At 43.9% G+C, this 57,545-nt stretch carries 58 protein-coding genes and 2 pseudogenes (1 of these 60 running past the window's edge); 40 read left to right on the forward strand and 20 right to left on the reverse strand.

What is annotated here, in order from left to right; translation table 11 throughout:
• The first annotated feature begins 342 nt into the window (after positions 1-342).
• Genes AB4623_RS13185 through AB4623_RS13235 form a run of 11 tightly spaced genes read left to right on the forward strand, consistent with a single transcriptional unit; the run spans position 343 to position 13,661 of the window.
• Entirely contained in the window at positions 343-1,758 is a 1,416-nt protein-coding gene (locus tag AB4623_RS13185; RefSeq protein WP_123301823.1) for an undecaprenyl-phosphate glucose phosphotransferase, read from the forward strand.
• The gene (locus AB4623_RS13190) at positions 1,742-3,046 is read left to right on the forward strand and encodes an outer membrane beta-barrel protein (protein ID WP_102333008.1); all 1,305 of its coding nucleotides are present in this window, start codon (positions 1,742-1,744) and stop codon (positions 3,044-3,046) included. The genes AB4623_RS13185 and AB4623_RS13190 overlap by 17 nt, the downstream gene beginning before the upstream one ends.
• Positions 3,047-3,057: 11 nt before the next feature.
• Complete coding sequence (locus tag AB4623_RS13195; RefSeq protein ID WP_372050168.1) at positions 3,058-3,660, forward strand: polysaccharide biosynthesis/export family protein; 603 nt, start codon at positions 3,058-3,060, stop codon at positions 3,658-3,660.
• A gap of 13 nt (positions 3,661-3,673) precedes the next feature.
• Positions 3,674-5,893: an exopolysaccharide transport family protein gene (locus tag AB4623_RS13200; RefSeq protein WP_372146608.1), complete on the forward strand. Its 2,220-nt coding sequence runs from the start codon at positions 3,674-3,676 to the stop codon at positions 5,891-5,893.
• On the forward strand, positions 5,893-7,104 hold the full coding sequence (locus tag AB4623_RS13205; RefSeq protein ID WP_123301820.1) for a lipopolysaccharide biosynthesis protein: 1,212 nt from the start codon (positions 5,893-5,895) through the stop codon (positions 7,102-7,104). The genes AB4623_RS13200 and AB4623_RS13205 overlap by 1 nt, the downstream gene beginning before the upstream one ends.
• Positions 7,101-8,477, forward strand: a complete 1,377-nt coding sequence (locus tag AB4623_RS13210; RefSeq protein ID WP_102333005.1) for a capsular biosynthesis protein — start codon at positions 7,101-7,103, stop codon at positions 8,475-8,477. The genes AB4623_RS13205 and AB4623_RS13210 overlap by 4 nt, the downstream gene beginning before the upstream one ends.
• On the forward strand, positions 8,474-9,472 hold the full coding sequence (locus AB4623_RS13215; RefSeq protein ID WP_102333004.1) for a glycosyltransferase family 2 protein: 999 nt from the start codon (positions 8,474-8,476) through the stop codon (positions 9,470-9,472). The genes AB4623_RS13210 and AB4623_RS13215 overlap by 4 nt, the downstream gene beginning before the upstream one ends.
• Positions 9,469-10,680: a glycosyltransferase family 4 protein gene (locus AB4623_RS13220; RefSeq protein ID WP_372107296.1), complete on the forward strand. Its 1,212-nt coding sequence runs from the start codon at positions 9,469-9,471 to the stop codon at positions 10,678-10,680. The genes AB4623_RS13215 and AB4623_RS13220 overlap by 4 nt, the downstream gene beginning before the upstream one ends.
• Positions 10,677-11,783 (forward strand): glycosyltransferase family 4 protein, encoded by a 1,107-nt coding sequence (locus AB4623_RS13225; protein ID WP_372146610.1) that lies wholly within the window; start codon positions 10,677-10,679, stop codon positions 11,781-11,783. The genes AB4623_RS13220 and AB4623_RS13225 overlap by 4 nt, the downstream gene beginning before the upstream one ends.
• A gap of 49 nt (positions 11,784-11,832) precedes the next feature.
• Positions 11,833-12,204, forward strand: coding sequence for a hypothetical protein (locus AB4623_RS13230; RefSeq protein ID WP_170964679.1), 372 nt, complete (start codon positions 11,833-11,835; stop codon positions 12,202-12,204).
• 38 nt (positions 12,205-12,242) lie between these two features.
• A complete protein-coding gene (locus AB4623_RS13235; protein ID WP_372146612.1) occupies positions 12,243-13,661 on the forward strand; it encodes a DUF4832 domain-containing protein in 1,419 nt (472 codons plus the stop codon).
• A 67-nt stretch (positions 13,662-13,728) separates the two neighbouring features.
• Here AB4623_RS13235 and AB4623_RS13240 read toward each other — a convergent pair whose 3' ends face one another.
• The gene (locus AB4623_RS13240; protein WP_012604479.1) at positions 13,729-14,067 is read right to left on the reverse strand and encodes a hypothetical protein; all 339 of its coding nucleotides are present in this window, start codon (positions 14,065-14,067) and stop codon (positions 13,729-13,731) included.
• Positions 14,068-14,304: 237 nt separating this feature from the next.
• Here AB4623_RS13240 and AB4623_RS13245 point away from each other — a divergent pair, with 237 nt between their 5' ends.
• The 5 genes from AB4623_RS13245 (at position 14,305) to AB4623_RS13265 (ending at position 17,589) form a co-directional block, all read left to right on the forward strand.
• Complete coding sequence (locus AB4623_RS13245) at positions 14,305-15,138, forward strand: AraC family transcriptional regulator (protein ID WP_102332999.1); 834 nt, start codon at positions 14,305-14,307, stop codon at positions 15,136-15,138.
• A gap of 167 nt (positions 15,139-15,305) precedes the next feature.
• Positions 15,306-16,034: an AzlC family ABC transporter permease gene (locus AB4623_RS13250; protein WP_372146614.1), complete on the forward strand. Its 729-nt coding sequence runs from the start codon at positions 15,306-15,308 to the stop codon at positions 16,032-16,034.
• 2 nt (positions 16,035-16,036) lie between these two features.
• On the forward strand, positions 16,037-16,366 hold the full coding sequence (locus AB4623_RS13255) for an AzlD domain-containing protein (RefSeq protein WP_136974213.1): 330 nt from the start codon (positions 16,037-16,039) through the stop codon (positions 16,364-16,366).
• Between the two features lie 62 nt (positions 16,367-16,428).
• Complete coding sequence (locus AB4623_RS13260; RefSeq protein WP_017070270.1) at positions 16,429-16,734, forward strand: NIPSNAP family protein; 306 nt, start codon at positions 16,429-16,431, stop codon at positions 16,732-16,734.
• Between the two features lie 81 nt (positions 16,735-16,815).
• A complete protein-coding gene (locus tag AB4623_RS13265; protein ID WP_017070271.1) occupies positions 16,816-17,589 on the forward strand; it encodes a viroplasmin family protein in 774 nt (257 codons plus the stop codon).
• A gap of 185 nt (positions 17,590-17,774) precedes the next feature.
• Here AB4623_RS13265 and AB4623_RS13270 read toward each other — a convergent pair whose 3' ends face one another.
• The gene (locus AB4623_RS13270; RefSeq protein WP_229648041.1) at positions 17,775-18,923 is read right to left on the reverse strand and encodes a glycosyltransferase family 4 protein; all 1,149 of its coding nucleotides are present in this window, start codon (positions 18,921-18,923) and stop codon (positions 17,775-17,777) included.
• Positions 18,924-19,239: 316 nt separating this feature from the next.
• Between AB4623_RS13270 and AB4623_RS13275 the strand changes: the two genes are divergently transcribed.
• The 5 genes from AB4623_RS13275 (at position 19,240) to AB4623_RS13295 (ending at position 23,343) form a co-directional block, all read left to right on the forward strand.
• Positions 19,240-20,166: a glycosyltransferase gene (locus tag AB4623_RS13275; protein ID WP_017062218.1), complete on the forward strand. Its 927-nt coding sequence runs from the start codon at positions 19,240-19,242 to the stop codon at positions 20,164-20,166.
• A gap of 16 nt (positions 20,167-20,182) precedes the next feature.
• Positions 20,183-21,619 (forward strand): lipopolysaccharide biosynthesis protein, encoded by a 1,437-nt coding sequence (locus AB4623_RS13280; protein WP_372146617.1) that lies wholly within the window; start codon positions 20,183-20,185, stop codon positions 21,617-21,619.
• Positions 21,620-21,694: 75 nt separating this feature from the next.
• Complete coding sequence (locus AB4623_RS13285; RefSeq protein ID WP_017070274.1) at positions 21,695-22,012, forward strand: hypothetical protein; 318 nt, start codon at positions 21,695-21,697, stop codon at positions 22,010-22,012.
• Positions 22,013-22,142: 130 nt separating this feature from the next.
• Positions 22,143-22,757: a LysE family translocator gene (locus AB4623_RS13290; protein WP_102320553.1), complete on the forward strand. Its 615-nt coding sequence runs from the start codon at positions 22,143-22,145 to the stop codon at positions 22,755-22,757.
• A 151-nt stretch (positions 22,758-22,908) separates the two neighbouring features.
• Positions 22,909-23,343 carry an N-acetyltransferase gene (locus AB4623_RS13295; protein WP_017062214.1) on the forward strand — a complete coding sequence of 145 codons (435 nt, stop codon included), beginning with the start codon at positions 22,909-22,911 and terminating at the stop codon, positions 23,341-23,343.
• Positions 23,344-23,417: 74 nt separating this feature from the next.
• On the opposite strand, the gene AB4623_RS13300 is transcribed toward AB4623_RS13295, so the two are convergent.
• The 4 genes from AB4623_RS13300 to AB4623_RS13315 form a co-directional block, all read right to left on the reverse strand.
• Positions 23,418-23,885, reverse strand: coding sequence for a DUF3429 domain-containing protein (locus tag AB4623_RS13300; RefSeq protein WP_017062213.1), 468 nt, complete (start codon positions 23,883-23,885; stop codon positions 23,418-23,420).
• Complete coding sequence (locus AB4623_RS13305) at positions 23,882-24,427, reverse strand: glutathione peroxidase (protein ID WP_102393681.1); 546 nt, start codon at positions 24,425-24,427, stop codon at positions 23,882-23,884. The genes AB4623_RS13300 and AB4623_RS13305 overlap by 4 nt, the downstream gene beginning before the upstream one ends.
• A gap of 84 nt (positions 24,428-24,511) precedes the next feature.
• Complete coding sequence (locus AB4623_RS13310) at positions 24,512-25,855, reverse strand: ABC1 kinase family protein (protein ID WP_372146619.1); 1,344 nt, start codon at positions 25,853-25,855, stop codon at positions 24,512-24,514.
• A gap of 384 nt (positions 25,856-26,239) precedes the next feature.
• Entirely contained in the window at positions 26,240-26,626 is a 387-nt protein-coding gene (locus AB4623_RS13315; protein WP_372146621.1) for a thiol-disulfide oxidoreductase DCC family protein, read from the reverse strand.
• 162 nt (positions 26,627-26,788) lie between these two features.
• Between AB4623_RS13315 and AB4623_RS13320 the strand changes: the two genes are divergently transcribed.
• The 6 genes from AB4623_RS13320 (at position 26,789) to AB4623_RS13345 (ending at position 31,678) form a co-directional block, all read left to right on the forward strand.
• On the forward strand, positions 26,789-27,346 hold the full coding sequence (locus tag AB4623_RS13320) for a DUF1439 domain-containing protein (protein WP_372146623.1): 558 nt from the start codon (positions 26,789-26,791) through the stop codon (positions 27,344-27,346).
• Positions 27,347-27,571: 225 nt separating this feature from the next.
• Positions 27,572-29,134: a glutamate synthase-related protein gene (locus AB4623_RS13325; protein ID WP_372146625.1), complete on the forward strand. Its 1,563-nt coding sequence runs from the start codon at positions 27,572-27,574 to the stop codon at positions 29,132-29,134.
• Positions 29,135-29,459: 325 nt separating this feature from the next.
• On the forward strand, positions 29,460-29,981 hold the full coding sequence (locus tag AB4623_RS13330) for an NADPH-dependent FMN reductase (RefSeq protein ID WP_017062187.1): 522 nt from the start codon (positions 29,460-29,462) through the stop codon (positions 29,979-29,981).
• 164 nt (positions 29,982-30,145) lie between these two features.
• Positions 30,146-30,595 (forward strand): redox-sensitive transcriptional activator SoxR, encoded by a 450-nt coding sequence (gene soxR / locus AB4623_RS13335; protein ID WP_372146627.1) that lies wholly within the window; start codon positions 30,146-30,148, stop codon positions 30,593-30,595.
• Positions 30,596-30,741: 146 nt separating this feature from the next.
• Positions 30,742-31,122 carry a VOC family protein gene (locus tag AB4623_RS13340; RefSeq protein WP_017062185.1) on the forward strand — a complete coding sequence of 127 codons (381 nt, stop codon included), beginning with the start codon at positions 30,742-30,744 and terminating at the stop codon, positions 31,120-31,122.
• 136 nt (positions 31,123-31,258) lie between these two features.
• Complete coding sequence (locus AB4623_RS13345; RefSeq protein ID WP_372146628.1) at positions 31,259-31,678, forward strand: globin; 420 nt, start codon at positions 31,259-31,261, stop codon at positions 31,676-31,678.
• 134 nt (positions 31,679-31,812) lie between these two features.
• Here AB4623_RS13345 and AB4623_RS13350 read toward each other — a convergent pair.
• Positions 31,813-32,058 (reverse strand): annotated as a pseudogene (locus tag AB4623_RS13350) (DUF481 domain-containing protein); the annotation flags it as partial.
• Here AB4623_RS13350 and AB4623_RS13355 point away from each other — a divergent pair.
• Positions 32,054-32,863: pseudogene (locus AB4623_RS13355) on the forward strand (sulfatase-like hydrolase/transferase); the annotation flags it as partial. The pseudogenes AB4623_RS13350 and AB4623_RS13355 overlap by 5 nt on opposite strands.
• Positions 32,864-32,975: 112 nt before the next feature.
• On the opposite strand, the gene AB4623_RS13360 reads toward AB4623_RS13355, so the two are convergent.
• Positions 32,976-33,461, reverse strand: coding sequence for an Lrp/AsnC family transcriptional regulator (locus AB4623_RS13360; RefSeq protein WP_102320540.1), 486 nt, complete (start codon positions 33,459-33,461; stop codon positions 32,976-32,978).
• A gap of 122 nt (positions 33,462-33,583) precedes the next feature.
• On the opposite strand from AB4623_RS13360, the gene AB4623_RS13365 reads away from it, so the two are divergent.
• Complete coding sequence (locus AB4623_RS13365) at positions 33,584-34,183, forward strand: LysE family translocator (RefSeq protein WP_017071831.1); 600 nt, start codon at positions 33,584-33,586, stop codon at positions 34,181-34,183.
• Between the two features lie 141 nt (positions 34,184-34,324).
• Here the strand turns inward: AB4623_RS13365 and ahpF are convergent, their stop codons facing one another.
• Together ahpF and ahpC are read right to left on the reverse strand one after the other, a co-directional pair.
• Positions 34,325-35,917: an alkyl hydroperoxide reductase subunit F gene (ahpF, locus tag AB4623_RS13370; protein ID WP_372146629.1), complete on the reverse strand. Its 1,593-nt coding sequence runs from the start codon at positions 35,915-35,917 to the stop codon at positions 34,325-34,327.
• 198 nt (positions 35,918-36,115) lie between these two features.
• Positions 36,116-36,673 (reverse strand): alkyl hydroperoxide reductase subunit C, encoded by a 558-nt coding sequence (gene ahpC, locus AB4623_RS13375; protein ID WP_016798107.1) that lies wholly within the window; start codon positions 36,671-36,673, stop codon positions 36,116-36,118.
• A 472-nt stretch (positions 36,674-37,145) separates the two neighbouring features.
• Here ahpC and AB4623_RS13380 point away from each other — a divergent pair, with 472 nt between their 5' ends.
• The 6 genes from AB4623_RS13380 to AB4623_RS13405 all read left to right on the forward strand — a co-directional run bounded on the left by AB4623_RS13380 (position 37,146) and on the right by AB4623_RS13405 (position 42,972).
• Positions 37,146-37,637 carry a VOC family protein gene (locus tag AB4623_RS13380; RefSeq protein ID WP_017065982.1) on the forward strand — a complete coding sequence of 164 codons (492 nt, stop codon included), beginning with the start codon at positions 37,146-37,148 and terminating at the stop codon, positions 37,635-37,637.
• Positions 37,638-37,916: 279 nt separating this feature from the next.
• Entirely contained in the window at positions 37,917-39,293 is a 1,377-nt protein-coding gene (locus AB4623_RS13385; RefSeq protein ID WP_372146631.1) for a uracil-xanthine permease family protein, read from the forward strand.
• A 337-nt stretch (positions 39,294-39,630) separates the two neighbouring features.
• Entirely contained in the window at positions 39,631-40,083 is a 453-nt protein-coding gene (locus AB4623_RS13390) for a septal ring lytic transglycosylase RlpA family protein (RefSeq protein ID WP_372146633.1), read from the forward strand.
• Positions 40,084-40,561: 478 nt separating this feature from the next.
• A complete protein-coding gene (locus AB4623_RS13395; RefSeq protein ID WP_372146635.1) occupies positions 40,562-41,575 on the forward strand; it encodes a manganese-dependent inorganic pyrophosphatase in 1,014 nt (337 codons plus the stop codon).
• 358 nt (positions 41,576-41,933) lie between these two features.
• Positions 41,934-42,386: a hypothetical protein gene (locus tag AB4623_RS13400; RefSeq protein ID WP_017089087.1), complete on the forward strand. Its 453-nt coding sequence runs from the start codon at positions 41,934-41,936 to the stop codon at positions 42,384-42,386.
• 382 nt (positions 42,387-42,768) lie between these two features.
• Positions 42,769-42,972 carry a pyrophosphatase gene (locus AB4623_RS13405; RefSeq protein ID WP_102420170.1) on the forward strand — a complete coding sequence of 68 codons (204 nt, stop codon included), beginning with the start codon at positions 42,769-42,771 and terminating at the stop codon, positions 42,970-42,972.
• A 266-nt stretch (positions 42,973-43,238) separates the two neighbouring features.
• Here AB4623_RS13405 and AB4623_RS13410 read toward each other — a convergent pair whose 3' ends face one another.
• From AB4623_RS13410 to AB4623_RS13420, 3 genes are all read right to left on the reverse strand, one after another.
• The gene (locus AB4623_RS13410; protein ID WP_372116164.1) at positions 43,239-43,850 is read right to left on the reverse strand and encodes a hypothetical protein; all 612 of its coding nucleotides are present in this window, start codon (positions 43,848-43,850) and stop codon (positions 43,239-43,241) included.
• An 83-nt stretch (positions 43,851-43,933) separates the two neighbouring features.
• Complete coding sequence (locus AB4623_RS13415) at positions 43,934-44,497, reverse strand: hypothetical protein (protein WP_372116161.1); 564 nt, start codon at positions 44,495-44,497, stop codon at positions 43,934-43,936.
• Positions 44,498-45,187: 690 nt separating this feature from the next.
• The gene (locus tag AB4623_RS13420; protein WP_372117999.1) at positions 45,188-46,084 is read right to left on the reverse strand and encodes a LysR family transcriptional regulator; all 897 of its coding nucleotides are present in this window, start codon (positions 46,082-46,084) and stop codon (positions 45,188-45,190) included.
• 99 nt (positions 46,085-46,183) lie between these two features.
• Here AB4623_RS13420 and AB4623_RS13425 point away from each other — a divergent pair, with 99 nt between their 5' ends.
• On the forward strand, positions 46,184-47,068 hold the full coding sequence (locus tag AB4623_RS13425) for an SMP-30/gluconolactonase/LRE family protein (protein ID WP_372146637.1): 885 nt from the start codon (positions 46,184-46,186) through the stop codon (positions 47,066-47,068).
• Between the two features lie 112 nt (positions 47,069-47,180).
• Here AB4623_RS13425 and AB4623_RS13430 read toward each other — a convergent pair whose 3' ends face one another.
• The 3 genes from AB4623_RS13430 to AB4623_RS13440 all read right to left on the reverse strand — a co-directional run bounded on the left by AB4623_RS13430 (position 47,181) and on the right by AB4623_RS13440 (position 50,141).
• Entirely contained in the window at positions 47,181-48,074 is an 894-nt protein-coding gene (locus AB4623_RS13430) for a DMT family transporter (protein ID WP_050712174.1), read from the reverse strand.
• Between the two features lie 244 nt (positions 48,075-48,318).
• Positions 48,319-48,714, reverse strand: coding sequence for a pentapeptide repeat-containing protein (locus tag AB4623_RS13435; protein ID WP_017060189.1), 396 nt, complete (start codon positions 48,712-48,714; stop codon positions 48,319-48,321).
• 164 nt (positions 48,715-48,878) lie between these two features.
• The gene (locus AB4623_RS13440; RefSeq protein WP_102429130.1) at positions 48,879-50,141 is read right to left on the reverse strand and encodes an amidohydrolase family protein; all 1,263 of its coding nucleotides are present in this window, start codon (positions 50,139-50,141) and stop codon (positions 48,879-48,881) included.
• Between the two features lie 405 nt (positions 50,142-50,546).
• Here AB4623_RS13440 and AB4623_RS13445 point away from each other — a divergent pair, with 405 nt between their 5' ends.
• Positions 50,547-51,890, forward strand: a complete 1,344-nt coding sequence (locus AB4623_RS13445) for a CAP domain-containing protein (protein ID WP_229648056.1) — start codon at positions 50,547-50,549, stop codon at positions 51,888-51,890.
• Positions 51,891-52,177: 287 nt separating this feature from the next.
• Positions 52,178-52,654 (forward strand): hypothetical protein, encoded by a 477-nt coding sequence (locus AB4623_RS13450; protein WP_372099783.1) that lies wholly within the window; start codon positions 52,178-52,180, stop codon positions 52,652-52,654.
• Positions 52,655-52,765: 111 nt separating this feature from the next.
• Here the strand turns inward: AB4623_RS13450 and AB4623_RS13455 are convergent, their stop codons facing one another.
• Entirely contained in the window at positions 52,766-54,514 is a 1,749-nt protein-coding gene (locus tag AB4623_RS13455; RefSeq protein WP_372146639.1) for an amidohydrolase, read from the reverse strand.
• A 320-nt stretch (positions 54,515-54,834) separates the two neighbouring features.
• On the opposite strand from AB4623_RS13455, the gene AB4623_RS13460 reads away from it, so the two are divergent.
• Positions 54,835-55,353, forward strand: coding sequence for a lipocalin family protein (locus tag AB4623_RS13460; RefSeq protein ID WP_372117950.1), 519 nt, complete (start codon positions 54,835-54,837; stop codon positions 55,351-55,353).
• Positions 55,354-55,446: 93 nt separating this feature from the next.
• Here the strand turns inward: AB4623_RS13460 and AB4623_RS13465 are convergent, their stop codons facing one another.
• Positions 55,447-55,821, reverse strand: coding sequence for a hypothetical protein (locus tag AB4623_RS13465; protein WP_065103881.1), 375 nt, complete (start codon positions 55,819-55,821; stop codon positions 55,447-55,449).
• A gap of 76 nt (positions 55,822-55,897) precedes the next feature.
• A complete protein-coding gene (locus AB4623_RS13470; protein WP_102429136.1) occupies positions 55,898-56,203 on the reverse strand; it encodes a monooxygenase in 306 nt (101 codons plus the stop codon).
• Between the two features lie 156 nt (positions 56,204-56,359).
• Here AB4623_RS13470 and AB4623_RS13475 point away from each other — a divergent pair, with 156 nt between their 5' ends.
• Positions 56,360-57,271, forward strand: a complete 912-nt coding sequence (locus AB4623_RS13475; RefSeq protein ID WP_102548254.1) for a LysR family transcriptional regulator — start codon at positions 56,360-56,362, stop codon at positions 57,269-57,271.
• A gap of 43 nt (positions 57,272-57,314) precedes the next feature.
• Here AB4623_RS13475 and AB4623_RS13480 read toward each other — a convergent pair whose 3' ends face one another.
• Positions 57,315-57,545: the 3' end of a TetR/AcrR family transcriptional regulator gene (locus AB4623_RS13480; protein ID WP_372146641.1), read on the reverse strand. 384 nt of this gene lie beyond the right edge of the window; the window shows 231 of its 615 coding nt (coding positions 385-615); its start codon lies beyond the right edge, outside the window — the gene reads right to left on this strand; the stop codon is at positions 57,315-57,317.

Below are 57,545 nucleotides of genomic sequence, written 5' to 3' on the forward strand. Positions count from 1 at the left end.
ATATAAATTAATGGTCTATTGATATTCTTAAGATTATATCTCGCGAAATTCTTCAAAGTTTTAGTTAGTAGATTGTCAATTTTCTTAGATCGCGCGAATAAAACCAATATACGACTGAAGGTGCTCTTTAATGGCTATGGTGCATAGTGTACCCTTTACTGAGAGAGAGTTTGATAAAAGTTAAATATGAACATCTATATCTTTAATAAGACTGGAGCGTGTTTACTATACTTCTATGCGGGCAACTCGTAGATTTATGTTTAAGTCACATAAATTGGAGAGAAATTGGCTAATATCAAATGAATACAGTTAACGATATGTCTCGAGGTGTCTTTTTTGTTTATGAATACAAAACAAGCTCTGAAAATTGCAGAAGACGGCTACGCACCATTATTTAAAGCCACAGACTTTTTACTAATAAATCTGTCTTTAGCAGTTATTGTCAATACGGTATTTGTTGATGAAACCGCAATCGATGTGGCAGCGGCGTTTTTTGTCGCGACATTCTTTTTGTTATTCGGCGAGTATTGTCATTTATATCGTGTTCATGTACGTCGGCGCCTCGATTCTTCAATTGTTCGAATTGTTGCGACAGCCTTCTTTACTTTGATCGCAATGGAGATCGTAAAATATAACGTAGAAGACTTAGTCGGAAGTCAAATAAGTCACTTTAACAATGGCTTGTATTATATCTGGTTTGCTAGCGCTATGTTATCAACCATTCTAATTCGAGTTATTGCTTTTACGATCTATCGTTCGTGTTTTAAAAAGTACAAAAAGGTAAAGAGAATAGCGATTGTCGGGCTATCACCAGCAGCAATTGCTTTGGAGAAGCAATTGCTGATTTATTATAGGAGCCAGGACATAGAGATTGAACTGTATGACGACCGTAAGGAAGAACGGTTTGGATATATGATTAAATCTCGTTATGTTGGCACTGTAGATATTTTGATAGAACAAGCGCAACACAACCAGATTGATGAGGTTTACATTGCGTTACCTATGATTGCAAAAGAGCGAATCACTCGTTGTCTGACACTTTTATCTGATACTACCGTCGATACTTTTATGGTTCCCGATCTGTATAGCTATAACCTATCAGCATCCCAATTCAAGTCTGTTGGTAATGTACAAACGTTAAGTATCTTTGGTACTCCATTTGATGGGATAGGTGGAGTGATCAAGCGTATCGAAGATATTGTCTTAGCTAGCCTCATTTTGTTGCTTATTACGCCTGTTCTTTGTGCTGTGGCAATCGGAGTCAAACTCAGTTCTAAAGGTCCCATCTTGTTTAAACAAGATCGTTATGGTCTGGGTGGAAAAAAGATCAAGGTATGGAAATTTCGCTCTATGAATGTGATGGAGAACGGGGACGATTTTAAACAAGCAACGCATTCAGACCCAAGAGTGACAAAGTTTGGTGCGTTTATTCGCCGAACATCTTTAGATGAGCTTCCTCAATTCTTTAATGTCTTACAAGGTTCAATGTCTATCGTAGGGCCAAGACCTCATGCAGTTGCTCACAATGAGCAATATCGAAAGATTGTCTCTAACTATATGATTAGACACAAAATCAAGCCAGGTATAACAGGTTGGGCACAAATTAATGGCTATCGTGGAGAGACAGAAACCGTCGATAAAATGAGTAAACGGGTTCAGTATGACATCGTTTACTTACAGAGCTGGTCGCTTTGGTTGGACATTAAAATAGTGTTTCTAACGGTATTTAAAGGGTTTGTTAGTGAAAAGGCGTACTAGCCTACTAAGTATCAGCGCTGTAGTTTTATTTGGTTTTGTTAGCCAAGTTTGTCATGCAGAGCTTACTCCCAAGTCGCATATCTCAGTAGCGGGTATCGATGTCCAGTCAGAAGTTGGCGCTGAGTATGGTCAGGATTCAAATGTGACATACCAAGTTAACCCTATGAACGAGATTGCATCAGCTTACACCAAATTAACACCGTACTTGCGTGCAGTAGGCGAGCGTGGAGAGGACCGCTATGTGTTGGTGTATTCTGGTGATTATTCACGCTACGACAGTGCAAGCGATGATGATTACACCGACCATTTTTTAATGTTTCGATCTTCGTTGAGGTTCGGGCTTAAGCACGGTCTTGATTGGTTTATCCAGCAAGATTGGGGGCATGAAGAACGGGGGACAGAGCTAACGGAAGGTTTCAATCCTACTCAGTTTACGTCTTTTGGAGTGAATACACCGTTACAAAACCGGTTCTTAAATAGTGAGATACGATATAGCTATGGTGCGCCTGAGGGGCGGGGGAAATTAGACCTTGCGTGGCAGGTTAAAGATATAGCGTTTGATGAGTTGGACGAAGTTCAAAGCGCATCTAGTGACTTCTACCATTATATAAAGGAGCAGGAATGGAACGAAAATACTATAACTGCTGAATTGTTCGACCAGTATTCATCGCGGACTCGTTTTCGATACAGTCTAATTAGTAACCTACGAAGCTATGAAGCGAATTCGGCTAAGGATTCGAGTGAACATTATGCGCTTATCGGTTTGAAGTCCCAAAGAACGGGAAAGCTGTTAATAGAGACTGATTTAGCTTGGTTGTACAAGCGTTTTCCGAATAACAGAGAGGCACAATCGTTCAGTGGTTTAAATTGGGACGCCAATATTAACTGGCAACCACTCAAGCATTCGAAGTGGTCTTTATATGGTTGGCGTAGAGTCAAAGACCCAACGGAAGAAGGTGGTTATATTCTTAACACTAAGGTCGGTCTATCGTGGGAACATCATTGGTGGGTCGAGAGGTTAAGTACTACGGTTGATTATGGAAGAGAAGTCGATGACTATCGGGTAGAACAGAATGATAGAAAGGATGATCTAGACGTTGCGTCAGTCACGTTAGGATATGATTTTCGGCCTTCTATTAGGCTTGAGTTGAACTATCAGTTCGCCCGCAAACGTTCGAGCGAGGATGAAGTCGTGTTTTTCATCGGAGATAACTCCCAATCCTCGGTGAGTCGTAAACTTGGCTATGACAAAAACACAATTGGATTGGCACTAAAGGTACAGATCTAGAGATGAAAAAAATAAAGCTACTGTTATTAGGTTACTGTGTGTTGATGGGCTGTATTAGTTTTGCTGCAGCCGCAAACACGATAGCACCTGAAAAAGAAGTGAAAAATACTACTTCCATGACTCTTGAAAATAGCCATCATCCGGCTAACAGTGAGACTCGAGAGTACCTTTTGGGGCCAGGGGACCAGATACGAATCTGGGTGTATGGGGAGAAAGAAATGTCGATGTCTTTAAAGATAGGCAAGCGTGGTGATATTAATTTTCCTTATATAGGTCGAGTACAGCTCTCAGGACAAACGACAGACTCGATAGAGCATGATATTGAAACTCGTTTGAAAGCTGGGTTTATTCGCTCGCCAATGGTGACCGTTACTATGGAAGGGTTCCGTAAATTTTACCTTCTTGGGGAAGTTGAAAACCCTAATGGCTACGAATATGAGCCCCAACTTACTGTAGAACAAGCGATTGCTATGGCCGGTGGCTTCACTGATCGGGCTGATAGAGGTGATATTAACATTCGCCCTTCAGGGAAAAAAGAAATGATAAAAAAAGTCGAGATGACACACTCTGTCTATCCCGGCGATGTTGTTATTGTTGAGAAGAGCTTTTTCTAAGGTGATAAAAGTAATGGTAGAACGTGGTAAACCTTTAGAAAGTAATGTTAACTTTGCACCGTTTTTGGCTGCTCTGAAAATTCATGGGCTTAAGCTATTGCTGGTTACAGTAGTTGTAACGGGGTTAAGCCTGCCAGTGATTTGGTCGATGACGGCTAAGTATGTCTCGACTGCGACAGTATTGATTAAAGCGCAATCGGACAATGTCTCTCCGGTTGATCCGATCGAAGATTATGACTCTGCTCGCTCACAGTACTATGAAACGCAATTTAACCTAATGCAATCTAGAGTCGTGTTGGTTAAAGCTGTTGAAGCGTTAGAACTGCAACAAAATGAAGAGTTTAATGGTTCAACGTTAACTGGCAATGGCGATTGGACACTGCCTCGAGAGCTACGCATTAACCATGCGGTTAAAGAGTTGAAGCGACACCTAACATTTACTTCAGTCCGCTTAACTCAATTAGTTTATGTGTCTTATGAATCTACGAACGCACAACAAGCTTCAACAATCGCAAATGCAGTGGCACAAGCTTTTATTGATTATACGGTGGAGCAAAAAATTGCTAAAACCCAGCAAGCTAAACGATGGAATACGCAACAGCTAGGTGTACTCAAACAACAAATTAGTCAGCAAAAGAAAGAAATAGACGCATTTTTGCAAAGCGAGGGGTTACTGACCTTCCGAGGTGTTGATGGTTTTGAAACAGAAGAACTTGGGATTATTACCAATAAATTGGCGGATGCAAAAGAGAGGCGCTTAGCTGCTCAAGCTAATTATGAATTGGTGAGCCAATATATGAAAGGTGATACAGGGACTCTCACCTCGTTGCCTGACTTCTCCTCCCACCCTCAGCTACAAGATCTTAGAATTGCACTTATACAAGCAAAACGGAAATTATCAGATCTTAATCGACGATATGGACCTAAACACCTTAAAGTTCTTGAGGCCAATGCTGAAATTGAGGTGATTCACAAGCAAACTGTACGCCTGCTTGATGAGCTAAAATTAGGGCTTCAGCAAAAATATCAAGCAGAACTTATCAAAGAAAATCATTATAAAGCGCTCTTAGCTCTGCATAAAAAAGACTTCTTTGCACTTGCAGATAAGCGTGATCATTATGATGGCTTGATGGCAGATCTTACTCAAAAGCAATCGCTGTATGAGCAGCTTTATCTGCGTACTACTGAGCATACTCTTAATACGACGTATAGAGAGCAAGATGCACGAATTTATGATCCCGCGGTGGCTAGTGAGCGTCCAGCGAAACCCAACAAGCCATTGTTAGTCGTGATGATAAGTATTATGACAATGCTAGTTAGTGCTTTGGTTGTCATTATTCGAGCAGCCACAAAGCAAACAATAACAACTCTTGCACAGCTGGAAGCAAAGCTTGGATTAATTCCACTAACTGACATGCCTTCATTTACAAGTGAACCGATGTCGACATGGATGTTAGGTAAGCAAATTCGTTCCAACCAATATGCCAACGAGATCGGAAATGGCGCTTATACCGCATTATCTTTAGCTCGCCCAAGTAGTCAGTTTGTCGGTGTCGTATCGTCATACCGACAAGAAGGTGCAACGACGACGGCGTTATTATTAGCTGCTGCGGTCAGTGAAGTGAAACCAACTTTACTGCTTGATTTGGATTATCGTGGAGAAGGCGAATTTACAAGAGATATTGTTGCGGACAGTCACTGCAGTTCCCCTAAGTTTAACGTACAGGAAGAAATTGCTGGGTTTAGTCATTTGGTGTTTAGCCAATTGAGTTCGGTACAAATAGGTGATGAAAACAAGTCTTCATCATTACAAGAAGCACTACAACTCGATATTGAGCAAGTCATTATGCCAATATCACAGGGATTGTCTTATATCGCCCCTGGTACCCTGGCTGAATCACCATTAACTTTTTTTGCTCGCCCAGAATGTGAATCTGCATTGTTGGCACTTTGTCAGCGTTTTGAATCTGTCATCATAAAGCTTCCAGCTCTGAATGATAGTAAGGATGCACAGCTCCTATTGCGCTTTTTGGATAGCTTGATTGTCGTGGTCAAATCTGATCAACATACGGCGAATGAAATAAAGCATCAACTAAATAAGTTGTCGCCGTTGTTGGACCAGCGAGCTTTTGGAGTACTCAATCAAGTGAGTGATGACCGAGTTGTGGGTGAAGAGTCTCTGCGTTTTATTGCTCAAGGTAGTATGGATTTACTCAATATCGAGGGCTCTTAGTGAGCTTGCTTAAAAGCATTTCCACTATTGCGACATCATCGATATTGTCTCAGTTAATTGGGGCTGGTTCGATATGGTTGATTTCGCATTGGTACGGGATGTCGGAAGTCGGCTCATACGCGTTAACGTACAGTATTGCCTTAATCGGAGCACAAGTTTGTACGTTTGCATCACAGCTGCTATTGCCAAAACAACAGAGTAACGAGCTAGGGCAAAATGTCTCTTTTTGCTTGTTATTTAGTGTTTGTGCGTCGGTCATTTATTCTATGGGCATTGCATGTTTGTTTGACCGTCCCATTCTTCAAACTCTGATGTTAACGTTGGCACATGCATGGGTTTTGATCTCTGAGAATCTACTGCTGAGAGTTCAAAAAATGAAGTCACTAGCTTTACAGCGAACATCGATTTCGATGTTAGTGTTGTTACTTATTGCTGTCAGTGAAGACTTGAGTGCATTCTATTGGGCTTGGGGAGCATCGTTGCTAGTGTGTATGTTGCTATGTATTGGTTACTCTCTACCAAGAAACGTGATGAATCTACAGCAATTCTCGCTTTCATCCTTGTCACTGTTTTTCCGTAAGCACAAACATCATATTGTCAAAGTTGGGAGCGCTGAGATTTTGGCGATGGTGAATAATAATTTACCCGTTATCCTTATTAACGTGTGGTTCAGTCCTGTTGTAGCCGGTTATTACGCCGTAGTTAGCCGATTTTGCTTAGCGCCTATTGTTATCATTGGTAACGCTGTAAGAAACTCTATTTTTTCCACTTGGTCTGTCGACTTTAGACGCAATCAGTTTAATTACGCTGAATTTTCCAAGGTGCGCCGGTTACTCTTTGCTATGGGGACTACGGCGGTGCTTGGAGTTTTCATTTTCTACCCCATAGTGATGCAATTAGGGTTTAGCGCTGAATGGGTCGCTTCAGTGCCAACTTCTCGCTATATGCTACCGTATTTGTTTATGGCGCTAGCGGTGTGCCCATTGACCGTTCTTGAGTTGGTTTATGGCTCTCCCAAGTATTTCCTTCGCATTCAGCTTGAGCAACTTATGGTGGTGGTATTGGCTTTTGGTGCGCTGCCATTTTTTATAAGTGATTATGCATACTCGGTTATTGCCTTCGCCCTACTGTCTTCTATTCGATACCTGTTTATTTATTTTGAAGTGAATAAAACGGCTGTGCGACTTCGTCGAACGATGGAGGTTACTTGAAGATAAATAATGGTCTGTTTTTGCAGGTATACACGTTTGTAACGTTAGTTGCTTGTGGGCTAGTACAGTATCTGACTGGTGTCGGCGCAGTGCTTTGGCTGCCATTTGTTGCTGCCTTTGCGATGGTTTTGTTGCTATTGATGCAAACCAATTATGAAGCGGTTAAGTTAGATAATATAGAAACAGTACTCACATTGTTGTTGGTGGGGGCCTATACGTTGATCTTAGCGTCGACAGTTCTACAAAATGGGCTGACGGTGACCATTGTAGGTTGGAAGAACGAACTTGCATTGTCGCTTATTTTTCTATGCTTACTATTGGGGTTTATCCGAGAGTCGCAGCTTTACCGCGTGGTGCAGATGCTATATTGGATTTTCTATCTACAATTCCCAGTTATCTTGTATCAGATTTTAGTTGTTGTCCCACAACGTGTCGCTTTGAAAGGTGAATTTGAAAAGTGGGACTCTGTGGTAGGGACTTTCGGTGGTGACCCTATGGGCGGGGGAAACACGGCAGCATTAGGGTTATTCTGTTTACTTGTCATGCTCCTTAAATTGTCTGAATTTAGGCATGGTGTAGTTAGTCGGCTTAACATGATACTGCATATTGTTGCCGCGTTTATTTTGTGCGTTCTTGGTGAAGTTAAGTTCGTCATTTTGCTTGCTCCTATACTTTTAATATTTGTTTGGCTGTGCCCTAGTTATGTTTACGGCGTTAGGCAAAAGGATATTAAGAAAGTGCTTCTTATGGTTTGTACCATGGGATTGTTAGTTTTATTGGCAATAGTTGTCCTTGCTGCCTCTTACGCAAGCGCTTTTGATACCGACCCTGACCACAGTGCTTTAAAGGTGTTTTGGGATTCTTTAGAGTATATATATGACTCAAATTACATCTTACCAACGGGAGAATTAGGGCGGATGACCACGCTATTTTTCTGGTTGGATAATAGTCAGCTTTATGGATGGTCTAACGTGTGGTTTGGTTATGGGTTAAATGCAACCAACCACGGTAGTTCGGTAGCTCCAGGTTTCTTGAATCAAATATTTAATGTCCTCCTAGATTCTACGTCACTAAGCATGATGTTGTGGGAATTTGGTGTCGTTGGGTTAGTCCTATTTTTATGTCCAATTTTATTGGCGCTAAAGGTGTCAATGCCCAAGGAAGTGCTAAAACGTGAGCAGTTATCGATGCAAGACATTCAATTGCTCTCTTGGCAACCTGCGTTTATTGCATTTAGTTTTGCAGGTTTATTAAGCTTACCTTACAGCCAAATTTTAATGTTGGTGCCTATGTTGCAGTTCCTTTTCTATTTTTCACTTGGCGGAAGTCTAATCATACGCAAGACTGTTATTCAATCGGGGGCAAGGTTATGAGTTCTTTACCTAGAATCACCGTGATTATAAAAACACTCAATGAACAAGGTGGTATTGCTGCAACGATTAAAAGCGTTCAAAGTCAGCTAAAGAATTATCAATATGATGTCATTGTTGCCGATAGCTTATCTGATGATGATACGCAAAAAATTGCGTTAGAGAATGGCGCTAAAGTCGTGACGTTAATCAACGCTAATGATCGTTGCTGCGGCGTAGGCCATCAACTTGGCTATTTATACAGCACTGGTGACTATCTATTGTTATTGGATGGTGACATGCGTTTACAAGACGGGTTCATTGATGCGGCGATAGCATTTCTGGAAAAAGAGCCGGCTTACGCCGCTGTGGCGGGGGCGGTTGAAATGGATGAAGCGAATAGCTACGAATTTAAATCTCGCCAACAAAGGCATCACAAAATATACCCTACTGGTGATTGTAGTCATTTAGCCGGGGGAGGGCTGTATCGGGCGAGTGCAATCAATGATATAGGTTATCTTACACATCGCACATTGCATGCCTATGAAGAGGCCGAGCTTGGTATGAGACTCGAACATGCTGGTTACAAATTGCATCGTTTGGATACCCCGTTTTTCCATCATACTTCTTATGATATGCCGACGTTAACGTTACTGCGCTACCGATGGAATCGTGGTTATTTGTTTGCGTCAGGCGAATTGCTAAAGAGCGCGTTTGGTAAAGCGTACTTTCGAAAAGCTGTGAGTGTGGTGCGTAATGAGTTGATCTTTGCTTGCTATCTTGCTTGGTTAATTTTGGCCTTGCTGGTGGGTAATGTTTCGTTGTTGACCATTAGCCTGTTGCCATTGATGCTTTTCTTTGCTGCTAAAGCGTTTAAAAACCGCTCAATAAAGGACGGTGCGCAGAGCATTATTAATTTGACCGTATTTTCAGCCGGATTGGTAAATGGTTTGTTGTTGCCCATTAAAGACCCAAATCAACCACCGTCACATAAAGTGTTAGAGCGAGATGTGTCATGAAAGTATTGGTGGTGAATAAGTTTTTTTTCTTAAAGGGGGGCGCTGAAACGGTCTTTTTTCAAGAAAGAGAAATGTTGATGGATCGAGGGTTTTCGGTTATCGACTTTTCAATGGCTCACAATGACAACTTGGTATCTGATTACAGTGCTAGTTTCGTCGATAATGTGGATTATCACGCCAATGCTACTTTACTCAGCGCGTTGAAAACGGCAATGCGGTTTGTACATAACGCAGAAGCGTGTGAAAAGCTTTCTGAGTTGATTACTACTGAGCAACCCGATATCGTTCACTTTCACAACATTTATCACCAGCTAACTCCCTCAATTATCAAGGTTGCTAAGCAAGCCGGATGTAAAACGGTGCTCACCGCTCATGATACTAAAATAGCCTGTCCTAGCTATACTATGTATCGTGATGGACACACCTGTGAAGCGTGTTTACAAGGAAGTGTTTTTAACGCTTTAAGATATCGCTGCCAACAAGGATCATGGTTTAAAAGTGGCTTGCTTGTTGTGGAGGCGTTGTATCAATCGCTTGCTCAGAACTATCAATCACTGGATGTGATAGTTTCACCTAGTCAGTTTTTAGCCAATATCATTCGTCGTAAGCTCCCTAATAATAGAATTGAGGTCATAGTGAATGGCATTGACGAGAACGTTGATCAGCAAGATGTGGCAGATCATCGATATTTTTTATATTTAGGGCGGTTGAGTCAGGAAAAAGGCGTGGCGACAATGGTAGCGGCTTACGAGTTGTCTAACCAATCTATACCATTAAAAATAGCCGGTACAGGACCACTTGCAGACTCCCTATCAGGGAAACAGAGTAAGGTCGAGTGGCTAGGTTTTAAAACGGGACCGGATTTACATTTACTCATAAAACAAGCTAGTGCAGTTATTGTCCCTTCGGAATGCTATGAAAACTGTTCTATGTCAGTGCTTGAAGCTATGTCGTACGGGAAGCCTATTATCGGTGCAAATATTGGAGGTATCCCTGAGCAAGTTCGAGATGGAAAAGAGGGGCGTTTATTTGAAGCGGGTAATGCCCATGATCTTGCCAATGTGATGGATGAGTTTGCGATACGGCCAGAGCTTACAAAGTATTATGGTGAACAAGCAAGACAACGCTTAGAGTCGCGCTATTCATTGAGAGCACATCATCAGCAGTTGGTCGATTTGTATCAAAATTTATTGGGTGAGCAATCATGAAAGTAACCGTACTAGGGACGCGTGGTATTCCTGATGTATTAGGAGGAGTCGAAACTCACTGTCAGCACCTTTACCCTCTTATTGTTAAGCAAGGATTTGAGGTAGAGGTTATCGCTCGTTCTCCTTATGTCGCTTATAAAACGAGGAGTTATAAAGGGGTCGCGGCCAAAGCACGGTGGGCTCCGAAAAAGACATCGTTAGAAGCTATCGTTCACTCGACTATTGCGGCATTTTCTACCTTAACGGATGGCTCGAATGTGGTGCATGTTCATGCGATCGGCCCTGGGTTAGTCGTGCCACTGTTACGCTTGATTGGAAAGAAAGTGGTATTCACCCATCATGGTCCAGATTATCAGCGTGAGAAATGGGGGAAGCTAGCAAAGATTGTTTTGAAGCTCGGTGAGCGTTTTGCCGTTAAATATGCCAATGAAGTCATTGTCATATCAGAGGTGATTAATGACCTTATTAAGCAATCTTATCAAAGAGATGATGCACATCTTATTTATAATGGAGTTAACCCGGCTAAGTCTCTGCCTGTTGATGTCGTATCATCTATATTGGAGCGCTACCAGTTAAGTGCGCGAGGATATATTGTCGCGGTAGGACGTTTTGTTGAAGAAAAAGGCTTCCATGATCTTCTTCAAGCCTACGCAAAATCCAAGCTTGATATGCCGCTCGTACTGATCGGAGATTCCGATCATGAAAGTGAATACAGTCGCTCATTAAAACAAGCAGCGAAAGACACCCCAGGCGTGATACTGACCGGTTTTCTCAAAGGGGAGGATCTACAAGTTGTATTTTCTCAAGCTAAGCTATTCGTAATGCCTTCTTATCATGAAGGGCTGCCTATTGCACTGCTAGAAGCGATGTCATATTCCTTACCCGTGGTGGTTAGCGATATTGCGCCAAACAGTGAGGTTGGACTTGAATCTGATTGCTATTACCCAGTCAAAAATATAGATGAATTATCACAGGCAATAAATAAAAGGAGTGTGATGCCTCTACAAGACTATCAACACTTTTTAGAACGATATGACTGGCATAAAATCGCTGATCAAACGGTGGATGTTTACAATAACATGTTGGGAAGCAAGCGTGACTAATCGTCTTAATAAAAACAATGATACGGATGAGCCTAATAAGAGCCGGGCAGTGACTCAATTTTACCGAGTTTTACAGCAAGAAACGCAACAAAGCTTGAGTGAAGAACAAAGGCAAGCTATTGAAAAAGCAGTTAATCAAGTTGGCTTAGTCGCAAAACATTCCGTTGATATCCGTAAAAGCTTTCCTTGGTTTGGCAAGCGCTACTATGTCGTGCTGTTGAGTGGGCGTGATCGTCGTACAGCAGAGCGTCAAGGTGAGTCTAAATGGTTAGTCTATGCTACAACGGTATTGCTAACTACCTTTGTCCTTGCGGGGGGGATGCTCGCTCTACTGGCATTGTATTTGTTAAAGTCTGCACTGGGTATCGATCTGTTCGAGAGCTTTTCACTAGGTATATGGGACTGGTTTCAATCACTATAAGGGTTGAACTCGAGTGATAAATGATAGGAAATAAACAAGTGAAAAAAGTCACTAACTGGCAGTGCTCATGGCTATACCTATTATCGTTAGTATTCTTTGTTACCTCATACGCCTATGCTGACGAAGTAGGGGATAAAGTGACGTCAATCACGGCACTCAATACACCTATCTCTAATCCAGGTATGGGGGTTGAAACGTTTCACGACGGGTGGGGTACCGTACTAACTCTTGAGCAATATCCTGTCTCGGGAATGGGATACTACCGGTATTATTGGAGTGAACTTGAGCCAAGCGAAGGTGAATATAACTTTTCTCTCATTGATGACTTGCTTGAACAGAATGCCAAGCAATCAAAGCGAGTAGCTTTGCGTTTTATGACACTTGATGAACCATTCTCAGGAACAAAAATTCCACAATGGCTCATCGATAAAGGTATCGAAGGGCAGTGGGTTCAAAATGGAAAAACTTTCGTAGCCGATCTCGATGACCCAACTTATTTATACTATGTAGAAAAATTACTTAGTGCTTATGGGCAACGTTACGATAATGACTCGCGGCTTGCTCAGATTGACATAGGTATGGTGGGTTCTTGGGGAGAGTGGCATAACAGCAACTTTCCAGAGCTTGAACCACTATTTAGTAGGTATTCAGAACACCAGTTAAATAAGTTCGTTGATCTGCACTTTTCAGCATTCCCAAATACTGCAAAATTAATGCTTATCAACGGGGGGGATTCTTTCGCATACGCAATAGAAAAAGGTGCTGGCTGGCGTGCCGATTGCTGGGGCGATTGGCATAATTTTGGCCCTACTTGGAGTCATATGAATGATGACTACCCGTATCGAATTCAACAAGCAAACTCGCAAACACCAATATTTGATACGGCTTGGCAGCACCAGCCGGTTAGTTTTGAAGTCTGTGGTGACATGCATGGTTGGCTAGCCACACAACATTACACAAGAGCTCAAGTGGCTGCCTCATTAGACTGGGCGATTAATCAGCATGCGAGTAGCCTAAACTTGAAATCGAAGCCAATTCCCGAACAGTACCGCGATTTGTTAGATAATGCGTTGCTAAAAATTGGATATCGCTTTCGAGTCGATACGATTCGTCATTCAGCTTACCTGTCGATGGGGAAAAACCTCTCTCTGGAAGCTCATATTTTTAACGATGGAGTCGCACCAACATACCAACCTTATTATGCGTATTATCGATTAGTAAACAGCAACGGTCAGGTGGTTTCGTTTGCAAAAGATAGTACAAGTAGCGAAGCTTGGCTCCCTGGAGATTATAAATCTATTGCGAACTTCTCATTGCCGACAGATCTAAATGTCGGTCATTATTATATCGAAATAGCAGTGAGTGAAGGTCGTGACAGTAAACCTTTGAATTTGGCAAATATAGGGAAACAGCCTGATGGTTGGTATCGGCTAAGTGAAGTGATCATTGAAGAGTAATGACAATTGTCATTACTCTTCTAATGCATGCTAGATAAGATGGTCTGGTTAGCCCTGATTACTCAATCTAATTCGCAGGCAACACAACGGCAGACGCTTCTTCCTCCGAATCTTCTTTGTCTTCGACTTGGTCAGCAACCCAATCAATTGTCTTTGTTAGATAAAGCTTGTTGGTTTCGGTATCACACCAACTCTTTGATAATCCTCTTCGATTAAACTCACTGCCAATTGCTGCGAGTGTCTGGTTGCTTGATCGCCCGTAATACAAGGTGTCGCACAGTTGCAGGTTCGACATGGATTGAGGGTACGTATTGACTGGCGAGGAGTTCATGCTCAGTGCTTTTGATTGGTTATGAGTGCACCCAGTTAGGCTCAGGAAAAAGAAAAGGATTAGCGTATTTTTCATGGTGTATCAGATCTGTTGCCGATGATTTGAAGAGAGTATTGCCATGATTGCCCCACTAATTTGTCAATTTCTCGCCAACTAGTTATAGACCAAGACTTTCCTCCCAGTTAGAAGGCGTTATTAAGCCAACGATAAAAACAGAATTAACAAACAAATGCGCAATTTTGTACAAAAGCTGAAAGAGACAATAGAGTAGACTGATAAGTCGCTCGATAATTAACAGGCTTAGGAATTGTTATGGAGAACAATAAACGCTCTAAAGAAAAGGCCGAATATAAGATAACCGAAGAGCTCGGCGGCCTTGAAATTCTTAATGCTGAATACGAAAAGCAGAACTTCTCGCGCCACAGCCACGAGGGCTATACGCTGGGAGTCATCGAGCAGGGCGCTCAGCGTTTCTATCGAACGGGCGGGCATCATATAGCACCACAAGATGCGATTATTCTGGTCAATGCCGACGAAGTTCATAGCGGTCACTCTGCCACTGAAGGCGGTTGGGCGTATCGAGCCATGTATCCACTCCCAGATCAACTTGCCAAGATCACTCAAGAGCTAAACCTACCCAATTACGGGGCGCCTTACTTCCCAAGAGCGGTTGTTGAAGATCCTGAACTCGCCAATCAATTGAGATTAGTCTTTAACACGATTGATGAATCTGACAATCGCTTGTTAAGAGAGACCTTGATGTACGGGATGTTGGTTAAACTGATTAGCCGACACGGAAAATCGCCGCTTAACCCTCAACTCGACGGAAAAACTCAGCGCCAGCTTGTCTTGGTGAAAGAGTTCTTAGATGATTTTCCACAAGCCGATGTGTCCCTAGAGGAGCTGTCTAAGTTAGCGGCATTGAGTCCGTTTCACTTAGTGCGTTCTTTTCAAAAAGAGTTTGGTCTTCCGCCACATGCGTATCAAATCCAGTCTCGGTTAAGGCTTTCGCGTAAGTTATTGAAACAAGGACATACCATTTCAGATACCGCGCAAGAGTGTGGTTTTCATGATCAAAGCCATTTTCATCGACACTTCAAAAAGGCCAATGGCTACACGCCGGGGCAATACATCAAAATGCTCTAAACTTGCATGGCTAAGGCATGGCCAACTTGTGTTAAGTGCAGTTAAGTGCAGTTAAGTACGGTTAAGTGCGGCAAACAGAGGGGCATGAAATCGAGCAAGTTTGTACAATCGAACCGACTCAACTCCTCTTACATTGAATAGCCAATGTGAAGAGAGAAAAGAACTATATGGATAGTGAAACAATGGATAGACGAACACAGTTATGGAAGGGCGTTTTAGCGGGAATGCCGTTGAGCATTGCGGTAATCCCTTGGGGGGGTCTGGCCGGTTCATATGCGATAGATGCCGGATTGAATCAACTTCAAGCGCAAGCGATGTCGGCTATTTTGTTTGCTGGCTCAGCGCAACTTGTCGCTGCGGGTATGTTCAAAGCGGGTATTGGTTTAGGCACTATGTTGTTGACCACACTGTTCATCACCTCAAGACACTTTCTGTATAGTGTATCGATGCGTGACAAAATCAGCCATCTTCCTGCGCGTTGGCGTCTATTACTTGGATTTTGGCTCACCGATGAGCTGTTCGCGATTTGTAGTGGGCAGTCTCAGCAAGAATTTAATCGCTGGTATGCTGCGGGTGTAGGCGGCGGTTTTTATCTCGTTTGGAATATTGCGAGCTTTGTTGGCATTGTCGCGGGAAGCCAAATTCCTTCGCTTAATGAGATTGGGCTCGACTTCGCGGTCGCAGCAACCTTTATCGCCTTGGTGTTCCCATTAATCCGAACTCTACCCGTCGTAGTGTGTGTGGTGGTTTCATTGGTCACTTCGGTTGCCATGTCGGTTAACAATATTGAGGGCGGGCTAATGATTGCAGCGATTGCCGGAATGTTAGCGGGCTTTATCAGCGAATCGTTCCAAGAGCGAAACAACGGTAACAAGACAATCGTGGAGGGGAAATAGAGATGATTTGGTTAACGATATTCCTCATGACTGCGATTGTTTTCTTTAGTCGGTATTTGTTTCTTGAGCCTGCAATCCCGCTTCGACTCAATCAAACCGCAAGGCGCCTATTGCGCTATTCAAGCCCAGCGGTGCTGACTGCGATTTGGGGGCCAATTGTATTTGCACCAGAACAAACATTTTGGCCAAGCCTTGAAAACCCATACTTGATAGGCGCGGTGGTCACAGGTCTGTTGATTTGGAAAACAGGCAATGTGCTGCTAACGATCGGCGTCAGCATGGCGGTGTTTTTGTTCTATAACCTTGTCGTGGTTGATTACCTTTTCTCGTGAGCTTCAACTTCAATGTCAACTTAGGCTTTGTGTTTCTCCTATTATTTAAGGGCTGTATAAATATGATTACTTGTTATGTTCGATATGTGATTGATCCTAAAAAGGTAAATGAGTTTGAGGCATACGCAAAAATGTGGATTCCTCTGGTCGCTAAATTCGGGGGCCAACACAATGGTTATTTTTTACCGTCGGAAGGGGCGAACAATATTGCCTTGGCGCTGTTTACCTTTGAAAGTTTGGCTGCCTATGAAGAGTATCGGATTAAATCGTTGAACGATGCTGAGTGTATTAAAGCGTTTGAATTTGCAGACGAAGTTGATTGCATCGTGAGTTATGAACGCAGCTTTTTTAGACCTGTTTTAGAGTGATAGACCTTGCAACGTATAGCGTGGTGGCATCTAATGTACTGATTCACTGTTTGTGTGTTTAGGTTTTGGTAAGGAGTTAGTTTGGCTAAGAAATATTATGTGGTTTGGAAAGGTCGCACACCGGGTATTTTTACCACTTGGAACGAGTGTAAATCCCAAGTCGATGGTTTCGCTGGTGCGAGATATAAATCGTTTCCAACACTAGACGAGGCTGAGTCTGCTTTCGGTGGTAAAACGTCGTCTGCGTCAGGTTCTACTGCGACAAAGCCAAGCTCTGCGGGTAAGTCGACGAAAGCTAAGGTGCCGCCTCTTTCGGAGCAGCAAATCACAGATATGCCTTTTGATATCAAGATCTTTACCGATGGTGCGTGTGAACCAAACCCTGGTGAAGCAGGGACGGGGTTAGCGGTATACCAAAACAACCAATTAACCGAATTGTGGTATGGCTTGTATCAACCTGTTGGTACCAATAATACCGCTGAGTTGCATGGCCTTAAACAGGCGTTTTTGCTCGCAAAAGAGAAGCTAAACGCGGGTCTGTCTGTAGCGATCTATTGTGACTCTAAGTACTCGATAGATTGTATTACTAAGTGGGCAACGGGTTGGGAGAAAAAGGGCTGGACTAAGTCGGGCGGCGAGATCAAAAACCTCGATATTATTAAGCCGGCGTATGCGCTCTACCAAGAGCTGGCTTCAAAAATTACCATCTACCATGTGAACGGACACGTTGGTATTGAAGGTAACGAATTGGCCGATAGAATGTCGATTGTGGCTATTTCATCGAAAGAGCAACAACTCGCTCAATATCGTGACATCGACGATATTGAGTCTATTTTGGCACTGCGAGCAGGCTAGTTAGGCTTCTTAATGAAAAGCTACTGAAAGCATAAGTCGCGATCATTGGGCAGTGCTAAGTTGAGCGTTACATTTCAAATTGATGTAGCGCTCTTTTGTTTTTGTGGTGCTCCGTTTTCTTATGGTGCTTAGTCGTTCTTGTGAGGCGTAGCAGTCCTTGTGATGCTTACTGCCTGAGTTAATCCTTATTGAGCTGGGTTCTCTATCCAACGAGATAATTGCTGAGCTTGTTTGATCGAATTAAAACTGTCTTTCACTCTCTCACGTGCCTTTAACCCCATCGATGCTTTATCGTTGCTGCTTAGTTGCGCGAAACGCTCAATCGCTTCTCTTAATTCTTCCACATTCTTTTCGCCAACCACAAAACCTGTCTCTTGTGAGACGATCTCTTTGCATCCCATGATGTTGGTGGTAATAACTGGCGTTCCTACGGCCATCGCTTCTTTTAAAACCAGTGGTCCTGTATCCACACACCCGGTTTCGGAAAAACAGAAGGGCGCGATTAGGCTGTCATAATTCGATAGTTTCTCTTTCACCCATTCATGAGGCTTAGCGCCAAGAAAGGTCACGTTTCGAGTGAGCCCTTGCTCTTTGACCTGTAACTTTAATTGTTGCTCTAAATCGCCAGTACCGATGATATCGAGATGAATGTCGAGAGGTTCGGCAATCGGCGCCAATGCATCAATAAGATGGTGGATACCTTTTTGCTCCACTAATCGGCCAAGGAAAATAAAGCGAAGTTGCTTCGTTTCGGTTTTTGGGTTGAGTTGGAACTGTTTGGTATTAACTCCGCAATGCAGGAGCTTAATGTTTCCTTTCGCCATGGTATTGAAGTCAGCAAGCATGTCTTTACACACTGCAACCACAAAATCACTCGATGAGATTTTATGTTCAATGTCATAAGCGAACTCGTAAACATCATGACCATGAGCAACGAACGAACAGGTGATATTCAGCAGCTTTGCCGCGACGATGGCGTGAGCTGTGGTGTGCTGACAGAAATGCGCATGTACGTGTTCGACGTCGTTTTCCGCGAGTTGCAGCGCTAATTTAAACCCATAAGCGAACAGTGACTTTTTCGGCATGCTGGTTTGCTTAGAAATAAATGAGACAGCCTTGATGAAACCTATCCAGTTAATGCTGGCGACTTTACCCTTCCGAACATTTTTACCTATTTCGACAATGTCGTAGTCGAACTGTTTTTCACTGTTTTCAATTTTGAACGTCATTACACAAACATCGTGCCCACACGCTTTCACAGAGTCGACTTCTGTTTGAATGAAGGTCTCACTGAGTACTGGGTAGGTTGGCGCCACAAATGCTACTTTCTTCATTCCTTACTCCTCAAATCCATATGACTAAAGCTATCAAGCCAAGGTAATAACCAATAAAGCAAGATACGAACCAAGATCGAATCGTAGCTTTGGAGGGCTTTCTGATTGCTTTTCGAAGGTTACCCCTTAAGAGGTAGCTCGTTTTCTCAAATTGATAATCAAATTGGAGTTGCAGTTTTTTTGAACATCTGTGTTTGGTCGTCATTTTGAGAATGGACGCGTAGGTGGCTGATCTAGATGTGATTTCATAGCAAGACACTCTCGGCATAGAACATGCAACGTCAGCCATATAACGTATAAATCTGAGGGCGTCATTATGGCTAAAGTAAGTGTTGTTATTCCTACCTACAATTGTTTGGATTACCTGCCGAAAGCGATTGGTAGTGTACTAAAGCAGACTCATCAAGATGTTGAGCTGATTGTCATTGACGATAACAGTAACGATGGAACGTCGACGTATCTTGCTTCTATAGACGATGAACGCATTATTACGTTGTCCACATTGGGTGTTGGTGCGCCTCAAGCGAGAAACCTAGGGATTGAAAAGGCGACCGGTGAATACATCGCTTTTTTAGACGCAGACGATTTCTGGTTTCCTGAAAAAATTGAGCGCCAACTCGAATTTCATCAACGTTACCCTGATCTCGCGATGAGCTTTACTAACTACGAGCATCTTACTGAAGATTACCAAGTAATAGTCGACTGCTTTAGTTACTGGTCGCAGTTTCAAGATCAAGATGAGCTGTTCATCAATATCGAGAACCCGTTGGAGTTCATCATAGAAAATAACGTGATTGGAACATCAACGGTCATGGTGAAAGCGGATGTGTTTTCTCAAACAGACAGTTTCAATGCTGACATCAAATATGGGGAAGATTGGGAACTGTGGCTTCGAATGAGTGAAAACCATCAGATCGGTGTGTTGAACTCGGTGCAGGTTGGCTACTTGATGAGAGCGAGCTCTGTTACCCAAACTGAAAGTCTTAAATTGAGAAATTTGCAGTCTATAGAGACTATTCTTCAACATTACCAAAATGACAGTCAACGATGGAATCTACCCACTTCTAGCTTCAAAATCGCAAAGGCGAGAATACTGGAAGGTTATGCTGACTATTATCGAGGTTTACAACAGAATAGACAGGCTATTGCCTACAGTTTCCGTTCTTTGGTCATGTCACCTCAAAAACGCACATTGCGACACCTAATTGGAGACTGTAAAAGTTTCCTAAAGCCAGCTTGGTAAGGAAAAGGTGACGACTATGGGTTCTTTAAAGCAGTCGGCTTACTACGCCATCGGTATATTAATGATGAAAGGGATTTCATTGGTGATGATCCCGTACATTACGCACAATATGACGTTGGCAGAGTATGGTTCCTTAGAAGCCATTGTCTTGCTGGCAGACATTGGGACGATATTGTTCAGCTTCGGTATTGTCGATGCCATGTATCGTTATGTGGGTATCGCCGAAGGTGATGAAAAGCAAAAGCTCGTCTCGAACTGCTTCACATTGAGCGTGCTGGTGTGCGTGCTTGGGGGCGCCTTGATTGCCCTCAGTATGCCGTTGTTAATCTTAATGTTGCCAGTTGAATTCCAGCCTTACCAGATACTGCTTCTGCTTATTCCTACCATGCTCGATGGGGCGATTTCTATCCCGCTAACGCTGATGCGTATGAACGCGATGGCGAAACGTTTTTGCATGCTCAATGTGTTGAAAGCCGGTGTTCAAGCCATCATGACTTTTGTTTTGCTTGAGGCTGGATACGGTATAGATGGCGTGTTGATTTCAGCTGCGGTATCCAGTGTGTTGCTAATGGTTTGTTTAGTGCGTTATCAATGGCAAGAGATGGGATCTTTTGGTTGCTTCAAACACTCGGCGAAGATCTTAAAATTCGGACTGCCCGTTCTGGTTGGCGGTGCATCAATGTATATGATCATGGGGCTCGACCGCTGGGTAATGGCAAGCTTCGTCGGTGTCGAAGAACTCGCGATTTATGCGGTTAGCGGAAAGTTCGCGTTGATTCTTGGTCTGTTGTTGCAGCCTTACGCGCTTTGGTGGTTTCCAAACCGTGTGGCGATGCTTCAACAGCCGGGTGGCAGTAAGATGTGTGCCGATAGGGCGTTAGTCGGAGTGAACCTCGCCATTGTTTTAGGTTCGTTGATGATTCTAACGGTACCCGGATTTATTTCTCTCATTTTACCGAGCAGTTATCATTACGCGGGGGCCATTGTTGTTGCGCTGCTTGCGATTAGCGTTATCAAAAATGCAGGTGATTATCTTAACCTTGGTTGTTTCAGTGGCGATTCGAGTCAATCTCAAATGTGGATTCAAGGTGGATGTGCGGTCTTGGCGGCCATTGGTTATTTCACAGTGACGCCTATTTATGGCGTGTGGGGTGTTGTCGCGGTTCTTTGTGCAACTTATGTTGTGCGGCTCATGCTTCTGTATGTTGTAAGCCAAGCGATGGAACAATTACCTTATGAACACAGCAAGTGGGTAACCGCAGTTAGCATCGCATTAGTAGCGATAGCGAGTGATCAACTTCTGGGATTGGTGTTGGTTGATGTCCATGACTTTATTCTTGGATCGGCTGTTGGTGTAATCGCGCTGGTGGCCTTTGTTAAATACTCAGTGATCGTTGTCCCGCAAGCTCTGCTCGACAAGTTGATGCTGGGTAAGCAGTCTCACGCAAATTAAAATAAAACACTGTTCATAATGTGTGAGATTCGATAGTATTTATAAATTCAATGAATGCCATCAATGGAAAGATACATGAACAAGTGGATTGTGCTCTCAGCTCTATTCTCAACCTTATCGTACGCTTCGTCTGAATTGTCTAACCACGACGTACTCACTCAGCACTTTGACGTTCCTGAAGCTATCTCCTTAGAAAATCAAAACAGGGTATGTAATAGCCTTGTTTGTAGTTCGGTGTCTGCGCCAAAATCTGTTCCTGCTGTTGGCGACTTCCCAGAGCGAGAATCAAATCCAACGATAGATACAATTGCGAGCGCTATCTATTTCGTCGGTGAGATTGGTGTCGCCGAAAATCTAGCGACACCCGAGTACGAACAGTTTTTTGAGAACTGATTGAAAATTTACTGTATAGATTTGGTGCTTATTTTTTATGCAGTTACAAAAGATATGAAATGCTGTTATAAACGATAAGACCTTGTTTAAGGATTTTATAATCACGGCATTTGGCAATTAGGAAGCACCAATGGAAATCTGGAAGTTACTGCTGTTTATCCCCGCTTGTTTTGCGCTCAACATGACTCCGGGCCCAAACAATTTGTTATCAATGAACAACGCCCGTTGTTACGGATTTCAGGCCGCCTTTGTCGCAGGCCTAGGAAGAATCCTCGCTTTTTCTGGCATGATTGCTTTGGCTGCATCTGGCTTAGCGGTTGTGCTTTATACTTCTGAAACGCTGTTTTTCCTGATCAAACTATTTGGCGCGATGTATCTGTTGTGGATCGCGTTCAACCTATGGCGCTCACACGCCAGTCCGGTCGTGGATATCGAACGAAATAAGAATTGGTTTGGTCTGTTTAAACAAGAATTTGCACTCGCTGCTGGCAATCCAAAAGCGATACTCATTTTCACTGCATTCCTTCCTCAATTTGTCGATGTTTCAGCGAACGTAAATACTCAATTCTTTGTTTTAGGTAGCACCTTTCTAGTGTTAGAAATGCTCGCGATATCGATCTACGCGGCATTTGGCTTATACCTCAGAAACTGGTTCTCTAAGCCACAAATGGCAAAACGTTTCAACAAAGCGTGCTCGGTTTTTCTTGCGTTATCTGGCGCAAATTTGTTGGTTATTCGACAGTAAAACATAAGTAACCTAATCTACTCCTCAGGCGTTAGTTAAGTGGCATCTTCGTTAAGGTAGTTCGTAAGCCTTTAGGCTGTTGATATATTGTTAATAGCACCTTTGAGTTTGCATGTTTAAACTTGAGGTTCGGTTTAAATGAGGTCTATCTATGAATGTTGTTTGTGCGGAAAAACAAGAACTGGCTGATATCTACCAGCTTGAACATGCTTTGTTTGGCGCTCACGCCTATCCGCTGTTTTTCTTTCGTCAGGCCTTTGATTGCTGGGGAAAAGGTTTATTGGTTGCTAAGCAAGACTCAAAGATTGCTGGCTATGCCTTAACGACAACCACAGACAAGCAGAATGAGTTTTGGGTCCTATCATTGGCTGTAGACCAGAATTATCGTGGCATGGGAGTTGGCCGGAAACTGATGCAACAGGCGGTTGAGCAGTTGCCTCGAGATGCTAGGCTTTTGCTCACTGTAGACCCAAATAACACATCGGCTCGTGCGCTTTATGCATCGATGGGGTTCGTTACCATCAAGCAAGAAGACAACTACTTTGGTGATGATGAGCCTAGGTTAGTGATGAAGCTCATCATCTAGATTGTTGCTAACGGTTTTTAACAAAGGCGCTTAACTAAATCAAAGGCTCACACTTCAAAGACAATCTCGTAGCTCTAGGTTAGCATCACGATACCGTGCATTAACACGACACTAGAGGTCAGCCGAGTCCTCATATCAAAGTAGCCATCAGGACCTTGGCTCTGGTTCTCTTCTCTCATCGTCCTTTCAGCTCGCCAAACCGCAATATAACCAAAGATGAGAATCAGAGTTGTCACTAGCTCTTTTTGTTCGCCAAGCAATACTGCCAGCCAAGCGATGAGCACAATCGCGTTGCTTATTAGCAGTGCTTTGTTACTTGATTGGCTTTCAAAGTTTTCGATGCCATTTGCCCACAAGATCCCTGAAAGAAAACTCAAAATTGCCACGCTGTAGGTGATGAACAGCGTTTCACCGCTTATCCCCATAAATTGGCTGTCGGTGAGCGAAAGGAGAAGACCGAATAAAAACGGAATTAACCCCATGTACCCCAGTTTGGCCATGGTGTTACGGGTTTGAGTTGTTGCCATGTAATCCGCCTTCATAACTGCTGCTCAATCGCGTTTTTGAGCGTGGCACTCACTGGAGATGTGGAGCTAGGGAAGGTGGCGACGACTTTACCTTCTTTACTGATCAAGAATTTGTAAAAGTTCCATTTAGGCGTTACGCCCGCTTGCTGTTGTATCTCTGTAAACACGGGGTTGGCGTTGCTACCAGACAGTGAAGCTCGCGCCATCATTGGGAAGGTCACGCCATAGTCTAGGTAACAAACCTTTGCCGCCTTCTCTTCGCTTCCCTTGTCTTGGCGAAAATCATTACTTGGGAAACCGATAACCGTGAAGCCTTGGTCTTTGTAGGTTTGATGAAGTTGCTCGAGTTGCTCAAACTGCGGAGTGAAGCCACATTGGCTCGCTGTATTTACCACCAATAGAGTTTTGCCTTGAAACTCATCGCACAAGGCGATTTCTTCGGTTGAGTTTAACAAGCGCTGTTTGCCATTAAGTATTTCGGGACAGCTCGCTGCAAAGGCGATGGAACTCGTGAGGCTTGTAATCAGTGCGGTTGAGCAAAGTAGTGAACATTTCATAGGGTTGGCTCATTTTAGTTGGCGTAATGGTTATTACTCTTGAGCACGATGAAATGATCACTTTGCGTATTATTTACTGTCTCATTAACTCGCGCTTTTAGTTGTGCTTTTGCTCTCTGAGATAAGATATGGAGCGACCAAGCGACTGATATTCACTTTTGCACCAAGGCGAGCCGCTAATAGATACATGCCACCAATTTTTCGGTGCAGGAACAGCGCATCGGCGGGCGGCGTATGCCAATACTCTTGTTCCATGCTCAAAATGGTGCCTGCTTCACGAAGCCTTTGTGCCAATCCACTGGCTTTGAAGTCGTACTCTTCGTCAACTAACATCGGCTCACAGGCCATCTTCACTAGATTTAGAATCGCTTGGCGTTGTTCGGGAAGAATTGTCTCGCTAAAGAATCCTATTTGCTCTAAAGCTCGGTTGAGCACTTGCTCATCGTTGTCAATGACAGAGGAAAAGGCCAAGCGATAACCCTCGCTGAAGCGGTCACTGTACTCACGGGTTGCTCCGAAATCTAATAAGCCAATTTGTCGGGTGTTTTCAACATAAAGGTAGTTGGCGAAATTGGGATCGGTTTGCACCATCTTAAAATCGAACAACTCTCTGAACAGAAGCTCCAGTAAGCTGTGCATTACAAAGTCACGTGTGCTTTGGTCGTAACTTTCGATTTGCTCTATCGAGACGCCTTCGATGAAGTCCATGGCGAGCACGGATTCTGAAGAGACTTGCGGATGAATCTTAGGTACGACGAAGTGAGAGTATTCTTTCAATGCATCATGGTAACGAGTTGCGTAATCAGCTTCGCGAGCATAGTCTGCTTCATCGTGGAGCTGTTTCTTTGCCTCTTCTAACAAGCCTTTGTAGTCGACCGACTTTGGTATCAAGCCAACAATATTGAGCAGCGTGCCCACGTTATCTACATCACTGTCGATACTTTTTCTAATGCCGGGGTATTGGACTTTGACTGCGAGTTTGTCCCCAGCATCACTATAGGCTTGGTGAACTTGTCCGATAGATGCACTGGCGATCGGTTTAAAATTGAAGGACAGGAATTCGGTTTTCCAATGGTTCCCGAGCGAGCTTTCTAACACTTGATTGAGCTGTTTTGTTGGCAGTGGATCGGCATCGGAGCGCAGGCGAGAGAGAATGTCGGCTAACTCTGGTTCTAAGACATCACCCGCATCCATTGATAGCATCTGTCCTAACTTCATAGCCGCACCGCGCAGGTGTGCGAGTTGATCGGTCAGGCGAGCAATGTTTTGTGGCGTTAACAGTAAGTCTTTTGCTTTGGGCCTGTTGCCTTGTGCAATTTGTTTGGTGCCTTCCGTTAGCACGTTACCCGCGACTCTTGTCGCCAACGAAGCGAACTTACTGAATCTAGAAATTCGATGTGTGGGAAGGTTTCTCTCTTTTGCCGACATAAAGGTTCTCTCTGGGAATCAGGGTTGATACCAATCGTAGTAAATAACTGTTCACCCTAGCTTGTTAAAAATCTCGATAAAGTCGTTAGATTTTTTGATTGTAGAATAACTACTTATCTAAAAAATCCGCCTTGTTCTCAAGCTTTTTTCCTGCGCTATTTCTTGACACTTACCTACTGTGATTGGTATGACTACAAAGTTCTATCAATCATTACACAACCGTATGTTTTGTTGTGCTAACTTGTCGCGTGGAACAGTAAACAGAATTAAAAGGACAAAGCATGAAATTTATTTGGTTGAAAGTGGCCGTTACGGTATTGGTGTTCGCAGCCCTATTTGGCATCGTTTACTACAAAGTCGCCAGCGGCATGTCTTAACTCAACACTATTTTGTGCAGCTGTTACCGTTGCAACGTGATTTTCCGGTTAGCCAAAACGAAATCTTATATCGATTTTTGGCAAACCGTAGATAACACCAATCTGCCATTGGCTTAAAAATCGCCCAACGTAACGGGGCATACAGCCAACCCTTTCCTACTAGCTCCCACGCTTGGTAAGTCACGTCTAAACCGAGCAGCAGCTTTCCGTTTTCGTCCAGTGCATGCAAGATTGTATTGGCTGCCTCGGCATCTATTTGCGGGTAGTTTGAAAACGCTTCACTGTAGATATCGACGGTCTGGATCTGATCTTTGGAATCAGACTTAGTCAGTGCTGCCATCTCTTTTGCACAAAGTGGACAGGTTCCATCGTAAAATATCGTTAATGCAGTCATTGTTTTCCTTACTATTTTCGTCAATTCTCATTGATACGACATCACCATTTAGGTGGATCATTCTGCCCAGTTATCCGACACTGTTATTGTGACAACCAATTTACAGTATCATCTCGAGGTAACATCCGTTCCATGCATTTAAAAAATAAGAGCCTATCTCCAATGACAACAAAGTTAATGAACCGTTTGATTATAGCTGTGACAGCCCTGATGCTCAGTGGTTGTGTTAGCTACAGTATTACCGAGCAAGAAATGACGAAGTACCTTGAAGACTCAGTGATGCTAGAACAAGAGGTTGGTGTACAAAGTGTGATGTACGCACAAGTGGCTGTGGATGATCTAGAAGTGCAAATTGGTCGAGCCGATGCACAACGCGTGTCCGTGTTGGCGAATACCAATGCAAAAGTTCAAATGTTCAATATGCCTAATATGGGGTTGGATTTAGACTTAGAGTTCAGCGCGATTCCCGAATACGACAAGGAGAGTGGCGAGGTGTATCTAAAGTCGCTGCGACTAGAGCGCTTTGAAGAAAAAGGCAAACAGCTTTCGCCTGAAATAGAGACACTACTCAAACCAGCTGTATCGATGATAGGTTTTGCTTTGTCCCAGTCTCCGGTTTACAAACTCGACAGCAACAAGGTTCAAGAGTCGTTGATTAAGTCATCGGAACCCAATCTAGTGATTAAAGACAATAAATTGGTTATCGAATTGTTTGATTAACCCTCAGTGCATTAGTTTTGACTAGGCTCTCACCCATAATGGCTGCCTACTAGGTAGCCATTTTTGTTTGAGCTCAGTCGGTCATGACTGTTTTTAGTCGGTTTACTCACCTTGTATATCAGTCTCATTTATTGAATTCGTCACGTATCTCACCTTTACTTTACTCTTGTGAGCAAGCCATCGCTTCAGTCATCAAATGATAAAAAAGATAAAGGTGAACGAACTATGAAGAATCCAGTGATAGCGGATACCAAGCCAATCAAAGTGGAGCTAACTGAAGGGGAAGAGTATTACTTCTGTACCTGTGGTAAATCGAAAAACCAACCGTTTTGTGACGGTTCTCATGCCGGTACGGGGTTCAAACCGAAAAGCTTTGTCGCCGAAGAGAGCGGAGACGCCTACCTTTGTCGCTGTAAGTATTCCAACAACCTTCCTTTCTGCGATGGCACTCATAAACAGTTTACTGCGGAACAAATTGGGCAAGAAGGCCCTGAAGTTCACATTCAAGCGACAGCCCCTGATTTATCTCCAGCGGCAACCGCAACCAAAGAAGAGCCTACCGTGGAGTTTATTCATCAGTTAGCGCGTGATGGTTTATCTAAGGTTGGGCATCATGGGCCAATGACCTCTATGGGCGTGCCAAGACATCTATTACCTCACTGGGACGATATTCAAGTGATGGTCGCGCAAATGGCGACTAAGCCTTTGCTAGAAAATGTGCCTGTTGGTACCGAACTGATTATTGGCCCCAAAGCGAAGAAGCCGCTTAAATTGGACATCTCTTTGTTTGTGTCTGATATGAGTTTTGGCTCGCTATCTGAAGAAGCAAAAGTCTCATTGGCGAAAGGTGCCGAACTCGCAGGGACGGGTATCTGCTCCGGTGAGGGCGGTATGTTACCCGAAGAGCAAGCGGCGAACTCTCGCTACTTTTATGAATTAGCCAGTGCTCAGTTTGGTTACGATGAAGCTAAGCTCAAAAACGTTCAAGCCTTCCACTTTAAAGGCGGGCAGGGTGCCAAAACCGGAACGGGCGGGCACTTACCGGGCGCGAAGAACATAGGCAAGATCGCGGAGGTGCGTGGCATTGAAGCGGGCACGGCAGCGATTTCTCCACCCACCTTTGTCGACCTTAACACGGTCGAGGATTTTAAAAAGTTCGCCGACCGTGTTCGAGAGGTGACAGGCGGTATCCCGATTGGCTTTAAGTTAAGTGCCAATCACATCGAAGAAGACATTCAGTTCGCGCTTGATGCCAGTGCCGATTACATCATCTTAGATGGGCGTGGTGGCGGTACAGGGGCGGCGCCAGAAATGTTCCGTGACCATATCAGTGTTCCCACTATTCCAGCACTCGCTCGCGCTAGAGCGTATCTCGATAAACAAGGGGTCAGTGACAGAGTCACATTGATCATCACGGGCGGCTTGCGCGTGCCGATGGATTTCGTAAAAGCGATGGCGCTTGGTGCTGATGGTGTCGCTATCTCAAACAGTGCCATGCAGTCGATAGGTTGTGTGGCGGCGAGAATGTGTAACACCAATAATTGCCCTGCTGGTATTGCAACTCAAAAAGCCGATTTACGTCAGCGTTTGAATGTCGAGAAAGCATCGAACCAGCTTAAGAACTTCTTTGAAGCCTCGACAGAATTAATGCAAGTGATGGCGAGGGCATGTGGGCATGATCATTTGAATCAATTTAACCCTCATGATTTGGCAACATGGAATCGCGAAATGGCCGAGCTATCCGGTGTCGCTTACTCTGGTGTCTGTCCATTAAATCACTTTAAGTAAATAATACTTCGATAAAGCACACTCAATGTATTTTGGGTGTGCTGACTTTTTCCTGTGTAATGCCAACCTATGTTAAACCTTTCATAATCAACTGCTTTATAAGTGTTTTTAAACTATTTCCTATATTTTGAAAATATCGCTTTACCTCAAGTTAACTTGAGGTTTTATCATCATCCCCAATCTAAAAACACAATCTATCACCTTGTCGCCTAGTGCAGGTTTTGATGTTATCAAACAGACGTTACGAATCTTCAGTTATGAATTTTGAGCTCCGTAATTGAAGTCATGAGTGCAAAAAGGTGAGAAAAATGAACAAGGATCAACAATGAAAGTATTAGCGATTGGCGCGACCAACAGTACAACATCAATTAATCAACAACTTGCAGCGTACACCGCAGGTTTAGTCGAAGGCGCGCAAGTCGAGGTGCTCGACCTTAATGATTTCGAGATGCCAATTTACAGCGAGAAAAGAGAGCAAGATTCAGGTGTTCATCAACACGCTCAACGCTTTTTTAGCAAGATTGGCGAAGCAGATGCTGTGGTCATCTCTTTTGCAGAGTATAACGGCTCATACACCGCAGCCTTTAAGAATGTGTTTGATTGGACATCACGAATCGACATGAAAGTGTACCAAGGCAAACCTGTTGTGATGCTCTCCACATCACCAGGCCCAGGCGGCGCAAACTCTGTGTTGTCGTCTGCGGTAAATTCGGCACCTTACTTTGATGCAGATGTGAAGGGGTCGATGTCGGTGCCAAGTTTCTACGACAACTTTAATGTAGAAACGGGTGAGATCATCAATGCCGAAATGGCCGAGAGCCTGAAATCGATCATGAGTCAGATTTAGAGAGCGAGAACACCACAATAAAACAAAGCAGCCATGTTCACGATTGCTTTTCATTGCGCCCGTTGTCAAAGTTTAAGGACATTAATTGGTTAAGGTAACAATAGGTCGCTACTCTAAAGTTAAAGTAAGCTTTAAATATTTATGATCTCAAGGATAGTGTCGTAATGAGAAACATCATATACCTCACCATAGGCCAGTTGGCTGAGCGCAGTGGCGTGGCTCCTTCGGCGTTACGTTTTTACGAAACCAAGGGGTTGATTGCTTCGATTCGTACTAACGGAAATCAGCGCCGTTATCAGTCGGCGATGTTGAGACGAATTGCGTTGATCCAAGTCGCGCAGTCGATAGGCTTCACGCTGGAAGAGATCACCGAAGAATTATCGACACTGCCGATGAACCATACCGCGACTAAGCGAGATTGGGAGCGCGTTGCTAAGAAGTGGCAGGGGCAACTCGACAGTAAAATGGCGCAGATTAAATCGCTACAAGAGAACTTAACCGGCTGTATCGGTTGCGGATGCTTGAGTATGCAAAAGTGCAACTTGCTAAATCCTGATGATATCTTGCATGACCAAGGGCAGGGCGCACAACGAATTGTTGAACAGACTAACTGAGTTCCCGAAAGGCATGGAACAGCGAACTAAGTTTCAGGTGTTTGCTCAATGGGTTAAGCAACAGTTGTGACCGAATAGCGTGCCTAGACAAACACGAATTATAGGTCTAGTTTAGATGGTTCTTTCAATAAAAGAAGAGGTTAGTTATGTTCAGCCATGTTTTTCTCGGTACCGATGATATTGAACGCGCGAAGGCTTTTTATGACCCAATCATGAAAGTGCTTGGTTATAGCGAAGGCTCTGTTGATCCCAAAGGGCGCTGTGTTTACGTTAGCCAAACGGGTGTGTTGGGCTTAACGAAGCCGATTGATGGTCAGCCTGCGACTCACGGCAACGGTATGACGGTGGGTTTTCTTGCGTCTTCTCCTGAAGTTGTAGATGAGTGGCATCGAGTTGGCGTCGAAAATGGCGGTACCAGCATTGAAAATGGCCCCGGAGCGAGAGGTTCTGACGAGCGTCGCTTGTACATGGCTTATTTGCGAGATCCTGATGGAAACAAGATTTGTGCAACGCACTTTATGCCGTAGTTTACGTTATGCCATCGTTCATTTTATGCCACAGTGGCGTATACTTAGATCATATTGATGGTTCGAAGTTGGCTAAGTTGCGGCTCTGGACTTGTTAGCTTCCCGATAACTCAAAATTTTGCAAAGGACTGGCTAGATGAAACCGAACGAACTGTTTTATGAAAGTTTTGAGCGCTGCCGGATTGACCAAGAATTTCTCGAAACGTTTTTGGCTGATTTTTGCGAGCATAACCCAAGGTTTTCAGAACGTTTTGAAAATATAGGGTTAGAGCAACAAACCAAGATGCTTAAAGCCTCGATCATTCTTATCTATAACTCTGCGGGTCTGCCGAGCATACGAAACTCGGTAAAAAAGCTTGGGAAGCGACATAAAGATTTAGGAATGGATATCTCTGAGCAAGAACTCAACGAGTGGTTCAATTCGTTACTCAATACAGTTAAAAAATATGACCCTCACTACGATGAAAGCGTCGAACAAGCTTGGACAGAAACTCTCGAGGCCGGCTTAACTATCATGAAGAAAGAGTGCGTAGTTCCAAACACTGTGAATAACTAGGTCGTTGATGGGTAGTTTTGCTTGTTCGTTAGTTAAAACCGGCATTAACTCTTGAAAGATTGACATTGTCAGGTAAGCCTAACGATATCAGGCTTACCTCTTATTGTTTGACTAGAAATGAGCAGCCCAACCAATCAGGAACCCCAACCAATCAGGAACCCTTGCGATGCGGTATCGTATTCAAAGGTGCCCTTGTTCTCGTAATCAACCCAAGTTGATTTGTAGGCAACATTTAAGTCAGACCAACTGTTTATCTGGTATCGCACGCCAGTTAAGAGATATGAGGTAAAGTTGGTGTCACTACCAAGCCCTGCATCAATGGTTGCGTGAAACTTCCAATCCTTATTGATCTGCGTTATCCATCTCACACCTATTTGGTACTGTCCATCACGCGGTCACGTTTGGACGCACCTGTCACCTGAATACGAAGCGATGCTCGGCCAAAATGGTTGGGGACTTCAAGAAGTGGTCATGAAAGATCTTGATGATCACGTCGGTGAGATGATGGCGAAGATGGAAGAGCTCGGTATTGCCGACAACACCATCATCATTTTCACTGCCGATAACGGCCCAGAGATCATGACTTGGCCTGATGGCGGCATGACACCTTATCACGGTGAGAAAGGCACAACTTGGGAAGGTGGCGTAAGAGCCCCTGCTCTAGTTAGCTGGCCGGGTAAAATCCCTGCGGGTACTGTAGGCAATGGCATCTTTGATGGTATGGACTGGTTACCCACTCTGGTCGCTGCGGCTGGTGGTCCAACGGATCTAAAAGAAAAACTGCTGAAAGGTCACGATGGCTTTAAAGCGCACCTTGATGGTTACAACCAAGTGGATATGCTGACTGAGAAAGGCGAGTCAAACCGTAAAGAGATCTACTACTACGAACGAGACAAGCTGCAAGCGGTTCGTGTTGGTGATTGGAAGGCGCATTTCATCGTGCAAAACCACGGTTGGAGTGGCCCTAAAGAAGAGCTAAACGCACCATTGCTGTTTAACTTACGTCGTGACCCATACGAGCGAGCGGCGGAAGAGTCGGGCATGTACCTAAAATGGATGGGACAAAAAATGTGGGCATTTGGCCCGGCTCAAGCGGCGGTACAGCAACACCTAGCGACCTTCAAAGAGTGGCCACCTAAGACGCCAGAAACTCAGCCAGACAATACCGGTGGTGTGGGGAATTAGCGTACACTCACTTCCAGAACCTAAATAAACAAAGCTCAGCCCCTAAGTTTTAGAAACCTAGGGTGTTGGGCTTTTGTTTTGCTAAAAGAAAAAGGCTATCAGAAGAAGTGAACTAGTCCTCAAGAGGAAGCTGATAGCTGTTTTTCAACTCTTTTACTGAGATGTTCGACTGAATCGCACTCACGCCTTTGACTCTTCTGATCGAGCTAATACGCTCAAAGTACTCTTCCAAATCTTTGGCCAACACTTGCACCATGTAATCGGCGCCGCCTGCAATGCAGTGACACATAGGAATCCAATCGGTTACCGCGACAAATTCTTCGAATGGTTCTGTGTTTTCAACTTCATGGTTACCCAAGGTCACAAGAGTAAAACCAGCCACATGAAAGCCTAATTTCTTACGATTCAGCTTAGCGGCGTAACCATCGATATAGCCAGTTTCCTCCATGCGTTTCCAACGACGCCAGCATGGGGTTTCGCTGAGGTTGACCTTCTCTGCGAGCTTGCTGTTGCTCATGCGTCCGTCTTGCTGGATATGCTCTAAGATGGCGATATCTGTGTCATCTAACACTTCTTTGGTGGATTCTTTCTGTTTCATGGCTATTTTAGAAAAGTCTTGCTCAAATTTGGATTAATATTAGCCTATATAGCAATTTAATTCCTAGTCGAATCTGTAAACTCTCTCCCTATAAATACTTTACTTATTAGGAGTGAGAGGAAATGAGCTCTCAATTAATGCTGGCGTTCTTGCTATTTTCAACATCAATTGCAATTACCCCTGGGGCAGGCAATATCGCATTACTTGGGATTTCAAGTCGTTATGGATTTGCTGCGACTTTACCTTTTATCTCTGGGAACGCTGTTGGCATCATCATCGTACTGGCGGGTTCTAGTGTCGGTTTGGTGAGCCTATTTACCCTTTACCCAGAGCTATACAGCATTTTGAAATACGCGGGTGCGGCTTATTTGCTGTTCATGGCGTGGTCGATTGCGAATATGCAAATCGAAGAAAGCACCACCGACAATCGTTCAGGCTTTGTGTCGGGTGTGTTGGTGCAGGTGTTAAATCCTAAAGGTTGGATAGCGTCATTAACCGTGTTTTCGCAGTTCATCACTCCGAATGCAGATTACTTGATTCAAGTGGTGACCATTATCGCGGGTATGGTGATTACCGGTGTACCGTGCATGTTGGTGTGGGCGTATTGCGGCACTATGCTTAAAAAGCTACTGCAATCACCAAAACAGATGATGTTTGTGAACCGTTGCTTGGGCGGAAGCTTAGCGATGGTGGTTGCCTTTATGCTTTATCAACCAGCATAAAGCGTCGCTACAAATAAAAAAACCACTCCTAAATCCATAGGAGTGGTGTCTAAAAATCGACTAAGTGGTTAACAATAATTAGTAAGTTACTAATAACTCGTAAGTTAACAAGAACGTTTTAAGGAATGTTTGCTTAAAAGGTTAAGCGGTTTCAGCCTCTTTAACTGGATCTGAGTTACGGATTAGGTGGTCAAATGCACCTAAGCTTGCTTTCGCACCTTCACCCATCGCAATGATGATCTGTTTGTAAGGTACGGTTGTTACGTCACCCGCTGCGAACACACCTTTCATTGATGTTGCGCCATGAGCGTTAATTTCAATTTCACCGCGTGGTGAGAGCTCAACTTTCGAACCCTTCAACCATTCGCTGTTTGGCATCAGGCCGATTTGAACAAAGATACCTGCGAGTTCAATCTGTTTAAGTTCATCGGTGTTGCGGTCTTTGTATTCCAGACCGGTTACACGGTTGCCATCACCAATCACTTGCGTTGTTTGTGCCATCTTGATGATTTCGATGTTTGGTGTTGCGTTCGCTTTGTCGATAAGTACTTGGTCAGCGCGCAGTGTGTCCGCAAACTCAAGCACAGTTACGTGTTCCACGATACCTGCTAGGTCGATAGCCGCTTCAATACCTGAGTTACCGCCACCGATAACCGCTGTTTTTTTGCCTTTGAACAATGGACCGTCACAGTGTGGGCAGTAAGCAACACCTTTGTTGCGGTACTCTTGCTCGCCCGGAACGTTCATTTCACGCCAGCGAGCACCGGTACTTGTGATAACCGTGCGAGCTCGTAGTGTTGCGCCGCTCTCTAGCTCAACGTGGATGTAATCGTCTTCAGTGTCTTCTGCAGCAATGATGTTTGCAGCGCGCTGCTCAGTCATTACTTCAACACCGTACTCTTTTACGTGCTCTTCAAGGCTTGCCACTAATTTAGGGCCGGTGGTTGCTTTCACTGAGATAAAGTTCTCAATCGCCATGGTGTCCATCACTTGGCCGCCGAATCGGTCAGCAACCACACCAGTACGAATGCCTTTACGTGCAGCATAAATTGCCGCTGAAGAACCTGCAGGGCCGCCGCCGACAACCAATACATCAAACGGTGCTTGTTGGTTTAGATTTGCTGCTTTCTTTTCCGCTGCGCCTGAATCAACCTTGTTAAGGATTTCAGCCAGTGACATACGGCCTTGACCAAATAGCTCACCATTAACGAATACACTTGGTACTGCCATGATGTCGCGAGACTTCACTTCATCTTGGAATGCTGCGCCGTCGATCATCGTTGTCTTAACCAGAGGATTAATCGCCGACATCATATTGAAGGCTTGAACCACTTCTGGACAGTTTTGGCATGAGAGCGAGATAAAAATCTCTACATTAAGCTCTTGATCGAGTTCTTTAATTTGCTCGATGACGTCCGCTTCAAGCTTGATAGGGTGACCACCACTATGAAGCAGTGCTAGAACCAGTGACGTAAATTCGTGACCCATTGGCAAACCGGCAAAACCGATCGCGGTGCCTTTCTCTTGGTTCACGACCTGCATGATAGGGCTGCGAGTGCTTGCGCTGTCATCGCGAGTCACTTCAATTTTATCGGTTAAAGACGAGATGTCATTCGCCAGATCTTGAAGTTTGTTCGCGGTGTCGCTGCCATCCAGGCTAAGCACTAACTGAACATTGGTTTTTAGGTTTTCTAGGTATGCTTTTAGCTGCTGCTTCATTGCTTGATCTAACATAATCGTGCCTGCTCTTAAATTCTGTGTCTTGGTATTGACCAATACCTTCTTGCTGAAAAAGGAAAGTAAAAAGGGGGCGCAAGTCGGCAAATATTGTGGTGTTGATGTTTTGAAAGGGTGGCGCGCGACTGCCCTTTAGGAGGGGGGCCGAAGCGCGCCTGTAGAACCGTTTAGCTATTCTTGTTAGCTAGGCTTAGATTAAATCTTGCCTACTAGGTCTAGAGATGGAGCTAGAGTCTCTTCGCCTTCTTTCCATTTAGCTGGGCAAACTTCACCTGGGTTAGCGGCTACGTATTGTGCTGCTTTAACCTTGCGTAGTAGGTCTTCTGCGTCACGGCCGATGCCTTCAGCTGTGATTTCCATTGCTTGGATAACGCCTTCAGGGTCGATTAGGAACGTTGCACGGTCTGCAAGGCCTTGACCTTCACGCATAACGTTGAAGTTATTTGTGATGTTGCCAGTTTGGTCGCCTACCATGAAGTATTCGATAGTGCCGATTTTGTCAGAAGTATCGTGCCATGCTTTGTGAGAGAAGTGAGTGTCAGTTGATACTGAGTAAACTTCTACGCCGCGAGATTGAAGCTCTGCGTATTTGTCTTGTAGGTCAACTAGCTCAGTTGGACATACAAACGTGAAGTCTGCTGGGTAGAAGAAGAATACAGCCCACTTGCCTTTAACGTCTTGCTCAGTGATTTCTACGAATTCGCCGTTTTTGAATGCTGTTGCGTTGAATGGTTTGATTTCTGTGTTGATCATGATTTGACTCTCTTTCTAATTTATAGTGTTTAACGCTATCCCGCGTCGATGTAGATATATTGCATTGCCACCGAAAATTAGTGAAATCGGACATTTCTATAGATTCAATAGGCGAATCCTATCTTCGAAAGGAAAAGGCTATCGGTAAAAGCTATCAACAAAAACAATTAACAAAAGCCATCAAACATCAACAACTCCCAATTTAAGTAGCTATGCTCTTTAGGTTGTTCTCTATTTAGGTAAGCAGTATTTGGTTCAGTATCTATGTAGGTAAGGGGAAGTACGGTTTCTTTACGCGAGTTGAGTTGAGTTGAGTTGTTATACCAATCTTTAAATAACAAAAAATTATCATTAATATAATTTATGATAATTTCAGTTAATCGTCACATCTCCATATACTCTCTTCATCGAAACGAAACATCGAAGCCAGTCTTCGAAACGCACAGAATTAAAAACGAATTTGGAGCAAGTTATGAAAATGAATCACGTAGGCATCATGGTTGGCGACATGGACAAAGCAGTCGAGTTTTACACTAAGGCTCTGGGTCTAAGAATCGTAATGAACAACACTAAGGTTTTGGAAGAGCGCGAATCAGCAATCGGCCGTATGTGTATCGCAGTATTTGGCGAAGGCTTCAAAGGCTTCAACATTGCACACCTAGTCACATCTGATGGCATCGGTGTTGAGCTGTTCGAAATGAAAGATCGTCAAGAGCGTCACGAAGTAGACTTCTCTCGTCTAGGCATCTTCCACTTCTGTCTGCAACTTCCAAAAGAGCAGTTTCATTCAGCTATTAAGCGCGTTGAAGAGTTTGGCGGTAAGGTTCGTATGGACATCATGCGTTACCACCCAGAAGACGAACTAAAACAAGCGCAAATGGTTTATCTAGAAGACCCGTTTGGCAACCTATTCGAATTTTACTCGCACACATACGAAGACACCTACGCGACTGATTACGAGTAATAGCGTTACTGCCTTCCATAGGTAGAAAAACCGAAACACCCCCTAAAGAGGATTGGTAGCGATACCAATCCTTTTTTGTGTCTGTAGGGCTAAATTTGGGAACATCGGATAAACTGTCGGTTGCACTAAAACAAGCCGACTGTGTTGCTCTATAGTGCAGCATTGGCTAGAGATGAAACTTAACTGATTGATAAGTATGATATTAAACCATTGGCATATATGTTGCTCTATTGTCTTTATGTAAATTGTATACAATAAAAAATACATAAAGGAAGTCACATGGAACAGAACAGTGAATTGATCTACGGATTAGACGATCGACCATCAGTCAGAGCTGCCAGTTACGCAGCGTTGCAGCATGTATTAGCCAGTTTCGTTGGTATTATCACGCCCACGCTTATTATCGGTGGCGTTTTAGGGTTAGGTGAACACACTCCTTATCTGATCAGCATGGCATTAATGGTGTCTGGGGTAGGTACCTTTATCCAAGCCAGAAAAATAGGGCCAGTTGGTGCAGGGATGATTTGTGTCCAAGGAACCAGCTTTGCATTCTTAGGATCTGTATTAGGTGCGGGCTTCCTTGTTAAAGCGAATGGCGGTGGCCCGGATGAAATGCTGGCGACCATTTTTGGCGTTTGTTTCTTCGGTGCGTTTGTCGAAATTGTCCTATCGCGTTTTATCGAAAAGTTGAAAGTGGTGATCACCCCAGTTGTAACCGGAATCGTTATCACCACGATTGGTATCTCTTTGATTAAAGTTGGCGTCACAGATATTGCTGGTGGCGTTGGCGCAGAAGATTTTGGCTCTGGAAGCAATCTGATGTTGGGTGCCATCGTCCTCGGAACCATAGTCGCGCTTAACCTGAGCAACAATAATATGGTTAGGTTGTCGTCGATTTTAGTTGGGTTGGTAGTTGGCTGGGGCGTTGCCATTTTGATGGGCAAAGCGTCTATGGTTTCTTTTGCTTCTCAACCGCTATTGAGTATTCCTGTCCCATTTAAATATGGCTTCGCTTTTGATTGGCAAGCCTTCCTGCCTATCGCTTTTATTTACTTGATTACCGTTATTGAAACCACGGGTGACCTTACCGCCAACAGTATGTTCTCAGGGCAGCCAGTTAAGGGGCTAAAATACATCAATCGACTCAAGGCTGGCGTGCTAGGTGACGGTGTGAACTCGCTCATCGCAGCGGTATTCAATACTTTTCCGAACACGACTTTCAGCCAGAACAACGGTGTGATCCATTTTACGGGGATCGCGAGTCGCTACATCGGCTACTTCATTGCCGCGATTCTTTTTCTGTTAGGGTTATTTCCCATCTTAGGTGCGGTTTTAATGACGATTCCAAAGCCAGTATTGGGCGGGGCGACATTAGTGATGTTCGGTACGGTTGCTGCGGCGGGCATCAAAATCATCGCCAATGAAAAACTGGATCGCCGCAGAATTATGACGATTGCCATCTCACTAGGCTTAGGGCTTGGGGTGATGCTAGTGCCGGATTTATTGAAAGAAGCGCCCAAGCTAGTGCAAAGCATATTTGGCTCACCTGTAACCATGTCTGGTATTGCCGCGCTTGTGATTACCGGGTTGATGTCTTTGGTGCCTGAAACTAAAGCCAAATCGATGACGAATTCGGTACAAACCAGTAAAGCGTAACTTATACAGCCGAGAAGAAGCGCAGGTGACTGATTACGGACAATTGCGCTTAAGGCAGAAAAACGAATTACCCCTAAAGAGGATTGGTAGAGATACCAATCCGCTTTTGTATTTGGATGTTTGGCTGAGTGACTTATCTACATGAAGCGATTAAGAAATATACAGATTTAAGACGTTGTTAAAGTTGACGTTTTGACGATAAAACCTTTCATGAATATGACTGAAGCGAGCGTGCTTCATGAAAACATTCCGTCATCATACCGAATGGTAGCCTTGGCTGAGCAGTGACTATACTCAGCATTATATTGCTAACCAACAACAACGAAAATAGAGAAACATGCAGAGATTAGCGCACACAAACCACATGAAAAAATTACATATTATCTTTACCGCTCTTATCCTTATGATATTAGCCGGATGCACCTCAACGTCGGCTGTCGGCAGTTCTAAAACAAAGGAATATGCCAAGTCACATGCTCTTGCTGGTAAAGCTTCTTGGTATGGCGATAAATTCCATGGAAGGCTCACAGCAAGTGGTGAGACGTATAATATGAATGCGACTACTGCGGCTCATAAAACCTTGCCATTCGGCACTATCGTGAGAGTGACCAATACAGACAATAACAAGTCTGTTGATGTGAAAATTAATGATCGAGGCCCTTATGTAAAAGGCCGAGTGATCGACCTGTCGCACAAGGCATTTGCAAAAATCGGTAACGTTAAACAAGGCACCGTGCCTGTTAAAATCGAGATTGTTGATGATAGTAATACCTTTCGATACAAACACTAGAATCCCCTCCTAACCTCCCCTTGGTTTACATCTCCGATCCCTTACCAGTAGTGGGAAAGGGGAGGAACAGAACCTCGATATCGGTGAATCAATAGCTCATTTATGCTTACTCAATAAGGCTGCTTTGTAGCCTTTTTCGTGCCTTTCGATAATCCATTTTTAATAAGATTATCTTATTTCTAATATGTGGGTTGATGATGTTATGTGGTCAATAAATCAGTGTCTTAGCTTTCTTATTATTAGGGTTCATTGAAATTCATTGTGAAATAATGAAAAGCTGAACTAATCCAAGATTGGTTGTGGCGGGCGTGTAATAGAAAGGGGGAGGTACAATTGATGGGAGAAGAAGACTCTCAAAGAGAGGAAAATTACATTTCCTTACCAACTGAAGTAAATCTGAAATATTAGTGACACGGTTCTGAAATTTTTGGTGTTTAGCTTATGGGATTCTATATCGAATTCAAATAAGGAAATACCCGTGAAGCTAACCCCTGTCGTTGCAGCCCTAATTATGTCTTTTAGCTCAGCAAGCTATGCTTTCAGTCTTCAACAATCTGCTAATGAAAACAGTGAAGATCTCGTATGGACAGGGCACCTAAGCCCAGACAGCGACACGGTAATGTCTGCGATGCTCGCGGCTCATATCTATGGCGGTACAGCGACAGTACCAGAGCCTATCAATCCAGAATCCACCTTCATCTTGAACTACTGTAATGCTGAATCACCACTCGTAGAGACAGATTACTCTTCATATCGAGTGGGGCTGGTGGATTTCAACCAGGTCACTCAGCTAGCGCCAACTATCGACCAAGCATCGATTGTTGCTGTGGTTGATCATCACGCTATTGGTGGCTCACCGATTAACACCCCACAGATTGTCGAGATGGATATTCGAGGTTGGGGATCGGCTGCAACTATTCTGGCTGACAACGCTGAAAAGTTGGATGTGACAATACCTAAGCACCTTGCTTGTGTAGGCTTAGGCGCAATTCTCTCTGATACCGTGGTATTCCAATCATCAACCACCACTGAGCATGATCGTGAATACGCTGAAAAGCTGGCAAAAGTTGCAGGTATTTCAGATATCGAAGATTTCGGCCAACAGATGCTGATTGCTAAGTCGGATCTCAGTCATCTTTCTTCTGAAACCATTCTGACGCTGGATTACAAAAACTTTAAATACGGTGGCAAACAGGTGGGCATCGGTGTCGCTGAAACGCTAACGGCTCAGCAATTGATTGACCGCAAAGATGAGCTTTTGGCAGCTATGAAAGCCTACAAAGAAGAGAACGGGCTAGACTATCTGTTCTTCTCCATCACAGACACTAAGAACAAAGAAGCAAACTTACTGTGGGTAGATGAAAGCGACTATCAAGTCATCAAGTCGGCTTTCAATGCTGAACCAACAAGCGACATGCTGACGTTAGAAGGTGTAACTTCGCGTAAGCGTCAGATTGGCCCTGCGGTTCAAAAGGCAATTGAGAGCTTGTAGAGAGCAAGACCTGTTACTTTATAAATAAGTAGTCAAGGGATTGGTAGATATACCAATCCCTTTTTGTTTTGGGTGTGTTGAATTGGATTTGGATAAAATTGAGTTGCGCTTTTTCTAATTTAACAAAGCTTATGGATAACCCGGATCTAACATAGCCCTTTATGACACGAACCCCCAAGGACATTCACGACCAAGCACGTGAAGAGTTGGAGTTGGACTTAGAGTGGTCTTAAACAAGTAACCAATGCTAGTCGCGGATTTCCATTATCGGTAAGTTAGTATTCATAGTTTGAACTAATAATACAGTGTTTTATTGTTTATATTAAATCCCAGACAGAATGACTAACAGGACAATGAAATGACCTCAATCAAAACCATTGGTTTAACAGCTATCGCACTTGCACTTATGACAATTACTGGCTGTACCAGCTTAAAGGTAAAGGCTGCGAACGCCTTCGTGTCTGACCCAATTATCACACACGCAGACCACGACCAACTTACCGAAGCCAGTTCGAAAATCGATGGTATCCGTTATACATCAATGACGACGACGATCATCACGACCAAAGCAGCCAAGCGCACAAATGGAGTTGCTCGCGTAGACATCGAGGCTGATGGAATCGAAGAGGTGCAATCAAAATGGCATGGTGAAGAACACGTTTGTCAGATGTACCACGATCGCATGAACAATCCAGAAACTGAGGGCCTGTCAGATATCGTCGGCAATGGATTGGCGCTGAACTACCAGATCGCTATTCGTGGTGTTGATGGTCAGTCCTATACTTGTTCTGGGCATGTAGATCCCCAATAACAAAAAATAACACTGCGCTTTACTGGGTCTATTTCAAAATTTGGAAACGAATTTTTTTTATCGCTGTTTGGTGAGCAATGTACCTGTTTTTCACATTAGCTAGTTGTATTACTCGTGCCATACCTAATGAAACGTTTGGGACACTTTCGAGAAAGGAAGTGCCAAAGGTAAAAATTCATCCTACGAAGCATCTGGACAGAAATGAGCTTCGGAGAACCAAGTATTAGCAAATCACGAATTAGCATAAGTATGGAAAGTCACTAAGCTCACTGTCCAGTATTGTTTTTACACAAATCTGACATTGATGAATGCCATAAGCTATCGATATAAACATCAATATATTGTATTATTATATCCGTATTTATACTTATTAGGATTTTCTATGTTGATTCACGAATTTTCGAATAAGGACGTTACCGCTGAGCATGTAATTTTAGCTCAAGCAATACTAGCAGGGACTGCTCAAGGTGATAAAAGTAAAGCACAGCGCTTTATGATTTTTGTAAATGAGATTCCCGATGCGCCGACTGTGCAAAACCTGATTCCACGCTTTAGTCAATTTATGAAGCTCTTTAAAGCCAGCTGACATTCAAAATACGTTACACAGGGATGTGTAATTAAGATCACCAACTCCCCCCTAACCACTACCTACTTTTAAACTCTATCTGACCCTATGCTCGCTCTATATCTAGCCATTGTTGTCGGAGGACAATAGAGTTTGATCAATTTTAAAAACGTTTCTGGACAGAAGTTACTTAGAGCTTTTACTTAAATTAGCAAAACACGAATAACTTCAAGTATGGAAAATTCACTTAAGTTCAGTGTCCAGTCTGACTGGAACAGATCACATTGTTAATATCCAATTCCTTCAAACGCCTTATGTTTCTCTATTATGTTTGAAAACTCATGATCCATTACTTTTAAAAGGAAATCGGCGAGAAGATCGCAAATTAGTTCGACAGTTTTTGGAGAAACCTCGTTCGCGTTAGCGCTAAGAGTACCATGAGCAAAAATATGTCTAACTGCCGAAGCTAAATACTGAGGATTACATTCGTCTACTTGGAAATACTTAGCTAATTCAGTTTGATGGGCTTTATTCACTCTTTCGTAAATAAAATTATAGAACTTGTCTCCTGTATCCATTGCCCGAATTTGACGAGCTACAGACCCCGAATCATAACGACTCAGTAAACTTTCAGTTTTAGACGCTTTTAGCTCAATTATTTTCAAAAAAACTTCGTATGCAGACCAAGCTAAAAAAACTCGACACAATCCAGAGTAACCAGCTTCTGTTGATTCGGAAAAATTGTCTAGGTTTAAGCCGTTAAAAGATGCCGCGACACGATATCTTGCGGCAAATCGGTTAATCAACGAAATGTCATTTTTAAATCCATTCGGAGCTTGTTGATGGACTTGAACATAACCATCAAAGTATCCCCAATTATTCGGATATTTAAATTTCATTATACCTCCTTGTGATCTAATCAGGCAGGGCACAAGTGCCGTGATTATTTAAAGTTATGTATTAATCGTTTGTATGGAAAGGTCTATCTGTAATCTTCGATTTTTAGAAGCTTTCTAAATGTTGATTCCATTTGGTCAAAAACTTGGATTTTCAACTGAAAAACCAGCTGTTCATATTGAGTTTGATTCTCGTAGCTAGTCAGGTGGTAAACAGTATTGATTACGTTGTTAATTTCACTAGCTATATCCCTAGGAAAATAAAGGCGACTCAATTCAAAGTGCTCAATCAGCGCCCTACATTTGTCATCAATTTCTATGCTTGAATCCCGGAGCTTATTATCAGCTAAAAGCGCAAGTTCATTCATCTGTTTGTACAACGTTATAACAGCTTTCTCACGCTTCACATAAAGATTAGCAAATACAACTTCGTGCTCTTTTTGGAGCTTGGTTAGTTGTGACTTAATATCTTCGAGTTGCTTTTCGTGTTCTAATTTTTGCTTCTCAAGCGCCTTAGCATTTATCAACTCAAATCTTTTGATGGCGGCAGAAGCCAGAGAGTTTGCAAATAACTTAGCAAGAAAGCCAATTAATGCAGTACTCCCCATGACAGCTACCAATATTGTTGAAAATTCCTCTTTAAAATCCATGCCACCCTCGAAGTTTCATAACAGGTACTAAAAAGAAGGTTTCTATCTAGTTTTTTGTTAATGCGATTTTACTCAGAATTCCACACTACTAACAATGGCTTATCGTTATAAATGAGATGACTAAAACGAAAATATAAGATTATTTTATAGCTCAAGAAAAAACTAGCGCGCAAGCTTGCAACTAAAATAGGGGTCTGTAAGTGCTGATAGATAGGTCGAATTTACCCCCGTGATACAACATGGGAATTCACGACGAACAGCATTAGAAGAATGGATAACTTTTAGTAGGGCAAAATCCCATGAACAGGGGGTGAATGATTAAAAGGTCTATCCAACAAAGGGGCAAATCCGTGTTAGCCCAACCTCCCTCGGTAATCACACCAACCTCAAATTCCCTCCTAATCTCCCCTTAATCCGTATTTTCGACCCATTATGATTTCGTGGAAAGGGGAGGAACTGAATGCCGATGGCGACATGCGCATTTTCACATTCAGCGCCAAAGAAGATTCTCCCCCTCGGTCGTCAATCTAGAGGGGGTGATGAACTCAACTTGAGGGGGAGTTAGAGGGGGAGGGTGTTTCAAAATCGACGAGTACAGTCAGCTCATTAGCTATTGAAAAGTATTGTGATTGCGCCTGATATGAATGGAACGTCCAAGCGTTCCAATTGAAAAATTCAGCGTTCTAAAACTCACAACGTATAAGCGTTATTCGAATCCAACCACTCTTTTACCGCTCGGTTAAAAGTGACCAACTTCTGCGGTGTTACTCTTCTTTGAGCATAGATAAGGCTTAGCTTTTGGGCTTTTATCGACCATTCTGGGAACACGTGAATAAGCTTACCTTGTTTGATCTGCTCTTCAACTTGATAGAACGGCAAGCTGGCGACACCTATCCCTTGCATCGCTAACTCTAAAATTGAACTGTAGGTATTAGAGCTAACGCTTCCGGTTACTTCAACATGGTAGGTTTGTTCGCCATTGATCAACTCCAGCTGATTCCAACGTTCATTTTGACTGTTAAGAATGAAGCTGCATTTATGGATGTCTTTGGTGGTGGCGAGTGGGTTAGTCGATGCGTAACCTGCACTGCAAACCAGAACATTGCGGATATGCCCGAGATCGTTGGCAATCACATCATTAGGCAATTCATCGTAAGCTCGGAAAGCAATGTCAAAGTCGCCAGACTCTATCTTCTTTTTCATCGGCCCAAAGTCGAGAATCAAATCCACTTTTGGATACTCTTGCTTGAAAGTAGGGATGATATGACGACAAAGCGCACGCCCAAACTCTATCGGGGCGGTAATTTTCAAATCGCCTGCCACTTCCTGCGTCATGTCTAAGACACGCATTTCCGCTTCGATTGCTAATAGTTGAATTTGCTTCGCTTTCGAATACAACTCTTCACCCACTTCCGTGAGGCTGATAGAACGAGTCGTTCTGTGAAACAGCTTAGAATTCAATGTTTCTTCGAGTCGTTGTACATGCCGAGACACCAAACCTTTTGACACATCCAATACTTCAGCGGCCTTGGTGAAGCTTTGCTCTTCGGCGACAGTCAAGAAGGTCTGCATATAAATCAAATTCATCATTAACACCATTTAGTAAACAGTGAAGTCATTTTGTACTGTTTTTCTCACTCCTTCAAGCAACTAAGATTCAAAACGTAAACAGAAAGGAGAAGAACAATGAACAAATTACTACTTATTACCGCTGCAAAGGCTGCCTCTATGAATGTTTCAGCTGCCTCTGTTGTAGAAAGCAACCCAACATTGGTTGGAGACTCATTCGGCTTTGTTGAAGGCCCTACATGGGATGTGGAACATCAACGTTTCTTGTTTAGCGATATTCCAAATAACACAACCTATTCTTACGACCTTAACGGCAAGTTGAGCGTTTTTGATGACAATTCTGGCTATGCCAATGGTCTCGATATTGATGCCAAAGGCAACCTGTGGGCTGCCCGCCATGATAGAAAGCTGTCGTACCGTCAGGGCAACGGAGAGAAAGTGATTGTCGCTGCAACGTATAACGGCAAGCTGCTTAATAGCCCGAACGATTTAACCGTTAATAGCGATGGAAGCGTGTGGTTTACCGATCCTCCGTTTGGTATCCAAGGTTACGGCCCAGCAAAGGCAGAACCAGAGCAAGCGGTTAATGGCGTTTATCGTTACCTAAATGGTGATCTAAAGTTGATCACTGGAGAGTTCAAGTTACCAAACGGCATCGCTTTTTCTTCTGATGAATCTTCGTTATACGTTGCCGACACATCTGATGGCTGGGTATACCGATTTGATGTTGATGGACAGTCACTCAGCAATAAGACGCAATTTGCTCAAGTGAAAGCGGAGTCTGGCTCTGAACCTATGGTTGATGGCGTTGCTGTTGATGCCGATGACAACCTCTTTGTTGCAGCGCATGGTGGCGTGGGTGTGTTCGATAAAGACGGTAAGCAAATAGACTTCATTGCTATCGATGCGGGCCATATCAGCAATCTAGAAATTGGCGGGAAACAGCAAGATTTACTGATGGTAACGGCATACAACAAAGTGTTGGTGTTCAAGCTTAAGTAATACCTTACACAAACGAAAATAAAAAGGGACGGGTAGAAATACCGGTCCCTTTTCTCATTTGAATAGGTCGAAAGTGGGTTAGCTCGATGCGCAGTAATGATGCTGCCGACGATTAAGGCTTAGGCTGATTAGCTTCTATATCAAGGGCCGTCTGGTTTGGCCTACTGAAATACTTCTTCCATTTTATTGGCATCATAGGAATGACGATCAGGCTAATACCGACAAGGGTCAACATGTCTGGAATCTCGTCAAACCACATCACGCCAAATAGGGTCACAAACACCAACCCCGAATATTCTGCGAGAGCAATTTGGTTTGCTGGCGCTTTTTTATAAGCGACCACCACAAGGGCATGGTACCCCAGAACGAATAGGTTGATTGCCATAATCCACCCAACATGACGCCATTCAATCGCCGCCCATGCAGGCAGAGCAAGAGCCAACGCCAGCGGTAGAGTCATCACACTGGTCCAAAATAGTGTCGAGATAATGTGTTGTTCTGCGTGAAGACGTTTAATCAAAATATTGCCGACACCCATCGCGAGCGCACTGCCTAAGCCCGCAATAGCGGCCCAGTGAAATTGCTCTGGACGCAACACGATTAACACACCCACGAAGCCAATCAGTGTCGCGACCACTTTTGATGATGTCGGCTTCTCTTTCAGTAAAACAATAGAAAGCGGGAGCATAAGAATGGGCCCAACATAGAACATCGCATTTGCGGTCGCCAAGGTGAGGTGTGTGATGGCAATCATTGCGCAGCCGCTTCCCATTAGGATGAATTGAGCCCGCAAAAAATTGATGCGACAACCACCTTGCATGCGCGTCTCTTTGGGTAGCTTTAGCCAAAAAGGGAGCAGCAACATCACGCTCAATAGCTGGCGGATAAACACATATTGGAACGTGGGCACTTCACCGTTCAGCACTTTGAGTGAGACGTCTGAAAAGGATGCGAGCAGGTTGGCGAATACTAAGAGCAAAATCGCGTGGTTGGTGGCTTTGGTCATACAGAAACGGCGCTACATATTTGTCATACAATTATGGGCGCACATAATACATGAGAATCGAAAATATGTAAGAACAAAAAACCAAGTAAGAACAATGTCGTTCGATGCTTAGTGATATGGGGTGCGAGATCTGCTATTACGACCTGAGTTCAGTAGGTGAGTGCCCAGTCCAATTCGGTATTTATCGAATAATCGAATGAATATGCAACAATATCAGCGCATTGGAGATCATCGCTGTTTGAGCCTACTTGGCAGAGAGACACTGTCGGGTAGGATCTCGCAGCTCAATAATGGTATTGCCTGTGTCTTTTCGTTTGAAAGCAGAGTCATTAACTTGAGCATTGCTGAAGTCAGTGCGAAACAAGTCGGCACGCAGTAAATCGACGTTGAGCATTTGGGCGTAACTCATGTTGGCGTTACGTAGGTCAGCATCGCGGAAGCTCGTATTGTTGAGGTTCGCGTGGCTGAAATTGGCATAGGTGATGTCAGCCTCATTCATGTTCGCACCCGATAAATCGGCGCCACTAAAATCAGTACGTATCAGGTTGGCGCAACGAAGGTCAACATCTTGAAGCGCTAGATTACTTAGATCGGTATTACCTAATTGTGCTCGTTCGCCGCCTTGGTTTTCCAACCACAATTTATGCTGATCTAAAATAGAATCGAGTTGTTGTCAGAGTTTGTTGGTCGAAAGCGAGATCAGTTTTAGGCGATTCAAAGAAAAGCAAACAACCAAGTTAGTCATCTCGGTTATTTGCTTTAGATTTGTTGCTTTTATGGTGAATGGACGAGCGCTTTTCGAGGTTAAAGCGTGTTTTTGTACACCTTGCCGTCTTTCATGATCAGTTTTTGTGTCTCTGTGTTCGCCACACATGCAACACTTTCCAGTGGGTTGCCATCGATGATCAATAGGTCGGCATACGCGCCTTCAACGATCTGACCTAACTTGCCTTCTTGGTATGGGTGTTGGTAGGTCGACATTTCGAACAAGCGACCACAGTTTGATGTCGCCATGCGAAGCGCGGTGATGGTATCGAATACTTGCTCAATCGCACCAAGTTCATTCAATTGTGTCGCGTGAACGTTGGTTTCACCTACACAGTCAGTGCCAAAAGCGATGTTCTGGATGTCGTATTTCTTAATCAGTTCTGCTGACTTGAACATCGCTTTGCCTACGCGTTCTGTCTTGCGGTATGTCTCTTCATTTGGCAGCGGGATCTTACGCTCTGCAATCAATGAAGAGGTAAAGTAAGAAGGAATCACCCAAATGCCTTTCTCTTTAATGATTTCGGCAATGTCGTCGTCCATGATGGTCGCGTGTTCGAAAGACATCACGCCCGCTTCAGCTGCTCGGCGCATCGCATCAGAGGTGTGGATGTGCGCAGCGACATAAGTGCCGTAATCTGAAGCGGCCTCAACTGCGGCTTTCATCTCGTCTGATGTAAATTGCAATGTGTCTAGCGGGTCGAAGGTTGAAGATGCGCCACCGCCAGCCATGATCTTGATTTGTGATGCGCCCATGAATAGCTGTTCACGCACCGCTTTCAATACTTCTGAACGCCCATCGGCCACTTTCATTGAGCCTTGCTTCATCATTGGTGAGTCTTCATGGCCGTTTGCTAAACGCTCTTGTGCTTGGTTTTGACGGTAATCGGAGTGACCACAGGTTTGTGAGATAGCCGCCATTGAAGGAAGAATGCGTGGGCCAGTCGCATAGCCCTTGTCGATACTGTTTTTAAGGCCAAGCGTATTGCCCGCCACGTCGCGAATGGTAGTAAAGCCGCGCATTAACATCTCTTCTGAAATCTTTGCTGAGCGAATCGCCACTTCTTCACGAGTCATCGTATCAATGACATTAAAAGAGGCAGAGAGCGTGATATGAACGTGCGCATCAATCAGGCCTGGCATGACTGTGCCACCTTGAGCATCAATGATTTCATCCGCTAACGTTGCATCAACCTCGCCAATTTGAGTAATCAAGTTGTCTTCAATAAGAAGTGATACGTTCTCGATTAGGTTGTTATCAACACCGTTAAATACGTTCGCGTTAGTGATTAGCTTTTTCATAGTCTGCACCTTTTGGAAATGAGTGTGTGTCGCTGATGGGGTCATCATATGGGGCGCAGCATTTGAAGAATGGCCATTTGGTGACAAGCAATGACGAGACTTATCTTTTGGTGCTTTTCAATATTTCTAAGTTTTTCCTACTCGAACGTTAAGGTGTATTTCAAATCGTCGTCACCTTGTGTTGAGAGTCAATTTACCGAACTGTAACTGGATCTAAAACGGAAGGCTTAATGAAAATACTGAATGAGTTCATCCACTTATAGGTCGAACGTTAAATTGACAATATCTTATAAAATGTTAAATCGGTGTCAGTATTTAGGGGCTCTGACATTGGTCTGAAATTTAAGTTCGTTCTATGAGGCAACATCCTTACATCAAGAAAAATATATGCTTAAGGATTAACTCATGAAAAAACAAAATATCTCGGCAGTCGCCCTTCTAGCACTGATTATTACGGGTTGTGGTGGAGAGAGTTCATCAGGAGGTGACAGCACAACGTCTAATAACGCTAATGTTCCAAGTAATCCAAGTAATCCAAGTAATACCGGCTCATCATCTACCTCTCAGCAGCCTGACATTAAAGCTCTTAGCAACAATATGATTTTTGCGATCGAAGGTTTTATCGAAGAAACGGATCCAATCAGAAATTTCTCATCTATTACCGTCAAAAATGAGCTGCCTGCGTTCAAGAGTGGAGATACTCAGGAGGTTGATGTGACTATCGCTGTACCAACAATCGTTATCGATAATGGCAGCAACTTTGTTAACGATTGGCACTGTTACGAAACCACAGGATTAAGCGCGCAAAGGAAGGATCATCAGTTACTTGTGGACGGTACAATTTCTGAATATCGATACGATATGCAAAGTAACTCTTGTTCTAGTGAGCTCTTGGGATCGTATGTGTTTAACGATGCGGTGTTCGACAGTTCGTTGGAATTTAAAACCGTTGGCAGCGTAGTTTCCAAAGATGGGAGCGGGACAGAGTCTAATTTACCTACTTACGACTTTATCGCTCAAGCTTATGGAGAGCAGTCAAAAGAGCGGTTTGGTGATTCGTGGGAATTATTACAGCGCGACAAAATTAACGCAGCAGCTAAGGAGGTTGGGGCCTCGATCTTTGAGTTGAACACTTCATCTGGAAAGATCGATTTGGATCTAGGTCAGCTTAATAGCGACACTCTCATCGATTTCGCTTCACTAGATACAAATCAATTATTGAATGGTGCGATTTGGGGGATGCCCGGTCAAGGCGTTGCCGATGAAAAATGGTGCCGAATTGTGAATATTCCAGAAGATCTAAGTCAGAACAGTATCAAGTACCAATCTGTTATCTCGACAAATTGTGCGAGGTCGACACAACGTTATTGTGATGCCTTTGGTTCATCGTTTTCGAGTGGTAACTACCCACCAGCAGCTCCTATCGCTTGGGACAATAATACGGCGAGTAATGCCCAGTTGAACTCAGATGAGCAGTACCGAAGAGATGCTCAAGGTCACTTTGTTGTGAACAGTTCTGGTCAGAATGCGTTTGTCCTCTCATCCAATTCGGTTGTGATTCCTATTTTCGGTTACACCAGCCCGCGAAGTGATGGGCAAATTAACAATGCCGGTCTTAATAGTTGGGCTGGTCACGAAGGTCACTGCCAAAACGTGATGAATAGCCGACACACAAAGATGGGGATTGGATACAAAGCCAGTAAGTCAGATGCATCGAAGATGTCTTATTGGACGCAAGATTTCAATTAACACACTCATTGCTTAAATAAAGGTCATCCATTTAGCGTCGCTATTCTTTCTTTAGTTGGTAGTGGCAGGTTACTTGGTAGTAGCAGATCACTCGAGAGTGCCATTTTACTTTACAGTGATACGTGGGCGATCAGGATTATTGAAGGTGGAGGGGCGAAGACACTATGACGATTCATTTGTGTTGTGAATGATTTTGAGTAGTGTCATGAAATGGTAAGTTTTGCTTCGATTCGAACGCTAAGATGTATTTCAAATCAAGGCTACTTATCAAATTAGAGAGAGACAGAATGATTAAATCAGACAAAGTTTACGGGTTCAACACACCACAACGTCTATTCGTAGGTTACACGTTAGCCGTGCTGGTGGACTTGGTCGTACTTAACTTCTTCGATGAGTACTGGGACTTCGTCAACATTGAGTCTTTCACTATCTCTTTGATTGCGGCGTTGTTGTTGAAGCTCTCTATTGGTTTAGAGCACAAGATTGCCGAGCACTTCAAAAGCAAGCCGGGCACCGCGCCTAAGGTTTACCGAGCAATCACCACTTATATCATCTTGGTGGGCTCAAAATTCGTCATGCTAGAAGCGATAAACCTCATGTTCGGTGACAAGGTGAGCTTCACAGGCCCTTGGGGTGGCGTGGTAGCTTTCTTCGCTGTGGTATTTACGATTCTGGTTGCTGAAGTGATTGTATCGAAGATCTACTTTGCTCTGGATGAAAAGCAAGAATCAAATGAGAAAGCACTAAAAGAGACCAACGCGTAACAGAACTAAAATACATATGTGAATAACAGACGAGCTAGCTGATTAAGCTGGCTCGTTTTCGTTTTCGTTTTCGTTTTCGTTGCGATAACCAATTCGACGTGCTTGTTGGTTCTATTTTTCGTAAACCACCCCCCCGCGCAACACCGTCATCAACACCTGAGTTTTGGCTATTTGTCTTGCCGATATGGTCGTGATGTCTCGGTCGAGAATGGCGAAGTCCGCTGATTTTCCTACCTCAATAGATCCAGTGATGTCGTCGATGCCCAAGCTAGAAGCGGCATTAATCGTGTAAGCGTCGATAGCCGTGTAGATATCAGTTAGGCCTGTTTTACCCATGATTAGGCTATTCGCGATGCCGACTAAAGGGTTGATGTCGTGTACGTTCCAATCACTGCTTAAGGTGATATTCGCGTCGGTCTTGAGTATTGCGTCTAAGTTCATCATAGCTTTAGCTCGGCGAGCACCAAGGAAAGCTTCGGCCCATTGGTGTTGATGCCTTGCAACGTAATCAGAGCCGACTTGGAAATCTGCGGTTACGTCTAATTGGCGAAAGCGTGGCACATCTTCATCATTGATTAATTCGACATGGGTTAGGGTGTAGGGTTTGGTTGAGCCTTGTTTGCGAATACTTTCTATTGCATCAAGAGATTCACGAACCGCGCCATCACCAATGGCATGAATGTGGGCGCTAAACCCTATTTTTTCGAGCGCAGTTAGCCACTCTTTCATTTGTTCTGGCGGAATATAGTTCAAGCCATTAGGAGACAGGGGTAGATAGGTATCTAAGTAGGGTGCGAGCGTTTTGGCGGTGCCATTGATAAAGATGCCGTCGCTGTACATTTTCACCTGATCGACAAGTAACAGACGGCTTTTATCGTCGGAATACATCTTCTCAAAGACTTCTAATTGAGAAGGTATCGCCATCGATGGATACACCCAAGGGCGCAGCGACACACGCGCCGTTAAGTCTTGATTTTGCTCGGCCTCTAACCAAACGTCATACCAACCTCGTTTCCAATACATGCGACCGTCACCAATGGTGGTGATGCCGTGGGCTGCTGCTTCCTCAAGCCCGAACATTAACCCTTGGTAGCTTTGCTCAAACAGTTCGCTTTGGCTGTTCCACGCCATCTCCATCACTTGATCGCCAGCATTGTCTAGCAAGATGCCATTGAGCTTGCTGCTATCAGGATCTTTTAAATAAGCGCCACCTTGTGGATCCGGAGATTGTTGGCTGATTCGGGCGATTTTTAGTGCTTTGGAGTTGACCCACATTGAGTGTGATGTCTGCTCCATGATCACCACAGGGCGATCCGGGAAGATACTGTCGATGATCTCTAGTGGCGTGTAGTCAGAGTCGCTATCGAGCGTCGCTTCTAAAGAAAAACCATAACCCATTAGCCAACCTCTGCCATCGGTATCAGCATTGATCTTACACGCTTCTAAGTAGGGAATTTGCTCTTCTAACGTTGCTTCAGAGTCGAGTTCACAATTGCCACCCAGCTCTGAGGCGGCTTCAAACACATGGTTATGGTTGTCAATGAACCCCGGCAAGACAAAGGCATTGTCTAGATCAATGACATCAGTGCTTTGCCCTTGAAAAGTTTGCGCCTGTGATTGGTTACCGATAAAGATGATCTTGCCTTTGTGGGTAACGATCGAGTCTGACTCGCGATGCCCATATATATCTGCATTGGTAAAAATTTGGTCAGCACTTTGGCTTTTAACAGTTGTTTGCGCTTGAACTGCTGTTTGTGTTTGAACAATAGTGTTGGCTTGTGCAAGCACCGGCGCTACGGCCGATAAGCTTGCGAGTAATGCTATCCATGCAGTGCGTGACAGAGTGAGCTTGTTATTCATTATTATGTCTTCCATGTTCCACTGTTTAGTAAGTATAGAAAGCGAGTGGCCAGAATCATATCGTGAATTTTTAATAATAAAGTGTCCTTGGTTGCTCTCTTGTTTGAATGTAATTCCAGTGCCTTTTGAGGTGGTTGTGGGAATACAGCTCGTCAATAAAGGATTGCGAATCCATTCGCAGACTAAACAATTCACATAAGGTTCTGAATAAATTACAGTTAAGTGAGCTATAAAAATGGATTTAACGTATTACCAAGGATGTAAGTTTATGTTTTCAAGAGACTTACTCGCATTACTAATAAAAACAAGTCGAGGTTAGGATGAAAAAAATATTATTGCTGCTTAGCGTGATCTTATTGGGTGGTTGTGTTGGCATGCCCGAAACGGTAAAGCCTGTTCAACAGTTTGAGTTGGAACGATACCTAGGGAAATGGTACGAAGTGGCTCGTTTGGATCACTCGTTTGAGCGTGGCTTAGACAACATCAGCGCTGAATACAGCCTTCGTGATGATGGCGGCGTGAAGGTGATTAACCGTGGTTATTCGGCGGAAGAAGGTGAGTGGAACGAAGCGGAAGGAAAAGCGTACTTCGTTGAGGGCTCTGAACAAGGCTATTTGAAAGTGTCTTTCTTTGGCCCTTTCTACGGCGCTTATGTCGTGTTTGAATTAGACAAAGAGGGCTACCAATACGCGTTTGTTTCTGGGCCCGACACTGATTACTTATGGCTACTCGCAAGAACGCCTGAAGTCGCACCAGAAGTGATGGAGAAGTTTAAAGCCATGTCGAAAGAGCGTGGCTTCAATACTGATGAATTGATTTACGTTGAGCACAGCAAATAAGCTGAGCGCGCTAGGTTAACGACAGTTGATTGAGAAAAAGGAACAGATGATGAGTGCATCTGTTCCTTTTTTATTGGTTTGGTTTTGTATGAACTAGCCTTGTCGACGAACCTGCAACACGCTGAGTATCGATAGTGATAGGAAGAACGCAGGGTCACTCCAACCAAAACCAACAAAAATGCCTGTAAACGCGGCATACAAGGTGATGATGGCACCCAGCATGTTGGTCACAACCAAACCTTGTACGAGCTTTTTGGCACTGACTCCGGGCTCAATGTCTCGCAATAACCAACTTATCGCGGCAATACCACCAAGGAAGATACTGGTGTGCTGAGAGAGAAAATAAGCGTACTTATCATTAATTTCTACGCCGTACATAGGCCACATGACCGTTGGTAGGAAAAACAACGCCAAAGCAAACCCTGCGTAAATGATGCCGTGTAGGCTTAAAAACGTTTTATTGTTCATTTGTTATCTCTCTATCTCGTGCCTTTCGCTAATTCTTTATTCATTCCAATCGCTTTGTTTTCATTCAGCGAATTAACTAGTCGTTGATTGGGCCTTTGTTAATGGTAGTTAAAGGCTGGTTCACGTCGAAAATTACACCACGTACTTCGTCGACACCCATCTGTTTAAGGCGAGCGCTATGCATCGCTAGGTACGTCTCTGCACTGAGTTGGTCTTCAAAAAGATAGACACCACCGCCCAGTTTTTCAGCTTCGTTTTCTGTCCAGATTTTCCAGATCATACCCGGTTCGTTGTTAATAGATTTTGCTAGGTCAACTAGCGCGCTCGACATCTCTTCACCAAATGGGCCTGAAAATTCAAAATCGACTTGTAATAATTTCATGGTTATTTCTCCAAACAGTTACTTGGTATTGCGCTGAGACTCATGGTCATTTCGCAAAACGTAGGGGGCTTGATTGCCTGTTGGAATAGATATTACCTGTAAAAAACAGACAGAAAAGTTCATAATATAGTTAATAACTATCAGGATTTTAGACCGATGAGATTGAAAACCACCCTCGACCAATGGCAAACGCTTTACGAAATTGACCGTGCAGGCAGCATTCAGGCGGCGGCAGTGCAATTGAACAAGAGCCACACCACGCTGATCTATGCGCTGAGAAAATTGGAGGACCAATTAGGCGTGACTTTAGTGCAGGTTGAAGGTCGTAGGGCGGTCTTGTCGGAGGATGGTAAATCACTGTTGCGCCGTGCAAGCAGTATGTTGGAACAAGCTCGCGAGCTAGAGTTGATCAGTGAACAGCTGGCGAAAGGCGTCGAATCTGAAATCGTGGTCGCCGTGGATCATTTGTGCTGCCTTGAACGCCTTTATCAACCGATGGCGGCATTTTTGGCGGAGAACAACACCACATCGATACAAGTGATTGAAACGTCACTGTCTAAAACAACGGAAATGGTGACTCAAGAACTGGCTGATGTGGCTATCATCAACTTGCCTATTACTAATTACTCAGCCGAAGCGTTTGGTTTTACGATGATGGAGCCAGTAGTTGCTAGCTCACATCCGTTAGCAAGTGCCGTTTCACTGTCGTTGAATCAACTGTCGTCTTTGCCACAAATTGTGGTGCGAGATTTAGGTACACGATCTAATCAAGGCACTAAAAGCCAAGGGAACAAACAGGATGTGGGTTGGTTGAAGTCGAGTCAGCGTATTACGGTGGATAATTTCGACCATGCGTTTGGCGCGGTAGAGCAGGGAGTCGGGTATTGTCGACTACCAAAGCACATTGTTGAAAGTCGAGGTAGCGACAAGCTCACTGTGTTGAATGTCGAAAATGGCAGTGGGTATCACGTTCCGCTGCACCTGACTTTACCAAAAGGAGCCAAGACAGGCCCTGCTGCTAAACGTTTCTATGAGTTACTTCTTGAGTCAGTTTCAAATGCGAGCTAACGGCGACATGAACCTTGAACGATTAACTAGAGGCCTCGAACGATTAACGAGGCTGATTGCCGTTTAAGAACAGCGCGACACATTCGCGAGTGTAGTGAAGCCTTTCTTCTTCGGATTCTCCGCTATCGTGACCGAAGAATGACCAATACGCCGATTTGCCGTGAAACATCAGCAACAGTTGGCGTGCTGCAATGACTGGTGAGCTTGATGTCGACAGTGTGAGATCACCAGAGTCTATTTTCGACTGCAAATAATCAGCAAGTAATTTGGTGGT

Origin of the sequence: Vibrio sp. 10N.222.52.C12, assembly GCF_041474215.1 — a bacterium.
GTDB lineage: Bacteria > Pseudomonadota > Gammaproteobacteria > Enterobacterales > Vibrionaceae > Vibrio > Vibrio crassostreae_C.

Coding starts and splice junctions, on each gene's coding strand:
- AB4623_RS13425 (WP_372146637.1), top strand. CDS start 46,184: ATGAACAAATTACTACTTATTACCGCTGCAAAGGCTGCCTCTATGAAT.
- AB4623_RS13290 (WP_102320553.1), top strand. CDS start 22,143: ATGGAAATCTGGAAGTTACTGCTGTTTATCCCCGCTTGTTTTGCGCTC.
- AB4623_RS13225 (WP_372146610.1), top strand. CDS start 10,677: ATGAAAGTAACCGTACTAGGGACGCGTGGTATTCCTGATGTATTAGGA.
- AB4623_RS13460 (WP_372117950.1), top strand. CDS start 54,835: ATGAAAAAAATATTATTGCTGCTTAGCGTGATCTTATTGGGTGGTTGT.
- AB4623_RS13305 (WP_102393681.1), bottom strand. CDS start 24,427: ATGAAATGTTCACTACTTTGCTCAACCGCACTGATTACAAGCCTCACG.
- AB4623_RS13185 (WP_123301823.1), top strand. CDS start 343: ATGAATACAAAACAAGCTCTGAAAATTGCAGAAGACGGCTACGCACCA.
- AB4623_RS13270 (WP_229648041.1), bottom strand. CDS start 18,923: ATGAAGAAAGTAGCATTTGTGGCGCCAACCTACCCAGTACTCAGTGAG.
- AB4623_RS13260 (WP_017070270.1), top strand. CDS start 16,429: ATGATTACTTGTTATGTTCGATATGTGATTGATCCTAAAAAGGTAAAT.
- AB4623_RS13475 (WP_102548254.1), top strand. CDS start 56,360: ATGAGATTGAAAACCACCCTCGACCAATGGCAAACGCTTTACGAAATT.
- AB4623_RS13345 (WP_372146628.1), top strand. CDS start 31,259: ATGAAACCGAACGAACTGTTTTATGAAAGTTTTGAGCGCTGCCGGATT.
- AB4623_RS13315 (WP_372146621.1), bottom strand. CDS start 26,626: ATGACTGCATTAACGATATTTTACGATGGAACCTGTCCACTTTGTGCA.
- AB4623_RS13360 (WP_102320540.1), bottom strand. CDS start 33,461: ATGAAACAGAAAGAATCCACCAAAGAAGTGTTAGATGACACAGATATC.
- AB4623_RS13470 (WP_102429136.1), bottom strand. CDS start 56,203: ATGAAATTATTACAAGTCGATTTTGAATTTTCAGGCCCATTTGGTGAA.
- AB4623_RS13215 (WP_102333004.1), top strand. CDS start 8,474: ATGAGTTCTTTACCTAGAATCACCGTGATTATAAAAACACTCAATGAA.
- AB4623_RS13410 (WP_372116164.1), bottom strand. CDS start 43,850: ATGAAATTTAAATATCCGAATAATTGGGGATACTTTGATGGTTATGTT.
- AB4623_RS13200 (WP_372146608.1), top strand. CDS start 3,674: ATGGTAGAACGTGGTAAACCTTTAGAAAGTAATGTTAACTTTGCACCG.
- AB4623_RS13450 (WP_372099783.1), top strand. CDS start 52,178: ATGATTAAATCAGACAAAGTTTACGGGTTCAACACACCACAACGTCTA.
- AB4623_RS13255 (WP_136974213.1), top strand. CDS start 16,037: ATGATTTGGTTAACGATATTCCTCATGACTGCGATTGTTTTCTTTAGT.
- AB4623_RS13405 (WP_102420170.1), top strand. CDS start 42,769: ATGTTGATTCACGAATTTTCGAATAAGGACGTTACCGCTGAGCATGTA.
- ahpF (WP_372146629.1), bottom strand. CDS start 35,917: ATGTTAGATCAAGCAATGAAGCAGCAGCTAAAAGCATACCTAGAAAAC.
- AB4623_RS13445 (WP_229648056.1), top strand. CDS start 50,547: ATGAAAAAACAAAATATCTCGGCAGTCGCCCTTCTAGCACTGATTATT.
- AB4623_RS13275 (WP_017062218.1), top strand. CDS start 19,240: ATGGCTAAAGTAAGTGTTGTTATTCCTACCTACAATTGTTTGGATTAC.
- AB4623_RS13390 (WP_372146633.1), top strand. CDS start 39,631: ATGCAGAGATTAGCGCACACAAACCACATGAAAAAATTACATATTATC.
- AB4623_RS13240 (WP_012604479.1), bottom strand. CDS start 14,067: ATGAAAAATACGCTAATCCTTTTCTTTTTCCTGAGCCTAACTGGGTGC.
- AB4623_RS13295 (WP_017062214.1), top strand. CDS start 22,909: ATGAATGTTGTTTGTGCGGAAAAACAAGAACTGGCTGATATCTACCAG.
- AB4623_RS13340 (WP_017062185.1), top strand. CDS start 30,742: ATGTTCAGCCATGTTTTTCTCGGTACCGATGATATTGAACGCGCGAAG.
- AB4623_RS13320 (WP_372146623.1), top strand. CDS start 26,789: ATGACAACAAAGTTAATGAACCGTTTGATTATAGCTGTGACAGCCCTG.
- AB4623_RS13300 (WP_017062213.1), bottom strand. CDS start 23,885: ATGAAGGCGGATTACATGGCAACAACTCAAACCCGTAACACCATGGCC.
- ahpC (WP_016798107.1), bottom strand. CDS start 36,673: ATGATCAACACAGAAATCAAACCATTCAACGCAACAGCATTCAAAAAC.
- soxR (WP_372146627.1), top strand. CDS start 30,146: ATGAGAAACATCATATACCTCACCATAGGCCAGTTGGCTGAGCGCAGT.
- AB4623_RS13310 (WP_372146619.1), bottom strand. CDS start 25,855: ATGTCGGCAAAAGAGAGAAACCTTCCCACACATCGAATTTCTAGATTC.
- AB4623_RS13380 (WP_017065982.1), top strand. CDS start 37,146: ATGAAAATGAATCACGTAGGCATCATGGTTGGCGACATGGACAAAGCA.
- AB4623_RS13325 (WP_372146625.1), top strand. CDS start 27,572: ATGAAGAATCCAGTGATAGCGGATACCAAGCCAATCAAAGTGGAGCTA.
- AB4623_RS13285 (WP_017070274.1), top strand. CDS start 21,695: ATGAACAAGTGGATTGTGCTCTCAGCTCTATTCTCAACCTTATCGTAC.
- AB4623_RS13250 (WP_372146614.1), top strand. CDS start 15,306: ATGGATAGTGAAACAATGGATAGACGAACACAGTTATGGAAGGGCGTT.
- AB4623_RS13430 (WP_050712174.1), bottom strand. CDS start 48,074: ATGACCAAAGCCACCAACCACGCGATTTTGCTCTTAGTATTCGCCAAC.
- AB4623_RS13220 (WP_372107296.1), top strand. CDS start 9,469: ATGAAAGTATTGGTGGTGAATAAGTTTTTTTTCTTAAAGGGGGGCGCT.
- AB4623_RS13440 (WP_102429130.1), bottom strand. CDS start 50,141: ATGAAAAAGCTAATCACTAACGCGAACGTATTTAACGGTGTTGATAAC.
- AB4623_RS13465 (WP_065103881.1), bottom strand. CDS start 55,821: ATGAACAATAAAACGTTTTTAAGCCTACACGGCATCATTTACGCAGGG.
- AB4623_RS13245 (WP_102332999.1), top strand. CDS start 14,305: ATGGAGAACAATAAACGCTCTAAAGAAAAGGCCGAATATAAGATAACC.
- AB4623_RS13365 (WP_017071831.1), top strand. CDS start 33,584: ATGAGCTCTCAATTAATGCTGGCGTTCTTGCTATTTTCAACATCAATT.
- AB4623_RS13455 (WP_372146639.1), bottom strand. CDS start 54,514: ATGAATAACAAGCTCACTCTGTCACGCACTGCATGGATAGCATTACTC.
- AB4623_RS13280 (WP_372146617.1), top strand. CDS start 20,183: ATGGGTTCTTTAAAGCAGTCGGCTTACTACGCCATCGGTATATTAATG.
- AB4623_RS13420 (WP_372117999.1), bottom strand. CDS start 46,084: ATGAATTTGATTTATATGCAGACCTTCTTGACTGTCGCCGAAGAGCAA.
- AB4623_RS13400 (WP_017089087.1), top strand. CDS start 41,934: ATGACCTCAATCAAAACCATTGGTTTAACAGCTATCGCACTTGCACTT.
- AB4623_RS13385 (WP_372146631.1), top strand. CDS start 37,917: ATGGAACAGAACAGTGAATTGATCTACGGATTAGACGATCGACCATCA.
- AB4623_RS13415 (WP_372116161.1), bottom strand. CDS start 44,497: ATGGATTTTAAAGAGGAATTTTCAACAATATTGGTAGCTGTCATGGGG.
- AB4623_RS13330 (WP_017062187.1), top strand. CDS start 29,460: ATGAAAGTATTAGCGATTGGCGCGACCAACAGTACAACATCAATTAAT.